Genomic DNA, 55462 nt, shown 5'->3' on the forward strand with positions numbered 1-55462 from the left:
CATTACAGTCTGCCGCGAAACCGGCATGCCGATCGCCGTTATCCAGGAACTGATGGACGAACTCCGCAACGCTGATTCGCAGGAAACGGCTGAGGCGATGTTCCGCGAGGCCCTGCAGGTGCGCAAGCGCGAACTGACGGCCGAGATGTCGACGCTGCACCGCCAGCTCCAGCAGGTTGGCGACCTCCTGGATTTCGACGGCGGCGTCGAGTCGCCGCCATTGAACGACAATCAGGACAGTGCAAGCCTGACCGCACAGGAGCGGCGTTGCCTGGAACTGATGGCGGAAGGCTATTCCACCCAGCGAATCGCCCGGGCGCTCGACCTGAAACATGACGAGACCCGTGACCTGGAGGCCGGAATTATCCTGAAATTTCGCGCCAACAACCGCTTCCAGGCCATCGCCAAGGCAGTTCTGCTCGGTATCGTGCAGGCTTAACGCCACTCACGAGCCACCCACCTGAGACACGGCCGCCACCGTTTCTTGTTCGCCAGTCAAGATCGGGAATGCGACCTGGTCGTAGGTGCGACTGGAATTAGCGGACGATTGTCAGCGTCTCCGCCGCGCGCGTGATCGCGGTATAGAGCCAGCGTTCCCGGGTATCGCGAAACGCCCAGCTCTCGTCGAAGAGCACGACATCGTTCCATTGCGAACCCTGCGCCTTATGCACCGTCAGCGCATAGCCAAAGTCGAACTCGTCGTATCGTTTGCGGGTGTTCCAGGGAATCTCGCCCTCGACATCCTCGAAGGCCTGCTTCAGCAGTTTGATCTTGGCAGCCCCGCGGTCCATGTCGTCGTCTTCGGGGCGAACGAGCAGATTGATGCCCGGCTTCGTCGTTTCCTTGGATGAGGTCATTACCTGCCAGAGCGAACCGTTGAGCAGGCCCTTGGCCGGATCGTTCCTGAGGCAGACGAGCTTGTCGCCGGTCTGTGGATAATCGGCGTTGAAGCCTTTTAGCTCGCGCAGGCGCTGATTGTAGCGCCGCCGCGTGCGATTGGTGCCGACGAGCACCTGGTCGGCATCGAGCACCAGCTGCTGCGTCACCTCGTTCTTCGAGATCACCTTGGCCGTGCCGTAATCGCCGTACATCACCTCATTGCCTTCGCGCACCTGCATGGCGAGCTTGATGATCGGATTGTCGCGCGCCTGCCGGTGGATATCGGTGAGCAGGTAGTCCGGATCCTGATTGGTGAAGTAGCCGCCGCCGGTCACCGGCGGCAGCTGGCCGGGATCGCCGAGCACCAGGATCGGCGTGCCGAAGCTCATCAGATCCTTGCCAAGCGCCTCGTCCACCATCGAGCATTCGTCGACGATGATCAGCGCCGCCTTGGCGACCGGGCTTTGCCGGTTGATCGAAAACATCGGCGCGATCGAGGTCTTGCCCGTTTCCTCGTCTTCCACGGCCTCCTCGCCGCGCGGCCGGTAGATCAGCGAATGGATCGTCCGGGCGTTGGAGGCGCCGCGCGAGCGCAGCACCTGCGCCGCCTTGCCGGTAAAGGCGGCAAACAGCACGTCGCCATCGACATTCTCGGCGAAATGCTTGGCAAGCGTCGTCTTCCCCGTTCCGGCATAGCCGAACAGGCGAAAGAGCGGCGAGCGCCCTTCCTTCAGCCATTTCGAAACAGCCTTCAGGGCTTCGTCTTGTTGCGGCGCAAATTGCATGATCGCAGGACTTGGCAGGATTCGCGGGCTTTAGGCAAGGCGGAAAACGGCAAATCGCCCGGCCGGACAATCATCAGTTCCACTGCCGGTCCGCGCCACTGGCACACATCGACGGGTCCTGCCCCATAGCGTCGGTGAGAAAATCCAGAACCGTCTTGACGCGCAACGGCATGTTGCGCCGCGAGGGATAGACGACGGTAACCGGCAGCCGGCTCGGCTGGAAATCCCTCATCACGGGGACCAGCCGGCCGGCGGCGATATCGGGCATCGCGATGATATGCGAAAGCACCGCAAGACCCGCTCCAGCAAGGGCTGCCCGGTGGATGGCGACCGCATTGCAGGCGGTCAGTCGCGGCGAGATCCGGACCGATATGTCTTCCGAACCGTTCGAGAAGGACCAAGTATTGGCCTCGCCCGCCCTGTTGTAACACAGGCATTCATGGTCCTTGATCTCCTTCGGTGCGCGGGGGGCAGCCCTGCGCGCGAGATAGGCGGGCGAGGCGACGAGGAAGGCCGTCGTCCAGCCGATCCGCCGGCAGACGAGGCTGCTGTCGGCGACCTGGCCCAAGCGCACTTCGAGATCCAGGCGCTCCTCGATCATATCAGAGCCCTGCTCCCTGAAGATGAGTTCGACCGAGAGCTTCGGATGGGCGGCAAGAAGATCGCCGAGCCGCTCGCTGAGATAGAGGCCGAGTGGTGCTGGAACGCTGAGCCTGACCTTTCCCGAGGCCATGGTTCCGTCCGATCCGGCCGCATCGCCAAGCTCCTCAACCGCTTCGAGAATCCGCAGCGCCATCGGCAGCATCCGCTCCCCCTCTGCCGTCAGCGACAGGCCACTCGTCGTGCGATGCAGGAGGCGGGTGTTGAAATGGCCCTCGAGGGCTGCGACCTGTCGCGAGACGGCGGGCTGCGTCACGTCGAGATCGTGCGCCGCCGCCGAAAACGAACCCGTCTCCACGACGCGCTGAAAGGTCCGCAATGCCGAAACGATATCCATCCCCCTGCCCCTCATACTTTTGCGCATAGGCTTTATGCAGCCAGACTAAACGAGAATGGCTTTACAGTCCAGCAATTAAGGATATCTTCTATCCATAAGGATATTCAATATCCTTAATTAAAGGAGAGACACATGACTCAGCGACTGAACTACGCCCAACAGTCCCCCGAGCTTTTCAAGAAATTCATGGAATTCAGCATGGCGCTGAAGAGCAGCGTGATCGACGAGAAGCTGCAGGCCCTCGTCGAGATCCGCGCCTCACAGATCAATGGATGCGGCTTTTGCCTCGACATGCATGTGAAGCAGGCCAAGATCTACGGCGAGACGGAACTGCGGCTCTACCACGTCGCCATCTGGCGGGAATCGAACCTGTTCATCCCCCGCGAGCGCGCAGCCCTTGCCTGGACCGAAGCACTGACCAAGCTTTCCGAAGGCGGCGTTCCCGACGAGATTTACGAACGGGTGCGCGGCCAGCTTTCCGAGAAGGAAATCTCGGATCTGACTTTCGTCGTCATGGCGATCAACGCCTGGAACCGCGTCAATGTCGGCTTCAAGACCGTGCCCGGCACGGCCGACAAGGCCTACGGCCTCGATAAGGCTGGCCTGAACTAAACCGCGCAATTCATTGAGAAGATTCACCTTTGACGCTGCCGCACCACGACAGCGAACGGAGATCCATTATGAAAATCGTTGTCATCGGCGGAACCGGCCTCATCGGTTCAAAGACTGTCGAACGCCTGCGCAAACGCGGCCATGACGTGATCGCCGCCTCGCCGAACTCCGGCGTCAACACGATCACGGGAGAAGGACTGGCAGAGGCGCTCTCGGGCGCCGAAGTCGTGCTCGACCTCGCTAACTCGCCGTCCTTCGAGGATAAGGCCGTGCTCGAATTTTTCGAGACCTCGGGCCGCAATCTTCTCGCCGCCGAAAAAGCTGCCGGCGTCAAGCACCATATCGCCCTCTCCGTCGTCGGCACTGAACGTCTGCAGGAAAGCGGCTATTTCCGCGGCAAGCTTGCCCAGGAAAAACTGATCAAGGAATCGGGAATCCCCTACACCATCGTCCATTCGACGCAGTTCATGGAATTCCTCGGCGGCATCGCCCAATCGGGAACGGTCGGCCAGACGGTCCACCTGTCTCCGGCCTATGTGCAGCCGATTGCTTCCGACGACGTGGCGGACGCCATGGCGGACGTGGCCCTCTCTGCTCCCGCCAACGCGACGCTCGAGATCGCTGGTCCGGAACGGGTGCGCCTCAGCGAGCTCGTCGCCCGCTATCTGAAGGCCATGAAAGACCCGCGCACCACCGAGGCTGACGTAGAGGCGAGATATTTCGGCGCAAGACTGAAAGACCAGTCGCTCGTTTCCGACGACAATCCGCGGCTTGGTTCGATCACCTTCGAGCAGTGGTTCGCAAAGTCCACCCAGCCGACATGATTGACGTGCCCTTAAGACGCAACCGCTCGGACGCGTCTTCCCCGACCCAGCAACCATGGAGATTCCGATGATCAGAACACTTTTCCTCGCCGCCGCCCTCGCCTTTCCGGCTGCCACCGGCGTCAGCGCCCATGACAGCAGCGAGTCTGCGGAGGTGACACTCGTCTATGAGCACGAGCTTCCGAACGTGCCGGGCAAGAGCATCAAGGGAGTGCTGGTCGAATACGGCCCGCCCGGCTTCTCCGAAGGCCACACTCATCCCGACACCGCCTTCATCTACGCCACCGTGCTCGAAGGGTCGATCCGCAGCCAGGTCAATGACGGCCCGGTCAAGGTCTATCAGGCCGGAGAGAGCTTCTCCGAAATGCCGGGCGACCGTCATGGCGTCAGCGCCAACGGCAGCGAGACTAAGCCCGCCCGCCTGCTCGCCGTCTTCGTCGTCGACACCAACCAGAAAGAGCTGACCTATCCGCTCAAGAAGTGACGATCGCATTACAGCGCCGCGCGTCTTTCAGACGCGCAAAGGACGCTGCAACACTTTGCATCTACGCATCGTGCTTTCCGAAAGTCGGTTCCGATCTTCGGGCCGATACAATACCGCCTGCGCAGGCCTGATGCTTGCGCAGGCGGCCGAGATGCTGAATCATGTGCGGCCTGCACCCCGGAGACAGAGAGATGATTGACGACGCCCTCTTCGGCAAACCTCTGATATCCCTGATAACAGTAGGATTTGCCGGTATCGTCGTCTGGCATCTGCTCTCCCGTCATCGGCCGACGACGCGGCTGGTGGTGCAGATCCTCTTCTTTGCAGTGATGACGCTGATCCTCGTCGGCAGCGGCATCGAACCCCACCGGTTTCAAGGATATGAGTCCGAGGATCCGCGGGCCCTGCTCGTCATCGTCGCAAAAACGCTCTGGTGGATCCATCTGGCATGGGCCGTCATCGGTTTCATCAGGCTCTATCTGGTGCTGGAGGGCAGTCCGCGAGAGGCTCGCCTGCTACAGGATCTGGTCATCGGCGTCGTCTATATCGGCATGGCCCTGTCGGTTCTGGCCTTCGTCTTCGGCGTACCGATCGGAACCCTCGTCGCGACCTCGGGCGTGGTCGCCATCATTCTCGGCCTGGCGCTGCAGAACACACTCGCGGACCTCTTCTCCGGCATCGCCCTGACACTCGGCCGGCCATACATCATCGGCGACTGGATCCTTCTCAGCGACGGCACCGAGGGACGCGTCGTCGAAAGCAATTGGCGCGCGACACACATCCTGACCAGCGCCAACAATGTCGTCGTACTGCCGAACAGTTTTCTGGCAAAGCTCGGCCTGACGAATGTCAGCCGGCCTGACGAGAGCCATCTCCTGATCCTCACCATCCGCATCGCCCCGACGCGGATGCCGGCATCGGTCCGGCACGTCATGGCAACGGCACTTGCGAGTTGCAATTCGATCGTGCGCGAACCGCCGCCGGTCGTCGCGCTGAAGGGACTGGATGCCACCGCACTTGAGGTCGAGCTGCAGTTTCGGGTGACGAGCCCGAGCCAGCGGGTGCCGGCGCGGAACGAGGTGCTCGATCTCGTCTATCGCCATTGCAAATCCGCCGGCCTGCTGCTGGCCATCCCGCCCTCGGCGACGGTGCTGACCGCCGATCTGCCGACGGAAGAAAGCGCAAAGCCGCCGAGCGTAACGCCGCTTGCCCTGATCGAGGCCATTCCGGTCTTTACGACACTGACGTCCGATGAAAAGCGCAGGCTCGCCGAAACCGCGACTGTCCGGGAGTTCCGCAAGGGCGATGTGATCGTGCGGGAGGACGAAATGCTCCCCTCACTGATGATGGTGCGCGCCGGCATCATCGCGGCGAGGAACGCAGGCGAGGAACGCGGACGGCTCGCGCCGGGCGACTTTTTTGGCGAGACCGGACTGCTCGCCGGCATGCAGGAAGTGTGCACCCTGGAGGCTCTGACCCCCGTGACCGCCTATGAAATCGACCAGGAGGCCTTCGCGCCGCTGCTAAGCGAACGCCCGGCGCTGGCGGAAGAAATCGCCGACCACCTCGCCAGCCGCGCCGAGCGTTTCCGCAATGGCGCCTCCTTGCCCCCGGAACATGCCCGCAGCGCCCATGCCATCCTGAAGACCATCAGGACCATCTTCAAGGCATAGAGACCGGCACGCCGCTCAGCCGGCGCGCTTGAGCACCCATTCGAACGTGCTTCGCCAAATGTCGGCCGGCACTTCCTCGGACAAGGTGCCGACCAGATCGGAAAGCCGGACGCGCCTCAGCGTATCGCGCCAGGCCTCGTCGGCTTCCCACATGATGCGGGCAACCGCGCAGGGCTTGCTGTCGCAATAACCGGCCGGCCGGCAGGGATTGTTCTCCCGGATGTTCGTACAGGTGAAGCTGCGCGCCTTCCCCTCGACCGCCTCGACGATCTCGAGAAAGTTGATATCCGAGGGGGTCTTGGCAAGCCTGTAGCCGCCACTCGGACCGAGCGTGGTCTCGACCAGCGATGCCTGCGAAAGGCTCTGCAGTGCTTTGGAGAGATATTCCTTCGGCAGACCATGAAGCTCGGCGAGCGCCTTGGTGGAAAGATACCTGCCCTCTGGCAGGCCCGCGAGAATGGCGCAGCAGTGCAGCGCCCACTCGACCTGGCTTTTCAGGATCATTCAGCAACTCGTGTGATAGCTGGTTCCGCCAATGGAATTAAGGATATATCATATCCGAAAGCAGCAGTGATGTAAATGACCTGCAAAAGCAGCGTGTTGCTGCCTGAACGGTGACGGCGTCGATCACCATTCAGCCGGCGTTCTCGCCCTCTGCCCCACTTCGCGCCTGCTCACTTTCAATTCCTGCGATCAGCTTGCGCAGCAGCGCCGCAAGCGCCTCACGCTCCTTTCCATCAAGAGCCTGCAGAAATGAGGATTCGCTCGCCATGTCGGTACGGAAGGCCTGTTCGGCGAGTGCCGCACCCGCCTCGGTCAAAGCCACCAGCACGCTGCGCCCGTCACGCGGCGATTTCTCGCGGCGGATCAGTCCCGCCTTCTCCAGCCGGTCAAGCCTGTGGGTCAGGCCTCCGGACGAGATCATCAGCGCCGAATACATCTCCGTCGGCGTCATCAGGTAAGGCGGTCCGGAACGGCGAAGCGTTGCGATCACATCGAATTCGCCGCGGTCGAGGCCAAAATCGGCAAATGTCGCTTCGATGCTGGGGCGCACCAGGTTGGATAGACGAAAGGCCCGCCCCAGGATCGCCATCGGCTCGGTGTCGAGGTCGGGCAGTTCCAGCGCCCATTGCCGGCGCAGCCGGTCGACATGGTCCTCCCTGGGGCAGTCCTCGTCCCCGGGGCGGTCACCGTCCCCGGGGCGGTCACCGTCCCCGGGGCGGCCACCGTCCCCTTTCGTTCCATTCATCATTCTCTGCCTCACATCACCACAAGAGAGACATACACCTTCCAACCGAGTCTCGGAAGATATCTTGACAGCAAGATAGTTTGCAAATATATCTTCTCGCGAAGATAGTTTTGCGTTCTAGACGGCACCAAGGGGAGGCACGTGATGTACAGGATTCTTCGCCACCAGGAAGTGCGACCCGATCAGAGCCGCACTGTCCGCTTCGAGGGCCGCGACCATGGCGGCGAGATATCGCTTTTCCTGGTCGACAACGAGCCCGGCCAAGGGCCCGCTCTGCATGTCCACCCCTATTCCGAGACATGGGCAGTCAGGAAAGGCGAAGCCGAATTCACCGTAGGCGACGCCAAGACCCGCGGCTTTCCCGGCGATATCGTCGTCGTGGCCGCCAACATTCCACACCGCTTTGAGAATGTCGGCACCGGAAGGCTCGAAATCGTCTGCATTCATGCCAGCGACACCATCGTGCAGGAATTTGTGTGAGGCAAAGCCCTCGCCTGGAAGACAAAGCCTGGAGACAAAGGAAGAGGAGAGAACTGCAATGTCGAAGATGATTTTCGTGAACCTGCCGGTGAAAGACCTTGCTGCTGCGACCCGCTTCTATGAAGCCATCGGCTGCAGCAAGAACGAACAGTTCAGCGATCACCAGGCGTCGAACATGGTTTGGACCGACGCCATTTTCTTCCATCTGCTGACGCGCGATTTTTTCGCGACCTTCACGCCAAAGCCCGTCGCCGAAGCGCAAAAGGCGAGCGAAGTGCTGATCGCGCTGACGATGGACAGCCGCGAAGAGGTGGACGCTATCGTCGAGGCAGCCGCAGCCGCCGGGGGCAAAGCCGATCCACGCGCGCCGACGGACATGGGTTGGCTCTACAACCGTGCCTTCGAAGATCCCGATGGCCATGTATTCGAAGCGGTGTGGGTCGACATGGCGGCAGCCTCCGCGTCAGGAGAATAGTGGCAAGCCGCTCGACGCGACATGTGCGGGCGAAAACGGGCTTCGGCCCACCTCGCCCGCCGCGAAAACTTTTGCTGCGCCTGGAATAAAACCACCGCGCCTCGTGTCTCATCTCAGGTAGCGCAAGATTGCGTGCCCAATCTGAGGAGAGACACCATGAAATCCGTGAAATTCCTATCCGTCGTGGCCGCCGCCGCCCTTGCCGCGACCGCTGCTTTCGCCGCTGCTCCCGTCAAGGAAGTCGACTCCGCCAAGGGCAAGGTGCTTGCCGGCGAAAACGGCATGACACTCTACACCTTCAAGAAGGACGTCAAGGGCGTGTCCAACTGCTACGACGATTGCGCCAAGAACTGGCCGCCGCTGATGGCGGCTTCCGATGCCAAGGCCGATGGTGCATATTCGATCATCGATCGCAAAGATGGCACGAAACAATGGGCCAAGGACGGCATGCCGCTCTATTATTGGGTCAAGGACACGAAGATGGGCGACATCACCGGCGACGGCGTCGGCGGCAACTGGGATCTCGCCAAACCTTGATTGCAGGGGCCCTGATGCCAAGAGAGCCGGCATGAAGATACCCGCACCCGAAACCTTCGAGGGCCAGATCCTGGCCCTCCTGCCCTCGCTCAGGCGCTATTCGCGCAGCCTGACTCGTTCGGATGCCGATGGCGAGGATCTGCTCCAGGATTGCGTCGAAAAGGTTCTCACGCGCCGCGGCCAATGGCGCGGCCTCAACCTGCGCGGCTGGGTCCTGACCATCATGACCAATCTCTACCGCAACGGCCGGCGCGGCAAGACTCGCGATGGCCTTGTCGAGCTCGATGCCGCAGAAAATCTGGCCGTGCCCGAACCGCCGGCCGATCCGCTGGAACGTGCTCGGCTGGACGATGCGCTGAACAGCCTTTCGGAGGAACACCGCGCTGTGCTGATGCTCGTGGTCATCGAGGGATACACCTATGGCGAGGTCGCAGCCGCGCTCGATATCCCGATCGGCACCGTCATGTCCCGCCTGTCGCGCGCCCGCCGGCGCGTCGCCGAGCGATTGAAGGCCGACAACATCATTACGCTTCGGAGACCGAAATGAACGAGACCAATCCGAGCGTCACCGAAGCCGACCTTCACGCTTATGCCGACGGCCAGCTGCCGGAAACGGTGCGCGCCCGCATCGAGGCCTTCCTGACCGACAATCCCGACGAGGCGGCGATGGTCGCCGAATGGCAGGCGCAGAATTCAGGCATCCGATCGCTGTTTGCCGGTTATGAGAAGGCGAAGGACACCGATCCTCTGCTCGTCGTCCCCCCGCGCGCCGTTTCATCGGGAGCGAAACGCTGGGCGATCACCGCATCAGCCCTCCTCGTCTTCACGCTCGGCGCCGTCAGCGGCCATTATGGCCCCGCACTTCTGGAAAAGCCGGAACTGCAGCTTGCCGGCTCCGAAACCCTGCCAAAACAGGCCCAGACCGCGTTTACGGTCTATGCCGCCGAGGTTCGCCACCCTGTCGAGGTCTTCGCAAACGAGGAGGTCCACCTCGCCAGCTGGCTCGGCAAGCGCCTGGCAATCCAGAACCTCAAGATTCCGAACCTACAGCCGCTCGGCTTCAAGCTAGTCGGCGGCCGCCTGCTGCCGGTCGACGGCAGGCCGGGCGCGATGTTCATGTATGAAAACCAGGCCGGCGAGCGCCTGACCGTCATGGTCGGCCGCAACACGGAGAACCGCACGACGAGCTTCCGCTTCGCCTCATCGGGCAATCTTGAAACCTTCTATTGGATCGACGGCGAACTCGGTTATGCCGTGACCGGCGAAATCTTCCGCGAGACGCTGCGTCAGGTAGCCGAGGAGTGCTACCGGCAATTCCCGTCGTAGAGTAATTCCAGGAAAAGTGCGAAGCGGTTTTCCGTCCGGAATTACGTAGAAAACAAAGACTTAGAGCGGTTCTGCGCTTCCGTGAACAGCTGAACCGCTCTAAGGATCAGCGTGAGGGATCGTTGCCGAGCTCGATCGGCCGTCCATGCGGCGTCGCCTCCGCCGCCCGCTGCCAGCTCTGTTGCAGTGCCAGGATCGTTTCCGCATCGGCAATGCCGTTGTCGACGATAAGGTCGCAGAGTGCCCCCACCCAGCAGTCGAAATAGTCGCTGCCATCTTCGGCCCGGCCAGGCTTGTGCAATTGCGCGGAAAGCGTTTCAGCCCATTCGCTCCAGCTGAACAGGCCTTTTGCGTGCAGGTGCACGGTCATGGCGAAAGCTTCGGCCGCCCATGGCTCGGGAAAAACCGGCTCGCCCTCCGGCGACGTCGGCAGCCCGGACGATTGCGTCAGCGGCGACATTTCATGCCGGCTCAAGATAGCTCTCCCAAGCATCGATCGACACGGTCAGCGTGGGATCGGCATCTCCACCCCAAAGCTCCGCGCCGTCGAAAACGACCGTATAGAGCCATTGCGGGTTTTCGCCCTCGCCATGCGCATTGTCGTCAGGGAAGACGAAAGCACCCTGCACTGCCTCGACCACGCCTGTTTTGGCTCGGGCATAACGCGGCAGGCGCGTATGTGTTACTGGATTGAAATTCTTTGTCTTCACCCCTTCGCCGGCCACGAAGCGCGGCGCGGTCTTAACAGGACGATCGCAAGGCCCGCCCTTCGCAAGAACGCCGGGCACCATGTCCGCCTTCAGCACCCGCTTCGGAACGGCTCCTGGCTGCTGCGCATGGCCGGACAGCAATTCCGCGCGAGTCGCAAAGCCATGCCGTTCGAGCAGCTTGTCGATGCCGCGGATCCAGATCTCGTAATAGCTGGCGGCGAGATAAGCGGCCGGCGGAATATTCTCGCGCGCGTGCCGGCTTTCGTCGATGGTCCAGGCGCCGAAAGCGCCGCAGGAAAGCGTGATGCCGAGCGCCCGCTTTTCCCATTCGGCATGGAAATAAGGCTCGTCCTTTTCGGGCGCGACAGGTCCGAACCCCATCTGCCCGCCGAGATCGTGCGGTCCGTTCATGTCAAGCTCTCCGGCTTGCCGGCAACGGCCGTACCGATCATCGCATCGCGGCTGACGAGGCCAGCGAGCGCCTGCTCGTCCATTCCGTCGGTCCCTTCGGGCCGCTCGGGAATGACGAGGTAACGCAGCTCCGCCGTCGAATCCCAGACGCGGACCTTCTTATCCTCAGGCAGCGTCAGCCCGAATTCGGCCAGCACGCCGCGCGGATCGATGACGGCGCGCGAACGATAGGCCGGCGCCTTGTACCAGACCGGCGGCAGGCCGAGCACCGACCAGGGATAACAGGAGCAGAGCGTGCAGACGACGAGATTATGGGTCTCGGCCGTATTGAAGACGGCGCGCATATGCTCGCCCTGTCGGCCGGTATAGCCGAGGCTGGCAATGGCCGCCGTCGCATCACGCTTCAGCCAGTCGGCGAAATCAGGATCGCTCCAGGCCTTGGCGACGACATGCGCGCCGTTCCTCGGCCCCACCTTCGTCTCGTAGGTCTCGACGATCGCGTCGATCGCTGCCGGATCGATGAGCCCCTTCTCCGTCAGCAGCGTTTCCAGCGCCTTCACGCGCGCCTGCATGTCGGAATAATGGTTGTCGTGATCATGCCCGTGGGCGTGCTCATGGTCGTCGTCATGGTCGTGCAAGGCGAAGCCCTCCCGAAACTGCCCGCTATTTCTAACAGATGCCGCAGGCCCGCCAAGCCCTTCTATGTCTCATGCGCTTTTCCGCTAATCTCCTGCCATGAACATTCTGATTCTCGGCGCAACCGGTTTTATAGGATCCGTCGTCGCGGCCCGGCTCGTCGCCGACGGCCACGTCGTGACCGGCCTCGGCCGCAATCCCGCGCGTGCGCGCCTGAAACAGCCGGCGATCGACTGGCGGCGCGCAGATCTTTCATGCATGACGAAACCGGCGGATTGGGACGAGATCCTCAAGGACCAGCATGTTGTCGTCAATTGCGCCGGCGCTCTGCAGGACGGCCTCTCGGATGATCTGTCGGCCACCCAGGCAGAGGCGATGCTGGCGCTCTATTCCGCCGCAAAACGCTCGTCGCGCCCGCTGATCGTGCAGATATCGGCAAGGACGACGGGAGCCGCTGGTGATCTGCCCTTCCTCGCTACCAAGCGGCGGGCCGACGAGGCGCTGGCGACAAGCGGTCTGCCTCACCTCATCCTGCGCCCTGCCCTCGTTCTCGGCCGCAATGCCCATGGCGGCTCGGCGCTGCTGCGGGCGCTTGGCGCCTTTCCCCTGGTGCTGCCGCTGGTCCATGCCGAAAGTCTGGTCGAAACGCTTTCGGTGGACGATGTGGCGAAAGCCGTGTCGCAGGCGGTCTCCGGCGGCATCTCCGGCGATATCGATCTCGCCGCCGACGAAGTTCTGACGCTCACCGATCTCGTCCGCCTTCACCGCCAGTGGCTCGGCCTGCAGCCAGCCCGTGTGTTTTCCCTTGCCCCCTGGCTTGCCAGGCCGGTGACGTGGCTGGCCGATATCGCAGGCCTCCTCGGCTGGCGTTCGCCGCTGCGCTCGACGGCGATGACTGTCATGTCCGAAGGCGTGCGGAGCTCGAAAACAGGGAGCAGCCTTGCCACAACACCCGCGGCAGCGACGCTCTCGGCCAATCCGTCCGGCGTACAGGATCTCTGGTTTGCCAGGCTCTATCTTCTGAAGCCGCTCGTCATATCGGGCCTATCCGCTTTCTGGCTGCTCTCAGGTTTGATCCCGCTGCTGACGCTGGAGAAGACATCCGCTCACTTCCTGCCGTTCATGCCTCAGGCCGCAGCCACGGCGCTGACGCTTGCAACCTGCCTGATCGACATCGCTCTCGGCGCCGCCGTCCTCCTTCGCCCGCTGGCGAAACGTGCCCTTCTCGGCATGCTGGCCGTGTCGTTCGCCTATCTTGCCGGCGCCAGCCTGCTCGAACCCGCCCTCTGGCTCGATCCGCTCGGTCCCCTCGTCAAGGTGCTGCCATCGATCCTGCTGACGCTCACCGCACTTTCCACGCTGGATGAACGCTGATGCTTGAGGAATGGCTGCTGCTTGCCCATGTCATCGGCGCGACCGTGCTCTTAGGCACCGGCGCCGGCATCGCCTTCTTCATGGTGATGGCGCACCGGACACGCGATCCCCGTCTGATCGCCCATGTCGCCAGCACGGTTGTCATCGCCGACACCCTCTTCACGGCCACCGCAGCTATTTTCCAGCCGGTGACCGGCTATCTGCTGGCCCGGTCGATCGGCTGGGACCTGTCGGAGGGATGGATTGCGCTGTCGCTGCTGCTTTATGTCGTGACCGGCCTGTTTTGGCTGCCGGTCGTCTGGATCCAGATCCGGCTGCGCGATCTCGCCCGTGCCGCAGCCACAGCGCGAAAGGCCCTGCCGCCGGCCTATTTCAGCCTTTACCGCATCTGGTTTGCCTGCGGTTTTCCGGCCTTCTTCGCCGTCATCGGCATTCTCTGGCTGATGCTCATGAAGCCGGCACTCACTCTATTTTAGCATCGGCCAGAGGCTTAGCACCAACAGCACCGCCATGCTGATATTGAACCATTTCAGCCGCACCGGATCGGAAAGCCATTCCCTCAGCGCCGAGCCGAAGCCGGCCCATGTCGAGACGCTGGGCACATTGACCGCCGCAAAAGCGAGACCCACGATCAGCACGCTCACCAGGTAGAGTTGCGGATTGGTGTAGGTCGCCATCGCGGTGACCGCCATCACCCAGGCTTTCGGGTTGACCCACTGGAAGGCGGCCGCCGCGAAGAAGGACATCGGCTCGACGCCGCTCCCGCCTTCGCTGAGCGAGCGCGACGAGGCGATCTTCCAGGCGATCCAGAGGAGATAGGCTCCGCCCGCAAATTTCAGCGCCGTATAGACCATAGGCACCGTGTGCAGCAGCGCGCCGAGCCCAAGGCCGACGCCGATCAGCAGCGAGAAGAAACCGACACCGATGCCGAACATATGCGGGATCGTCCTGCGGAAGCCGAAATTCACGCCCGATGCGAAGAGCATCATATTGTTCGGCCCCGGCGTGATCGAGGTCGTGAAGGCGAAGAGAACGAGGGCGAGAAATGTATCCAGCGGCATGCGACCTCCCGAAGCCAGCTTTCTGCGGCCTGTTTATTTAGGTCAGCATAACTGTCCTAAGTGGCCGATACCATTACATCATTGTCATGGTGACAGGATTACTTGAAAGATAAGAAATCGCCGCAATCTCCTGCAAAATGGAAAAGATCATGCAAGACAGCCGGATTCCGACAATCACCTTCCCGAACGGCGTAGAAGTGCCGGCGCTCGGCCAGGGAACCTGGGCGATGGGCGAGGATGCCGGCCATGCCAAAGCGGAGATCGAAAGCCTGAGGGCCGGCATCGATCTCGGCATGACGCTGATCGACACCGCCGAAATGTACGGCGACGGTGGCGCAGAAGAGATCGTCGGCCAGGCGATCAGGGGCCGGCGCGACGAGGTCTTCATCGTCAGCAAGGTCTATCCCTGGAATGCCAGCCTGACAGGCACAATCGAGGCGTGCGAGCGCAGTCTCGAACGGCTGGGCACCGATCGCATCGATCTCTATCTGCTGCACTGGCGCGGAGACCATCCGCTCGCAGAGACCGTCGCCGCCTTTGAAACACTCAAGGCATCCGGCAAGATCGGCGCCTGGGGGGTCTCCAACTTCGACACCGACGACATGGAGGAACTGCTCGGAGTGCCCGACGGCACCAAGGTCGCCGCCAACCAGGTGCTCTATAACCTTTCCCGCCGCGGCATTGAGTTCGATCTGCTGCCCTGGTGCCAGAGCCGCGGCATTCCTATCATGGCCTATTCGCCGATCGAGCAGGGAAATATCCTGCACCATCCCGAGTTGATCCGCATCGCCAAGGCCTATCAGGCAACGCCCGCCCAGCTGGCGCTCGCTTTCCTGCTGGAACGCGGCGGCGTCATCGTCATTCCGAAGACCTCGAATGCCGAGCGCGCAGCCGAAAACCGCGACTGCGTCTCGCTCGACATCACCGACGACGACCGGGATGCCCTCGACGCCGCCTTTCCACCGCCCACAAAGAAAAAGCCGCTGGAGATGCTTTGATCTCAGCGGTTTTCTCAATTATTGCAGCATCGGGCTTTGATTCCCGGGCTGTAATCCTTACATGCCCGGGCTGTAATTTTTACATGCCCTGCACGCCGCGGTTCATCGCCGCAATGCCGGTACGGCACACCTCGATGAGGCCGAGCGGCTTCATAATCGCCACGAACTGATCGATCTTCGATGATTTGCCGGTGATCTCCAGAATGAAGTGGCCGACCGTCGCATCCACCACCTTGGCATGGAAGGCATCGGCAAGGCGCAGGGTCTCGGCGCGCATCTCGCCCTCGCCGATCACCTTGACCAGCGCCACTTCGCGCTCGATCGGCCGATCCTGGCCAAGCTCGCGGGCGCGCACCGTCAGATCGACGACGCGGTGCACCGGCACGATGCGCTCGAGCTGCGCCTTGATCTGCTCCAGCACTTGCGGCGTCCCGCGTGTGACGACGGTGATGCGGGAAAGATGCGCCTGATGCTCGGTCTCGGAGACCGTCAGGCTCTCAATATTGTAGCCGCGGCCGGAAAACAGGCCGATGACCCGGGCAAGAACGCCCGGTTCGTTGTCGACGAGAACCGAAAGCGTGTGGCTTTCGACCGCCGCCGTTTCCGGCGAGATGAAATAGGCGGAGCCCGTGGGCTGTAGGTGTGCGTTCATGTTCTTAGTTCCTTCCCTGATCAGACGAGCGCGCGGCCCTTGGCGTCGATCGCATTGGCGACCGCTTCGTCGGTGGCTTCGTCCGGCAACAGCATTTCGTTATGGGCCTTGCCCGAGGGGATCATCGGGAAGCAATTGGCGAGATTGGCGACGCGGCAATCGAAGATGACAGGCTTTCTGACCTCGATCATCTCCAGAATGGTGTCATCAAGCGCATCCGGCTTTTCGCAGCGCAGGCCAACGGCGCCATAGGCTTCCGCCAGCTTGACGAAATCGGGCATCGCCTCCGTATAGGAATTCGAAAGGCGGTTGCCGTGCAGCAGCTGCTGCCACTGGCGCACCATGCCCATATACTGGTTGTTCATGATGAAGATCTTGATTGGCGCATCGTGCTGGATCGCCGCCGACATTTCCTGGATACACATCTGGATCGAGGCGTCGCCGGCAATGTCGATGACGAGGCTGTCGGGATGGGCGATCTGCACGCCGAGCGCGGCAGGCAGGCCGTAGCCCATCGTGCCGAGACCGCCCGAGGTCATCCAGCGGTTCGGCTGCTCGAAACCGAAGAACTGTGCCGCCCACATCTGGTGCTGGCCGACCTCGGTGGTGATGTAGGTATCGCGGTCCTTGGTGTGGGCGAAGAGCCGCTCCAGCGCATATTGCGGCATGATGACGTCATTGCTCTTCGTGTAGGCGAAGGAGTTGCGTGCCCGCCAGCGGGCGATATCGGTCCACCAGTCGTCCAGCCGACCCTTTTCCGGCTTCTTCGGCAGCGCCCTCCACAGGCGGACCATGTCTTCGAGGACATGGCCGACATCGCCGCGGATGCCGATATCGACCCGGACGTTCTTGTTGATCGAGGATGGATCGATATCGATATGGATCTTCTTCGAGTTCGGCGAAAAGGCATTGAGACGGCCAGTAATGCGATCGTCGAAGCGGGCGCCGATGCAGACCATGACATCGCAATCGTGCATCGCCATGTTGGCTTCGTACGAGCCGTGCATGCCGAGCATCTTCAGCCAGTTCTTGCCTGAAGCAGGATAGGCGCCGAGGCCCATCAGCGTTGAGGTGATCGGGAAATCGGTGAGCTCGACCAGCTCGCGCAGCAGCTTGGAAGCCTCGGGGCCGGAATTGATGACGCCGCCGCCGGAATAGATGATCGGACGGCGCGCATTCGCCATCAGCTCGATCGCGGCATGGATCTGGTTGAGGTCGCCCTGGATCTTCGGCTGGTAGCTCTTCTGGATCGCATAATCCGCCGGCGGCGTGTAGGTGCCGGTCGCAAACTGCACGTCCTTCGGAATATCGACGACGACAGGGCCTGGACGACCGGACTGGGCGATGCGGAAGGCCTCGTGAATGACGGCGGCAAGCTGGTTGACATCCTTGACCAGCCAGTTGTGCTTGGTGCAGGGCCGGGTGATGCCGACCGTATCGCATTCCTGGAAGGCGTCGGAGCCGATCAGTGGGGTCGGAACCTGTCCGGTCAGGCAGACGAGCGGGATCGAATCCATCAGCGCATCCTGCAGCGGCGTGACGGCATTGGTGGCGCCCGGGCCAGAGGTCACCAGCATGACGCCGACCTTGCCGGTGGAGCGGGCGTAACCTTCGGCCGCATGGCCTGCCCCCTGCTCGTGGCGGACGAGGATGTGCTTGACATCCTCCTGCTGGAAGATCTCGTCGTAGATCGGCAGGACGGCGCCGCCGGGATAGCCGAAAATATGTTCGACGCCGTTGTCCTTCAGCGCCTTGAGAACGATCTCCGCTCCCGTCATCCGATTGCCTGCCGCCTGATTGTCCGTGCTCATCTGTCTGTTCCGTTTGATGCTGGGATTGCGTTTGTGGCCGGAAGCCCGAATTTCGGGCATAAAAAAAGGCCCCTGAGGAGCCTGTCATCTAGCGCATGGGTGGCTATCGCCGGATGGTTACACCATCCTGCCCATGCGCTTTCCCACCACGATAAGAGCCGTTGCGATTTTCATGGTCGGAAGTGATAGACAGAAAATTTCGCAGCGTCAACGCATGCCGCAATAAAAACTGCCCCACGCCTGCATCCCCGAAAATCGATAGGATGAAGGATTTGTTAAAGGATCGACTTTATTCTTCTACGCTACCGCATGGAGTAGCCCTTTGCTCAACAACGACTTGCGCACCTCTGGCAAGGCAGGCGAGCATGATCGCCGCGATGGCCATGCGCCGGGAAATCGCTTTCTCGGCCGCGTCGTTGCATGCAGCGGGTCGCGGGCGACGATTGCCGCCGTCGCCGAACAGGGCGGCACCGATCTGACCGAACTCTGGTCCGTGGGGCGGCTGATTTCGATCAGCGTCGGCCGCAACCGCGTCGTCGCGCTCGTCTATCAGATGAACACCGGCAGCCATGCCTGGGGCGAAGGCGAAGACAATATTTTCAAGATCGAGACCGAGCTGCTCGGCGAAGTCCGTGTCGACGAGGACGGACGCGAGGAATTCTCGACCGGCATCTCGCGTTATCCCTATCTCGGCGCCATCGCCCACCGCATCCGATCCGCCGACCTGATGCGCATCTACGATGCCGGCGAAGGTACGACCGCCGTCATCGGCAAGCTGACGCAGGACGAAAGCATCGATGCGGCGATCCACATCCCCTCGATGCTCTCCAAGCATTTCGCCGTCGTCGGCTCCACCGGTGTCGGCAAGTCGACGGCCGTGTCGCTGCTCCTGCACAAGGCGATTGCCGCGGACCCGAAGCTGCGTGTACTGATCCTCGATCCGCATAACGAATTCGCCGCCGCATTTCCTCAGCACGCCGTCACCATCGATACCGATACGCTTGATCTGCCCTTCTGGCTGATGCGGCTGGAGGAATTCGCCGAAGTCGTCTTTCGCGGCCGCCCGCCGGTGCCCGAAGAGCTCGACATGCTGCGCGATATCCTGCCGGAAGCCAAGCGCGCCTTCCGCGGCAGCGACAATTCGCTGGTCCGCCGCACGACGGAAAAGAGTTCGATCACCGCCGATACGCCGGTTCCCTACCGCATGGCCGATCTGCTGGCGCTGATCGACGAGCGCATCGGCCGCCTGGAAGGCCGCTCGGAAAAGCCCTTCCTGCGGTCGTTGAAGATGCGCCTCATCGCTGCGATCAACGATCCGCGCTATCACTTCATGTTCTCCAACAACACGATCAGCGACACGATCACCGAAACCATCGCGCAGATCTTCCGCATCCCCGGCGAGAACCGGCCGATCTGCACCTTCCAGCTTGCCGGCATCCCCTCGGAGGTCGTCAATTCGGTCGCCTCCGTACTCTGCCGCATGGCCTTCGAGGTGGCGCTGTGGAGCGACGGCGCCATCCACATGCTCGTCGTCTGCGAGGAAGCTCACCGTTATATCCCCTCCGATCCGAGCCTCGGCTTCGTGCCGACGCGCCAGGCGATCGCCCGCATCGCCAAGGAAGGCCGCAAATACGGCGTCTCGCTCGGCATCATCACCCAGCGGCCGGGCGAGCTCGACCAGACGATCCTGTCGCAGTGTTCGACACTCTTTGCCATGCGCCTCGCCAACGACCGCGACCAGGAAATCATCCGCTCGGCCATCCCGAACTCGTCGATCTCGACGACGAGCTTCATCTCCTCGATCGGCAATGGCGAAGCGATCGCCTTTGGCGAGGCGATCAGTGTGCCGATGCGCATGCGCTTTTCCCGCGTCGACGAAAAGCTCCTGCCAAAGGCGAGCAGCGCCAACAGCAAGCAAAGCGAGGAAGATCCGGATACGGTCGATCTGCGCAAGATCGTCACCCGCATGCGGGCGGTGACCGTCGGACCCGACATTTCGAATTTCCAGCAGAACTATGCCGCGTCGGTGGCAGGTTTCGACGAGGCTGATGCAGCCGACGAGGATATCGACGCGAAGCCCTACCCGCCGCCCACCTCTTCCGTCGCGCCACTCGAATCCTACCGCCGCGAACTGCTGCCGCATACACCGCGGCTGGACCCGGCCACGTCACCCGCGATCGATCCCCGGTTGGATGCGCTCCGCCGCGAGATGCGCCGCGACGAGCCGGTCTTTCCCCGGCCGATACCGCCGGCGGATCAGCCCGCCGTCTCCCGCCGGGAGCCAGGCACGTCGCTGCGCGAAAGCATCCTGAAAAAACCGCTGAGCGGCCTCTACAACAAGGATTGAGGCTTCAGCTCGCTCTCCAATGCGATCAGAGGCTCGACGGCCCCGAGCACCCGTTGCCGGTCCATCGACCCGAGCGGCAACAGAGGGCGTGGGAGCTCTGCCCTGGCGAGTGAGAGAAGGTCGAGCAGCGTATAGACCACGCGAAGGCTTCCGAACTCTTTGAACGTTTTCCAGAGCGGCTGGAGGAGACCATCGAGCCGATGCGCCTCGCCGCCCTCGCCTGCAATCGCGGCCTTGCTCAGGGCAAGGGCGACGCGCGGAAGCACGCCGCCGATGACGCTGTACCAGGCGTCGGCACCTGAAAGCAGCGCTTCGGCCGCGCCCCAGTCGCCGCTGTAGCCGATCGCAAGCCTGGTCTTCTCTCGCAATGCCGCCAACTCGCCTGCGAAATCGCCGTCAGCAGGCAGAGGCATCTTCACGGCGCTGACCGTCTCGATATCGGATAGGCGCTGCAGAAGATCCCGGGTGAAGGTGAAGTGGGTCGTGCCGGGATTGTTGTAGATACAAAGCGGCAGCTTCGCGGCCTCGGTAACCGCCAGGAAATGCCCGTACGCTTCGTCCTGGGTCAGCGGCGTGTAGGACACCGGCGCAAGCAGAAGAGCGTCTGCACCGGCGACCTCGGCATCCCTTGCCAGGCTCCGAGCATGGTCTGTCCTCAGAGCACCGACGCCGACGACGAGGGGAATACGACCGCGAACGCACTCGACCGCAGCCTCGACGGCTCGCCGTCGTTCCTCGCGTGTGAGAAAGGCATAGATCCCGGTGCTGCCGAGAAGGCCTATCGACGCGACGCCTGCATCACACAGGCGTTCCAGCAGGCGGCCGAGGGCTTCGGTGTCGACCCGGCCATCTCTATCGGCGGGCGTGGGCGGAAAGGCCGAAAGACCATGAAACGGAGAAGCGATAGACATGATGAAAATCCGGTCAATGTGAGAACAGAAGGCGCGATCCGGCGCCCGCGAAGAAGACGGCAAGACTGCCCTCGATCCACCGCCGCGCACGGGCGTAGCCGCGCACCATCGGTGCCGTGGAGAAGAGCACGGCATAGCCGGCAAAAATCGAGATCCCCAAGAGCACGCAGCCGCCGAAGGCGGTGACGGCCATCTCCGGCGAAGCGCCCGGCTTGAGGCCGAGCGACATGATCGCCACCCAGGCCAGAACCGCCTTCGGATTGCCGAGATGCATCAGAACGCCGCGACGATAGAGCGCGCCGCGTTGCGCGGCAGGCCGCACGGCCTCGCTTGCCGGCCTATCCGGGGCGGCGGCCGAGCGGGCCGCTCTCCAGGCGAGCCAGAGAAGGTACAATCCGCCTGCGATCTTAAGGAACAGCAGGGCATGGGCATAGCGGACGAGGAGTGTCGAGATGCCGGTGACCGCGATCAGCCCCCAGCATGTCGACATCGTTATAACACCAGCGGCAAGGGCGAGCGCCGGTCGACGCCCTTGCCGCATCGCCACATTCATGATGGCCATATTGCTTGGTCCGGGACTGCCTGCAGCGATTGCGTAGGCAATGTAGACGACGAGAAGATCCTGCATTTACGTTTTTTTCCGAAGTTTGCGCCCGCACGCCCCACGAAGACGAAGAATGCTCCGTCGGGAACCGCCAATAAGCTTCCTTTTCTTCCAAAATTGGTTCATAATAAAGTGCCATTTTGAAGAATTTGTATAGACCATTTTGCGATGTCCAAACGGCGCAGCACCATCGAAATACCATCGCTCGAGGCGATCGATCGAACGGCCAATGTCGGTCGCCAGCTTGCGCAGGCCCTGCGGAACGCAATCGCCCGCAGTGAGCTGAGGTCGGGAGAACGCCTTCCTTCGACGCGTAGCCTTGCGGCTTCGCTGAAAATCGCGCGCGGCACTGTCGTAGAGGTGTTCGATCAGTTGACCGCAGAAGGCTATCTCGAAGCGCGGGTCGGAGCCGGAACCCGCGTTGCCGCTGATCTGATGGACGCGACGCCGGCCCGCCCGCCCACTCCGGCAGTGCCGTCTACTGCGGATGCTGTCGATCTGCCGTCCCAGGCGGCCCGGCTGATTTCCATCGCCCGTGCGCTCACCCCTCACCCGCCCGTTCCCTTCGCCATCGCCGTCCCGGCCTGCGGTATTGCGCCGGACGACAACTGGCGCCGTCTCGGCAACCGTGTGCGCGCGTCGCGACAGGCCGCCCCCTCGGGTTACCACGATCCTATGGGTTTGCTCGAACTCAGGTTTGCCATTGCCGATCACGTCCGCCGCGCGCGGGCCGTTCATTGTGAGCCGGAACAGGTCATCATCACGTCGGGCACCCAGCAAGGCCTCTATATGGCAGGCCGGGTGCTTCTCTCGCGTGACGATGCGGTATGGGCCGAGGATCCAGCCTATCCCGGGCTGACGGCGGTGCTCGATGATCTCGGCGTCCAGACGCACCGCCTGCCGGTCGATGCACAGGGAATGAACGTGGAACGCGGCCTTGAGCTATGCCCGCAGGCGCGCGCCGCATTCGTGACCCCGTCGCACCAATATCCGATTGGAATGCCGCTCAGCATGGCTCGGCGCAATTCCTTGATCACCTGGGCCGACCAAAATCGCGCCTGGATCGTTGAAGACGACTACGACAGCGAGCTGCGTTATGCCGGACACCCCTTTCCCTCGATGCAAGGGTTGCGTCCCTCACGCGTCATCTATCTCGGCACCTTCAGCAAGGTGCTCTTTCCCTCCCTGCGCCTCGGCTACGTCATCGCCCCTTCGCCACTCGCGGAAGCCTTTGCCGGCGCCCGTGCCATTCTCGACCGGCATTCGCCGACTGCCGAACAGCACGTTCTGGCGGCCTATATGCGGGAAGGCTATTTCGAAGCGCACATCCGACGCATCCGCGGCCTCTATGCCGAGCGCCGCGCTGTTCTGCTTTCGGCGCTCGATCGGGCCTTGCCTGAGGGCTGCCGCGTCCAGCAGAGCGACCAGGGCATGCATATTCTTCTATGGCTGCCCGAGGAGGTCGACGACGTGCAACTCGCAGCCCGCGCCCTCTCGGCCGGCCTCGCCGTGCGGGCGATCTCCCCGATGTATGCCACGCGGCCGGCGCGCCCCGGCCTGATGCTGGGCTTCGGCGGATTTCTGCCGGACCAGCTGCAGGCGGCGGTCGGCGAACTCGTCAAACTGCTGAGCCAGCAGATGTCTCAAGCGGGAGGCCCGCAACAAGCTGAAGGCTAAACCGTCAGCCGTTCCCAGCTGTCGTCCATCTGGTTGCGGAACCATGTCATTTGCCGCTTGGCATATTGCCGCGTCGCCGCAGCACCCTTCTCCAGCACCTCGTCGCGCGTCATCTCGCCCCTGACCATCGCCGCAATCTGCGACACGCCGATTGCCTTCATCACAGGCGCCTCGGCCGGCAGGTCGAGCGCAAGCAGCGCCCTCACCTCGTCTTCCGCACCTTGCTGCAGCATTTTTTCGAAACGCCCGTTGATGCGCTGATGCAGCACCGCCCTATCCGGCAGCACGACGATCTTACGGGCCTCATCGGCGTCGATCACCACCGGCCCCGACCGGCCCTGGAAATCGACGATCGACCGTCCCGTCGCCTTGATCACTTCCAGCGCCCGGACGATCCGCTGCCCGTCCTGGCGGTTGAGGCTTGCCGCCATGGCGGGATCGGCCTCGGCGAGTTCGGCATATAGCCCGTCCGGCCCCTCCTCCACCAGCCGCGCCCTGAGTTTCTCCCGCAGCGCCTCCGGTACCTCCGGCATATCGGAGAGCCCGCCGGTCAGCGCCTTGAAATAAAGTCCCGTGCCGCCGACGAAGACCGGCAACCGCCCTGCGGCCCTGAGCGTCGGCAGCAGTGCTGTGACATCGCGCAGCCAGGCGCCGGTGGAATAGGCCGCATCCGCCGGCACGTGGCCGTAGAGATGATGCGGCACGCCCTGCATTTCCTCTTCCGACGGGCGCGCGGTCAGCACCCGCAGCGTGTCGTAGACCTGCATGCTGTCGGCGTTGACGACCGCGCCGTCATGGCGTCTGGCCAATTCGACGGCGAGCGCGGACTTGCCGCTGGCGGTCGGCCCGGTTATCAGGATCGCGTTCACTGTGCTCAGAAGGTTTTCCATCATGGCCCTCGTTGCCACGCTTGTTACCAATCCGTCAAATCCCGTGCTGACCCCCGAGATCGCCGAGCAGGCGGCCGAGGCCGTGAACGCTTCCGGTCTCTACTGGCTAGCCGATGGCATTGCCTGCGACATCGCGCTGCGCGACGGCACCGATGCGCAAGCGGCAGAGGCCAATATCCTTGCCGTCATATCAAGCGCGCCCATCGACCTCGTTATCCAGAAGCAGGAGACCCGCCGCAAGAAGCTGCTGATCGCCGACATGGATTCGACGATGATCGGCCAGGAATGCATCGATGAACTCGCCGCCGAAGTCGGCCTGAAGGAGAAGGTCGCGACCATTACCGCCCGCGCCATGAATGGCGAGATCGCTTTCGAGCCTGCCCTGCGTGAGCGTGTCGCCCTGCTGAAGGGGCTGCCGATATCGGTCGTCGACGAGGTCATCGCCAAGCGCATCACGCTCACCCCGGGCGGCCTGGAACTGATCGCCACCATGAAGTCGAAAGGCCATTACACCGCGCTTGTCTCCGGCGGCTTCACCGTCTTCACCAGCCGCATCGCCGCCACCCTCGGCTTCGACGAGAACCGTGCCAACACGCTGCTCGAAGACGGCGGCATTCTCTCCGGCTTCGTCGCCGAACCGATCCTCGGAAAACAGGCGAAGGTCGATGCGCTGAACGAAATTGCGGCAAGCCTCGGCATTTCGCCGGAAGAAGCGATCGCCGTCGGCGACGGCGCCAACGATCTCGGCATGCTGCAGCTAGCCGGCTCCGGCGTTGCCCTCCACGCCAAGCCCACCGTCGCTGCTCAAGCGCAGATTCAAATCAACCACGGCGACCTGACCGCCCTGCTTTATATCCAAGGTTACCGCAAGACGGATTTCGCTTCACGATAGCCTCTTGAAATTTTACAAATTTGTACGTACAATTTTGTCGGATAAGACTGCCGCGGTTTCAATGGAACGACGAGAAGAACCGGACCAACAAGGCCAAGCATGGCGTATCCTTCGAGACAGCGTGTCTGATCTGGAATGATCCGCAGTGTCTTCTCATTCCGGACGCGGTCTATGACGGCGAACAAAGATGGCTGGCGATCGGCGTCGTGGGTTTGGTGACTGTACTGGTCGCCGTCCATATCATCCTCGGTGCCGAGGATGAAGAGACCGTCCGAGTGATCAGCGCTCGAAAGGCGACATCTCACGAGAGAAGACGATATGAGCAATCGACCCTTAACTGACGCGCAGCTCGCCGAACTTCGGGCACTGGAGAAGCTTCCCGAAGAGGATATCGACACTGGCGACATTCCTGAGATCACCGATGAACAGTGGCGCCTAGCTCGCAAGGGCAATTTGTACCGGCCGCTGAAGCAATCAGTGACTATCCGCCTGGATGCCGATATCCTAGACTGGTTCAAGAGCCATGCGGGCGGCCGCGGCTACCAGACGGACATCAATGCCGCGTTGCGCACCCACGTCGCTAGGTATCAAAAGAGGAGCGGCTGACCGCTCCTTCGTTTACTCCATCGGCACCGCCACGAACCGCAGATCGCCATTCGCCCCTGCGATCATCAGCTGGGCATTGCGGCGGCCTTCCTGTTTCAGCGCCTGCACCTTGGCGGCGACCGCATCCGGCGACTTCATGAACTCCTGCGCCACCTCGACGATGACGTCGCCGGGCTTCAGCCCCTTTTCAGCCGAGGCGGAGCCGGGCGTCACTTCCGTCACGACGACACCATCGACGCTCTCGGCGATGCCGAAAGCCTTGCGCGTCTCAGCGCTCAACAGCGACAGCGACAGCCCGAGCACGTTCTTCGGCGTGGCCGCATCCGGCGACACCTGGCCCTTATGCTGGTCGGGTGTATTAGGTACAGGCTTGGCCTGATCGTCGGAATCCGGTTGGTCCATGTCATTGTTCTCGCCGGGATCCGGAATGATCACGCCGCCGTCCTGCGAGCCATCGGGTGCTGCATCGTCGGATGCAGCCGCCTGGTCGCTGTCTTCGAGCCGGCCGAGCTTCACCTTGACGGTCTGCTCCTTGCCGTCGCGCAGCACCACCACGTCGACTTCCTTGCCGACAGTGCTTTCCGCCACGACGCGCGGCAGGTCGCGCATTTCGCTGACGGTCTTGCCGTCAAATTTCAAAATGACGTCGCCCGCCTTGATCGAGCCGTCGTCGACGGGGCCGCCCTTGATGACGCCGGCGACCAGCGCGCCCTTTGCAGTGTCGAGCCCGAGGCTGTCGGCGATATCGTCGGTCACCGGCTGGATGCGCACGCCGAGCCAGCCGCGCCGCGTCTCGCCATATTCGCGCAACTGGTCGACGACGCCGGAAGCAAGCTCCGACGGCACCGAGAAGCCGATACCGATCGAGCCGCCGCTCGGCGAAATGATCGCCGTGTTGATGCCGATCACTTCGCCCTTCATATTGAAGAGCGGGCCGCCGGAATTGCCCTTGTTGATTGCCGCATCCGTCTGGATGAAGTTGTCGTAAGGACCGGCATTGATGTTGCGGCCACGCCCGGAAATGATGCCCACCGTCACCGAACCGCCGAAGCCGAACGGATTGCCGATCGCCATTACCCAATCACCGATGCGCATCGTGCTGGAATCGCCGAATTTCACGGATTTCAGCTGCGTCTTCGGCTCGACCTTCAGCACCGAAAGATCGGTCTTCGTATCGGTGCCGATCAGCTTCGCCTTGAGCTTCGAACCATTGGCGAAATTGATCTCGATATCGTCGGCGCCCTCGATCACGTGGTTGTTGGTGACGATATAACCGGTCGGATCGATGACGAAGCCGGAGCCAAGCGAGCTGACATTATGGTTGCCGCCCTTGTTGCCCTGCTGCTTGTTGAAGAAGTCGTTGAAGAACTCCTGGAAAGGCGAGCCGTCGGGGGCGCGCGGCGCCGGACCCGCGCCCTCATCGTCCTTCACCTTCTGCGAGGTCGAGATGTTGACCACGGCGTCGAGCAGGCCTTCGGCAAGATCGGCGACGGAAGCCGGACCGGTGTTGGGCACGGCGGCCTGGATCGGAGCGGTCTGCTGCGGTGCGACGGCTGCGGGAGGCGTAGGAGCGGGAGCAGCCGTTTCCGGATTAGCTGGAGCGGGTGCAACAACCCCGGGTGCGGTCGTCTCAGGCGCGGTTTGCGCATAGGCCATCCCGCTCACGCCGGCTTGCGCCAGGATTGCGGCGCTGGCCATAAGCGCTAGCGTTCGTCTGAAGGGCGAGCGAATCGTGGGGGCCATCAAGCTTCCTCATAAGGGTGCATGCGCACATTGAGCATCAGCATAAGGCGGAATGATGGAGGGTGAAATCACCTTTTCGCGAAATCCCCGTGCAATGTGAGGTGGCCTCGCAAAAGCCGGATCGTCTCAATCATTCCACGAAAAAAGGGCCGGCGCTCGGGCCGGCCCTTCCGAAATTGTCGGTGGTCGTTTCGCTGGCTGTCAGTTCGCCGGGACCGGTGCTGCGGGAGCAGTTGCGCCCGGAACTGCCGGAACCGGCGCGGCCGGATTTGTCGGCTGCAGGGTGCCGGCGGCATTGTCGAAATAGCGGAAGAATTCCGAATTCGGCGACAGCACCAGCGTCGTGTCTTGCGAGGAGAGAGAGGAGGAATAGGCCGCCATCGAGCGATAGAACTCGAAGAAGGCTGGATCCTTGCTGAAGACTTCGGCAAAGACGCGGTTTCGTTCCGCATCGCCCTGGCCTCGAAGGATTTCCGCATCGCGCTGGGCGCCCGCGGTGAACTCGACAACCTGACGGTCGGCGATGGCGCGCCGCCGCTGGCCTTCCTCATTACCCTCGGCACGGATGCGCTCGGCCTCGGCAAGGCGTTCCGAACGCATGGCGTTATAGGTGTTGGGCGCAACCTCCGGCGAAAGGTCGGTGCGGCGGATGCGAACGTCGTCTATATGCAGGCCGAGATTTTCGGCATCCGTGCGCAGGTCGTCGCGAATCTCCAGCATCATCGCGACACGCTCTTCCGAGAGAGCGGCATTGTAGTCACGCAGACCGTAGACACGACGAAGCGATGAATCGAGCTGCGCTCTCAACCGCGCTTCCGCGGCTTCGCGATCGCCCGAGACCGTTTCGCGGAAGCGGCGAACATCCGAGATGTTATAGATCACGAAGGCATCGACGTCGAAGGTCTGACCATCCTGGACCTGAACGCGAATATTGTCGAGATCGAGCCTCAGCGCCTGCTTTTCGACCAGCTGAACGCGGTCGGCATCCATGAAGCCGAAGGGCAGCTTGAAATAAATGCCAGGCTCGGTCTTGACCGACTGGATCTGGCCGAAACGGACGACGATGGCCTGCTCGCGTGCATTCACCACGAAGATGGACGAATAAAGCCCGACCAGCACGATGGCGAGGATGATGAGAATGATGGGAAGTCTGTTCGATGTCATGACTCAACCTCCCTGCTGCGCGGGCTTGCCGAGCTCATTGAGCGGCAGATAGGGCAGGACGCCCTGCTTCTCGTCGATAATGACCTTCCGGGAATTCTTCAGCACCTGCTCCATCGTTTCGAGATACAACCGCTTGCGGGTCACGTCGGGCGCCTTCGAATATTCGTCGTTGATCGCCGTGAATCGCTGCGCTTCACCTTCCGCCTCCTTCACGACGCGGTCTTTGTAAGCGGCTGCATCTTCACGGATTCTGGCCGCATCGCCTCGCGCCTGGCCGAGCTTCTGGTTCGTGTAGCGATTGGCCTCTTCGATCGTGCTGTCGCGGTCACGGCCGGCACGCTGCACTTCTTCGAAAGCATCGGCGACTTCCCGCGGCGGCGCCACGTTTTGGATCGTCACGCCGGTCACGGTCACGCCCGCGCCATAGCGGTTCATCGTGTCCTGCAGGATATTGAGCACGTCCACTTCGATCGGCTGACGATTGCTGCGGAAAGCGTCCTGCGCCGGACGTCGGCCGACGATCTCACGCATGGCACTGTCGGATACCTGCTGCAGCGTCTCCGCCGGATTTTCGACGTTGAAGAGATAGGCCTTGGGATCGCTGACGGTATAGAAGACCGCGAACTGCACGTTGATGACGCTTTTGTCGCTAGACAGCATCAGGCCGTTCGAAGACGATGCCGAAGTCGCCCCGATGTTCAGCTGCTGTACGGTCACCTTGACCGTCTCCACTGTTTCCATCGGCCAAAAGTGGAAATGCAGGCCCGGCATGGAAATCTCGTCCTTCGGCGTGCCGAACCGCAGCTCGACGCCGCGTTCGTCCGGCTGCACGACATAAATGCACTGGATCAGCCAGAAGACCGCGACGATCGCCGCGACGATCACTGCCACGCCGCCGTTGAAGCCGCCGGGTATGATGTTGCGCAGCTGGTCCTGGCCGCGCCGGATAATATCTTCTAGATCAGGCGGTCCGCCCTTGCCGCCGCCACCGCGCGGCCGGTTCGGCCCCTGTCCCCATGGTCCCTGATTATTACCGCCGCCGCCGCCCCAAGGGCCGCCGCCGCCATTCTGATTGCTCCAGGGCATCAAAACCTCGTTGTTCGTTAAGTCTCCACGCATCCGAAACCGTGGGGGCTGGCCGGCGGACGCGTTGGTGACCGTTATAGGTATCAGCGCATCGGCTTTCAACGCAGCGTGAGAAACTTGGTCAATTTAATTGGAAAATAGTTCATTTTCAGGCGTAACGGCGTTCGTAGACGATGAAACGTGTGGGATAACTGTCCTTTTCGCCAGCCGGCACCGCGATCACCTCCCCCGCCTGCCAGATGTCGGGATCGATCGCGGGAAACGACGCGTCTCCGTCGAGATCGGCCTCGACATGCGTGATGCACATCCGGTCGGCAAGACCGATCGCCTGCGCGTAGACCTGCCCGCCGCCGATAATGCAGATCTCGTCGACGCCAGTTTCGAGCGCCAGCCTGTCGGCCACCGTCATCGCCTCGGACAGCGAATGGGCCATGGAGACATCGGGATGGTCTATCGCCGCTTGCCGCGAAATGACGACGTTCGGCCGTCCCGGCAGTGGCTTGCCGATCGAATCGTAAGTCTTGCGGCCCATCACGACAGGCTTTCCCAATGTCAGCGCCTTGAAGCGCTTCAGATCGCTCGAAAGCCGCCACGGCATATCGCCGTCGCGGCCGATAATGCCGTTGCGGGCAACCGCGGCGATAATGGTCCTGCGAATGTCGGCCATGAAATATCCCGGATCAGACGGCGATCGGCGCCTTGATGCTGGCATCGGCCTCGTAGCCGATCAGCTCGAAATCGTCGAAGGTGAAGCCGAAAATGTCCTTCACATCAGGCTTGATGCGCATGAAAGGCAGCGGCTTCGGCCGACGCGCCAGCTGCAGCTTCGCCTGGTCGAAATGGTTGTGATAGAGATGGGCGTCGCCGAGCGTGTGGACGAAATCGCCGGGCTTCAGCCCGGTCACCTGAGCCACCATCATCGTCAGCAGCGCATAGGAGGCGATGTTGAACGGCACGCCGAGGAAGATATCGGCCGAGCGCTGGTAGAGCTGGCAGGAAAGCTTGCCGTCAGCCACATAGAACTGGAACAGGCAATGGCACGGCGGCAGCGCCATTTCGTCCACCTCGGCCGGATTCCAGGCCGAGACGATGTGGCGGCGCGAAATCGGATTGTTGACGATGCCTTTGACGAGATTGGCGATCTGGTCGATATGGCCGCCGTCGGGCGCTGGCCAAGAGCGCCATTGGGCGCCGTAGACCGGCCCGAGATCGCCGTTTTCATCGGCCCATTCGTCCCAGATCGAAACGCCGTTCTCCTTGAGATAGCGGATGTTCGTCTCGCCCTTCAGGAACCAGAGAAGCTCGTGGATGATCGAGCGCAGATGCAGCTTCTTCGTGGTAAGGACGGGGAAGCCTTCTTCGAGGTCGAAACGCATCTGGTAACCAAAGACCGAGCGCGTGCCGGTGCCGGTGCGGTCGCCCCGGTCGGAGCCCTTTTCCATCACATGATTCAAGAGATCGAGATATTGCTTCATGTCGCGCTGATTCCGTTTCGGCCAATTTAAGCCTTCGGAACCGGGAAACCAATCACCGGCGGGCATTTTCCCAATGTTTCTGATGGGTCGCATAACGCTTTTATGACGTTTGCCCTTTCCTTGGGCTGAGGAAACCACTATATCAGCCTTGCCGGCTTTCGGGTCGGCTATGGCGATAAATGAGCGGTGTAATAAACCTATTGGACCCGGGGGCGGTACCCGGCGCCTCCACCAAAAACCGGCGGCCTTAAAGGCCGGCTTTTGATGGGGGCGAAACAGGATCGACAAGGGTGTAAAGATCGTCTTTTTGCTCGGCATTGTACCGCCGTTATCGGGCTAAAATTGTAGTTGCAAACGACAACTATGCGGAAGCTCGTCTCGCTGCTTAATCGCGGTGTGACACTTCAATCAAAGTCCTAGTGGTTCGCACCTCTAGGCGGGGTCCGAAGGCACCTGGCAACAGAAGCCTTCACCTTCTCCCTGCCGCCGAAATCATGTATGCTGCTTAAAAACGTGACTCGGCTCCGGTCTTTCCCAAGGCGCCCGGACGTGGCATATAACCTTGTGAAAAGACTTCCGAACCGACGAAAGACAGGAAAAGCATGGGGCAGGATCATATCCGCTACGACATTCTGGCACAGGATGCACTTCGCGGCGTCATCCGCAAGGTTTTGGCGGAAGTCGCAGCGACGGGCCGTCTGCCCGGTGATCATCACTTCTTCATCACCTTCCTCACGGGCGCCACCGGCGTGCGTATCTCCCAGCACCTGAAGTCGAAATACCCCGAGCAGATGACCATCGTCATCCAGCACCAGTTCTGGGACATGAAGATCACCGAGACGCATTTCGAGATCGGTCTTTCCTTCTCGGACGTTCCGGAAAAGCTGGTCATTCCATTCAATGCGATCCGCGGCTTCTACGATCCCTCCGTCAACTTCGAGCTTGAATTCGACGTACCGCTCGCCGATGGCGAGGAATTGCCGTCCGGCGAAATCACCGCCTATCCGGTGGATGCGGCCGGAAAGCCCGATGACGCCGCAGGCGCAAAACCCGCCGACGGCGAGGAGAAGAAACCGGGCTCCGTCGTCTCGCTCGACTCCTTCCGCAAGAAGCAGTGATTTGAAGGGAGGCCAAGCCTCCCTTTTTCGTGAGGGTCCAGGCAACCGCATGAGCGCCGAAATCGTCAATCTGCGCCAGTTCCGCAAGAAGCAGGCTCGCTCCGAAAAGGAGAAGCAGGCCGAACAGAACCGCGTCACCTTCGGCCGCACCAAGGCCGAGAAACAGCTGACCCGCAGCCTGAACGACAAGGCCGACAAAGCCCATCGCGACGGCCGGATCGAGAAAGATGACGACGGCGCGTGACGGTTTCACGCAACGCGTGAAAGCCGGAATGGATGCGATCAGCCACTTGCGCACTTTCCTTGAAGCGATCTGCCAACCCACCCTTAATTTGATGGAGAGTCTTGAGCGCGTCGTCTCGGACGCGCTGTGCTCTATCCGGGATGTGAAGGCTCCATGATTCGCAAGCATTCGGCGACATTGCACGGCCATCGCACCAGTTTCTCGCTGGAGGACGAGTTCTGGGCCGAGCTGAAGACGATTGCCGGAGCCCGTTCGATACCGCTCGCCGCCCTGATCTCCGAAATCGACGACCACCGCCCGCCGGACAGCAACCTGTCCTCGGCGCTGCGCTTGCATGTGCTTTCCTGGCTGAAGGCCGCCGCCAGCCACAAGGCTTGATGTACGCCGCTCAAAATCGCGTAGCGATTTGGGATGACATCAATGAAAACAAAAGCCTGAAGCGTCTTGCATGAATCAAATTCTATGCGCTTTCACTGCGCCTGAACGCCCGGCAACTGGTCGAAATTGAGCGGACCGGGCTGCACTTGCCCGCTGCGCCGTGCTGCTTCCGCCTCGGCCGCCGCCCTCGCCTGCGCATCCGCATCCGCATCCGCCTTCGCTTTGGCTTCCGCCGCGCGTGCGGCCTCCGCCTCGGCAGCAGCCTTCTCAGCGGCGGCTTTCTGCGCCAGCGCGCGCAGCCGCTCTTCCTCTGCCTGCCGTTGCCGCTCGATCTCGGCCGCCTTGATGCGCTCGGCGTCGTTGAACCGGTAAAGCGCCACCTCGCGGCGCAGCCGCTGTTTTTCGAGCACGACTGCCTGCAGCCGCTCGACACGCCGGCGCTCGCGTTCGAAGGCGCGCAGCGACAGATAGCTGGTGATATCGGTCACATCCATCGTCTTGCCGGGCGACGGCAGCATGCCGGAAAAATTCAGCCGAAGCGCCGGCTCGGCGCCGGAAAGCGCTTCCGTGCCAGGATTGAACCCGACACCTAGTGTCGCGCTGATCCGCTCTTCCGGCAGCGCGATCTGCGCATCGGCAGTGATGCGGGCGAGATCGTTGGCGACGGTGACATTCTGCACCCTCAGCGTCCCGTCGGCGATATTGAAGGGGATGCCGAGTGGTGGCAGCTTCGCCTCACCGTTGCTGAGCAGCGTCTCGATGATCGGATGCACCTTGCCGGCATTGATCTGCTCCTGCATCGTATCGGTCGCGGCAAGCAGCGGCGGCAAGATGGCAAGGTTCAACCCGCGTATGCTGGTATCGCCGAGCCTCAGTTCGCCCGAACCATTGAGCGAGCTGGCGATCTCGCCGATCGTCTTGCCCGAGGCCTCCATCGACAGCGACAATCCGAACTTCCCGTTGGCGATCGGCGCGCCGTCGCGCAGCCAGACGACGCCGGAAAGATCGGAATCGGCAAGCGCAAGCTTCGTCTGCAGGAAACCTGTGCCGCTGGCATTGGTGAACAGCAGATTGCCGGAGAGCTTTCCGCCATCCCAGTTCCCGGCCATGTCGTTGAGCTGCAGCTCGTCGCCCTTGTAGGTGACATTGCTGGTGAAGTCCGACACCGCCGTTTCCGGCAGGCCGGGCCAGAACTGCTTGGCCGCCAGCTTCACGTTGACGTCGAGATCCTTGAAGATGGGCAGCCCCAGCGGCGCCGTGGTCAGCTGACCGTTGGCGGGATCGACGATCTGGCCGAACACCGCCTCGCCGAGCCAGCCGGCATCGGCCTTGGAGAGTGTCAGCCCGCCGCTCGCGGTCGTCTTCGCAGCCTTCCGGTCGAAGGTCAGTGCACCCGAAAATTCGTTGTCGGCCGCATGCCCCTTGATATCCGAAAAGACGATCTTGTCGCCGTCGACGGCGGCATTGACCTGCAGGCCGAACGGCAGCCCGGTTCCGGTCTGCGGCAGGGCGATGCCGTTCATGATGAGATAGGGGTCGATATCGGCGCTGTCGAGCGAAAGCGCGATCTGGCCGTTCATGAAGGTCTCCGGCCGGACGTCGACCTTGCCGTTGGCCATGAACGAGGTCCGGTCGGTCGCAAAGGTCAGCGCCGCGTCGGCGGGATCGCTGCCCGATGCCTTCACCTTCAGCGTCAGGCGGCCGTTGGGCCCGACATCGACCGGCAGCGGGTCGAGCCCGGCCTGGCCGAACAGGACTGATGGCACGGCATTTTCGAGCGTCGCCTCAAGGCTCGTCGTGCCGTTGCCGGTCAGCGCCAAGAGGTCGGACATGCGGTAATCGAGATTGACGCGGCTGCCGTTCGCCACACCGGCAAGCGTCACCGTTAACGCGTCGCCCTCGTCGCCGCCGAGCGTCAGCGCGCCGCGCAATGCCGTATTGCCGTACCAGCCGGCGTTGCGCACCAGACGGTCGAGCACCGGGTGATGCGGCAGGTGCTCGCGCAACATGGTGAAGAAGCCGCCGGGATCGGCCGATTTGAAGGTGATTTCGCCCGCACCCTTGTAATCGAGCAGCGAGCCTTCCGCCCCGCCCGTTGCCGTCAGTTCGGCGCCGGCGATATTCTTGATCGACAGCCGGTCGACGGCAAGCGCGCCATCGGCGATCGTAAAGGTGGTCTCGACATTCTCGGCACTGACGCCAAAGGCGGTAAACTTGTCGGCCTTGAGCTGGGCGGCGATCTTGTGGTCGAGCACGTTGTCGCCGGAATCCTGGCCGGTCATCAGCCCGCTCAGCGCCTGCAGCGCGTCGAGATCGAGCGTATCGCCGTTCAGCGCCACCGACAGCGTCGGCGTCTGGCCGGAGATCGCCTGGCGCTCCAGCCGACCCTTCAGCGTCGCCGGTCCCATGGCAATCTCGAGATTTTCAAAACGCTGCAGTTCATGCGTCAGGCTGACATTGGCGGAAAAGCCCGCCTGCCGCAATTGCCGGAGGGCCGGATCGACCGAGCCGGCAAGCCAGGAGGCAAGCCCCGTCGGCTGGCTGGAGGCCACCACGATCTGGCCGTTGAACGAAGGTTCGCCCTGAAGCAGGAGCTTACCCTTGCCCTCCACCTGCGTGCGCCCCGGCAGCGTGCCGGTGGCGCTGTCGATCATCCAGCCGGTGCCGGCCGGTTCGAGCTCCAGCTGCACGTCGCGCAGCGTCGTATCGCCGGCGACGATCGCCGGCAGCTTGACGCTCGCCTTGCCCGGCACCTGCGGGATCGGCACCTGCGCGACGATATCGATCAGCGAATTCAGCCGCTGGCGCGCCGAAACAGCTGGATCCCGCGTCGTCTTGCCGGCTGACCCCTGATTGCCGATGCGGTTGACGTCGATCTGCTGCCCGACGGCGGTCAGCAGGAATTCCGGCGCATTGCCAGTATCGAGCGTCGCCTCGCCGGTTATGACATAGGGATCGTCCGTAGGGCCGATCTCCATCCGGTATTCGGGAATGCGGATGCGTTCATTGGTGAGCTCGAAGCGGCCCTTGACGCGCGGCGGCTGCTCTTTCTTGTTGGCGGGCTTGGCGCTGTTGCGGATTTCGATCGCAGCCGAAAGCTGGCCCTGATAGTTCGGCTTGCTGTCGACGAGCTTCAGTTCGCCATCGAGATCGACGCTGACAGGGTGTTTGTCCGGCGAAAGCCTCGTGCGCATGCGCAGCACGCCCTTCTCGTCCGGCTGACTGCTCGAGATCGAGAAGCCGCCGTGCTCGCCGTCCAGCGCTGCGTCGCCCTCGATGCGCCACGGACCAGCCAGCGACTTTGCCGACATTTCCGCGTTGAGGCCGGTGATGCGACGCGAGCGACCCGACTGATCGTCGATGAACTCGACCTCGCCGCCGCTGACATGCACGTTTTCGAGAACGACCGTCCTTGCCGGTATTTCCGCGCGGCTGCCGCGCATCCAGTCGAGCGTGCCGTCCTTGAGCAATCTCAAGCGCACCTTCGGATTGACGACGCGCATGTCGAAGATCAGCGCTTCACCCGACAGGAAAGGTGCAAGCTCCGCATCCATGGAGAACTGCTCGACCTTGACGATCGGCGTGCCGTCCGCTTCCTGGCCGACGCGCACGTCATGCAGCGTCACCGACGGGAACGGCAGCAGGCGTGCATCCACCGTGCCGTAGACGGTGACCTTCTTGCCGATGATGCGGCTTGCCTGATCCTCGAAATTCTTGCGGAAATCCGTCCAGTCGATGAACAGCGGCGCAAGCAGCGCCACAAACAGCACTACGACGATCACTCCCCCCAGAAAGACGAGGAACCGGCCTACCAATGCAAAGCGTCTCCATTCGGGATTCTGTTGCCGACACCAGAGCATGATGCCGCAAAGTGTGAGCGGTTTTCGGACGACATCATGCTCTAACTCTTTATTTGAGAACAGGATTCAGATTTCAGGGCGAGCCGGCCCCAACATCATCTTGTTCTAGCGCTATTCATGCAGGGGGCAAGGCCCAACTTCATGAGAATGTTCCGTTTTCAGCCATGGTGGAAAATCTTGCCGGGATTGAAGATATCGTCCGGATCGAGCGCCTGTTTCACCTGTCGCATCAGATCCACCGCGCCGCCGAGCTCCTGTTCCAGAAACGCCATCTTGCCTTGCCCGATCCCGTGTTCACCGGTGCAAGTCCCGTCCATTTCGAGCGCCCGCTGGTTGAGTCGCTGCACGAAGCTCTCGGCCACGGCGACGCCTTCGGTGCTCTTGTCATCAAACAACAGCAGCACATGGAAGTTCCCGTCGCCGGCATGGCCGACGATCGGCCCCAGCAGCCCATGCTCCTCGATATCCGCCTGCGTTTCGGAAACACAATCGGCAAGCTTCGATATCGGAACACAAACATCGGTCGAAAGTGCGGCAAGCCCGGGCGCCAGCGCCCTTGCAGCCCAATAGGCGTCGTGGCGCGCTTTCCAGAGCTTCGTCCGCTCCTCGGCATTGGCGGTCCATAGGAATTCGCCGCCGCCGCATTCCGCCGCGATCTCGGCAAAGGCTGCCGATTGCAGCGGCACCGTCTCGTCGGTGCCGTGGAATTCGAGGAACAGCGTCGGGCTTTCGGCATAGGAAAGCTTGGAATAGGCGTTGCAGGCCCGCATCTGTACCGTGTCGAGCAACTCGATACGCGCCACCGGAATGCCCATCTGGATCGTCATGATGACGGCATCGCAGGCGGCCTTGATGCTCGGAAAGGCACAGGCCCCTCCGGCAATCTTCTGGGGGATCGCCTGCAGGCGCAGCGTCACCGAGGTCAGAATGCCAAGCGTGCCCTCGGCGCCGACGAAGAGCCGCGTCAGATCGTAGCCCGCCGAGGACTTGCGGGCGCGCCGGGCCGTGCGGATCTCCTCGCCATTGGCAGTGACGGCGGTGACGGCAAGCACATTGTCCTTCATCGTTCCATAGCGCACGGCATTGGTGCCGGAGGCCCGCGTCGAGGCCATGCCGCCGATCGAGGCGTTGGCGCCGGGATCGATCGGGAAGAACAGGCCGGTATCGCGCAGGTGGATGTTCAGCGCCTCGCGTGTCACACCCGGTTCTACGGTGCAGTCGAGATCTTCGGGATTGACCTCGATCACCCGGTTCATGCGGCTGAAATCGATCGAAATACCGCCATTGGCGGCATTGACCTGCCCCTCCAGCGAGGTGCCGACGCCGAAACCGATTACCGGCACCTTGTGGGTCGCACAGGCATTGACCGCCGCCTTCACATCCTCAGCGCTCTCGGCGAAAAGCACCCCGTCGGGCAGTTGCGGCGGAATATAGGTGGTCGTATGGGCATGCTGTTCGCGGAAGGACTGGCCGGTCTGGAAACGCTCGCCAAAGCTCTGCTTGAGAATGCCGAGCACCGCGGCAATCCCCGCCTCGTTGCGTGTGCCCGCCTTCGCGTCCTTCAGCGCCATGCCTTTGATCTCCCTGCCATTCCGCAGAAACCATATCGTGTCCTGCAGGTCAGGCTGGGTATGCGGCAAGTCAAAGCGGCTGTCCAGTTAAGATTGGCAGAAGATTTCATTCCCCTTTTGTTATAGGGCGGTTGCTATAGCCAAGTCCGCCGCCCTCGCACCTCAGACAATCGGCGGATTGAGCCGTGCAAAACCCTCCTGCCGCCGATAGGGAAAATAGGGATAGGGCGCCGTCACGGTGCTGACCGCGTCGAGTCTTTCAATCTGCTCCCTCGACAGGCTCCAGCCGACCGCGCCGAGGTTCTGCCTGAGCTGCTCCTCGTTGCGGGCTCCGATGATGACGCTCGATACCGTCGGCCGGTTAAGCAGCCAGTTGATGGCGATCTGCGGCACCGTCCGACCGGTCTCACCTGCGATGGCGTCCAGGACCTCGACGATGTCGAACAGCTTCTCGTCGTCGACGGGCGGGCCGTATTGCGCCGTCTCGTGCAGCCGGCTTGCCTTGGGCAGCGGCTGACCGCGGCGGATCTTGCCGGTCAGCCGTCCCCAGGCAAGCGGGCTCCAGACGAGAGCTCCCACACCCTGTTCGGCGCCGAGCGGCATCAGCTCCCATTCGTAATCGCGCCCTGCCAGCGAATAATAGACCTGATGGGCGACATAACGCGGATAACCGTGGCGCTCGGCGGCGGCGAGCGACTTCATCAGTTCCCAGCCGGCAAAATTGGAAACGCCGACATAGCGGATCTTGCCTGCTGCAACGAGCCCATCGAGCGTCGACAGCACCTCCTCGACCGGCGTCGAGGCATCGAAAGCATGAAGCTGCAGGAGGTCGATATAGTCGGTCCCGAGCCGGCGCAGCGCATCCTCGGTCGCGCGGATCAGCCGCGCCCGCGACGTTCCCCAGTCCTGCGGCCCCTCGCCCATCGGCAGCGCCGTCTTCGTCGAGATCAGCACAGCGTCGCGCCGGCCACGGATCGCCTGGCCGAGCACCTCCTCGGACGCGCCGGCCGAATAGACGTCGGCCGTGTCGAAGAGATTGACGCCGGCTTCGAGGCAGATGTCGACGAGCCGCCGCGCTTCCTCGGCATCGGTATTGCCCCAGGCGCCGAACAGTGGGCCGCTGCCGCCGAATGTGCCGGCGCCGAAGCTCAAAACCGGTACTCTGAGTCCGGAAGCGCCGAGATTTCTGTAGTCCATGGATCTGTCTCCTGTATTTCCTATGAGATAGACCTTGGTCGCCCGATGATATAGATTGCCTACAAGCAAATCATCTGTGACTTGAATTCATCATGAGCCGTCAAGACATCAATCGCTCCGGCGAAATGGAAGTCTTCGTCAGCGTCGTCGAGCGCGGTGGCTTTTCCGCGGCCGCCGCGGCCCGGCGCATGACGCCGTCGGCTGTCAGCAAACTCGTCGCTCGGCTGGAGACGCGCCTCGGCGCCCGCCTCGTCAACCGCTCCACCCGCAGGCTGCAATTGACGCCGGAAGGCTGTGCCTTCTATGAGCGCTGCGTCGCCATCCTTGCCGATATCGCCGAGGCTGAACGTCAGGCCTCGACAGGTGAACAGGCCTCAGGCCGCATCCGCATCAACACCAGCGGCTCTTTCGGCAACCATGTGCTGGCGCCGCTCGTACCGGCCTTCATGGCGCTTCATCCGGCCGTGACGCTGGATATTTCTCATACCGACAGGATAGTCGACCTGATGGAGGAGCGCGCCGATGTCGCAATCCGCGCCGGCCCCTTGAAGAATTCCAGCCTGATCGCCCGCAAGGTCGGCGCCACCGGCAAGATCATCGTCGCATCGCCGGATTATCTCTCGCGTCATGGCAAACCACGCACGATCGCCGATCTCCGCCGCCATTGCCGCATCGGCTTTTCTTACGCCCGCGCCATCGAGGGCTGGCCTCTGCGCGAGGACGGCGAAACGGTGATGATCCCGATCACCCCGGGCCTGCAGGTGGAAGACGGCGAAGCCATGCGCCACCTCGCTTTGTCAGGCGCCGGCCTTGCCCGGCTCGCCGCCTTCACCTTGCGCGCCGATATCGATGCCGGCCGCCTGGTGCCGGTACTCGAAGAGGCCAATCCCGGCGATCTCGAGGAGTTCTACGCCGTCTACATGGGCCAGGGCGGCCCGCTGCCGGCGCGCGTACGCGCACTGCTCGACTTTCTCGTCGGCCATGTACGTTTCTGAGACACCCAGCCCGAAACCGTTCAGCGCTTTTGGAATGATGACATGCATAAAAACAACGACTTGAAGTCGTCGCATGATTCAGTTTCGCATTCCAGGGCCCCCAGAAGCCAGATTTCGCAATTGACCCCCCGCCTCGCGCCCGCCTATACCGGACCCGCGCCAGCCGGCCCTTGTAGCCGGCCTCTCTTCGTCATGCCGGAGCCTCTTCCCATCTTCAGCCCTTAAGGGTTCGCGCCGGTCATGCTCTAACTATTTAATTAGAGCAGGATTCAGATTTTGGCCGCCCCGGCCTAAAATCATCCTGTTCTAGGAAAGATACGGAGATCATGTCATTCAGCGACGCGAGCCGCCTGCTGCGGGATGCCGGCCTGCCGAAATGGGCGCTGCTGCTGGCACTTTCGACCACTCTCGTCGTCTTCCTCGAACTCTTCGCGCTGCCGGCCTCGCTGCTGATCGGACCGATGGTCGCGGCAATCGCACTGGCGTTGACCGTCGGCAAGGGAAAGCTTCGCGTGCCCTTCTGGCCGCTGCAGTTCGGCCAGGTCCTGGTCGGCCTGATGATGGCGCGCACCATCACCCCTGACATTCTCGGCACCATGGCGAAGGACGCACCGCTCTTTCTGCTGTTCATCTTCTCGGTCATCGCCATCGCCACCGGCCTCGGCTGGCTTTTGACGCGCTGGCAGGTGCTGCCGGGGACGACTGCGGTCTGGGGTTCCTCGCCGGGCGGCGCCTCCGCCATGGTCATCATGTCGGAAGCCTATGGCGCCGATGCCCGTCTCGTCGCCTTCATGCAGTATCTGCGCGTCGTCTTCGTCGCCGTCGGCGCCTCTGTGGTCTCGCGCCTGTGGGTGGCAGCCGACGGCGCCGAGCCGCCGCCGCCCGTCCTCTTTCCCGAGATCGACTGGCCGGCCTTTGCAGCGACGATGGCTTTTGCTGCCTTTTGTGCCTATGGCGTCCGGCGCCTGCGCCTCCAGGGGGGCACGATCATCGTGCCGCTCTTTCTCGGCGCCTTGCTGCAGGGCATGGGCCTCCTGAAAATTGAGTTACCGATGTGGCTGCTCGCCATCGCCTATGCACTGGTCGGCTGGAGCATCGGCCTGCGTTTCACCCGCTCGATCCTCAAGCACGTGGCGCGCGCCCTGCCGAGGGTATCGGCCTGCATCGTGCTGCTGATGGCGCTCTGCGGCTGCATGGCGGTGGCGCTTCACGTCTTGGCCGGCATCGATCCGCTGACCGCCTATCTGGCTACCAGCCCCGGCGGCGCCGATTCCGTCGCCATCATCGCCGCCTCCAGCGATGTCGACGTGCCCTTCGTGATGGCGATGCAGACTGGCCGTTTCCTGGTGATCCTGATGATCGGCCCGATGCTCGCCCGCTTCATCGCACGCCGTTCCGGCCTTGCGGAAAACCCCGTCTAGTGCCCTGCTTGGGGTTGTGCGCGAGTGCTGCCCATTGGCCGGGCGTCATGCCATAGGCCTTCTTGAAATGGCGGTTGAGATGGCTCTGGTCGGCAAAGCCGGTCGCCGCCGCCACCTCGGAAATCCCCTCGCCCGCACCGATCATCGCCCGCGCCCGCTGCAGCCGACGCATCAGGAGGTAGCGATGCGGGCTGGTGGCGAAGGCTGCCCGGAAATGCCGCGACAGCGCAAAACGGTCGAGACCCGTCACCGCCTCAAGCTCGCCGGAATTCACTGCACGGGTCGCATGCGCCTCGAGATAATCCCGTGCCGCCCTCGCTTGCCGCCAGGCGACGAGGCCCAGCGGCCGCGGCGGCAGGCGCGCATGCCGTGTCAGCCCGCCCGCCACCTGCGATACGAAATCGTCGACGAAAAGCGCGTCCAGTTCGCGGTCGAGTTCGCCGAGAGCCGCCAGCAGCACGCCCGCCAGCGCCGGATCGGCGATCACGGGTTCCTCGACAAAAGGCAGGCCGACGCCATCCGCCTTCAGGTATTCAAGAAGCAGCGACGGCTCCAGGTAGAGCATACGGTACTGCAACCCATCCTCCGTCCCCGCCCCGCCGTCATGCTCCTCATCGGGGTGCAGCACGATCACCTGTCCCGGCAGGCTGAAGCGCCGCTCGCCGCGATAGCGGAAGGTCTGAACTCCCTTCAGAGTCACGCCGAGTGCATAGGTGTCGTGCCGGTGCGGCTCGAAAGCATTGCCTGAGAACTGCGCCTCGATGCGCTCGATGCCGGGAAAGGCTGGCGCAGCCAGGATGGCGTTGCCGGATGGTCCCGCGCACAAACGTTCAAGACCTTCGAAGACCTTCGGATGTAAGTCCTGGTTCAACGCGCCCGATACTCCATAACCCGTAGATAGGTGAAAGACCGTCCGATGTTTGATACCAAAATTGCCGTCGTCCTGCGAAACAATCTTGCCGGCTGGCAGAAGCTGAACGTCACCGCCTTCCTGATGACGGGCATCGCCGGCCGGCATCCCGAGATCATCGGTGAAGCCTACAGGGACCGCGCCGGCAATCTCTACAATCCCTTATCGATCCAGCCGATCATCGTGCTCTCCGCCGACGAGGCTACCATATCAGCCGTTCACCGCCGCGCGCTGGAGCGCGATATCACCAGCTCGCTGTTTATCGAGGAGATGTTTGCGACCGGCCACGACGCGGCCAACCGCGCCGTCTTCGCAGAATTTGCGCCCGAAGACGCCAAGGTGGTCGGCATCGCCCTGCGCGCCGAAAAGAAGATCGTCGACAAGATCACCAAGGGCGCGACGATGCAGCACTGACGAAAAAGGCCGGGCGTCACCTGGCCTTTCCGCAAACGGTATGAGCCAGAATCAGCCCTGCGTGATCGGCGCGATCTGGATCTCGACGCGGCGGTTCTGCGCGCGGCCGGCCTCGCTCGCATTGGAAGCAACGGGTTGCGACGGACCGAAGCCGACGGCGGAGACGCGGCGCTGGTCGATGCCCTGGCCGCCGAGATAATCGGCGACCGAAAGTGCGCGGCGCTGCGACAGGTCCTGATTGTGCTGCAGGCTGCCGGTTGAATCCGTATGGCCGTTGACGTCGATCAGCGTGCGGTTGAACTTGCGCAACACGATCGCCACCGAATTCAGCGTCGGATAGAAGCCCGGCTTCACCGCGTCCTGATCGACGTCGAAGGTGATGTTCGACGGCATGTTGAGGATGATGTTGTCGCCGTTGCGGGTCACCGAAATGCCGGTGCCTTCGAGCTGGGCGCGAAGCTCGGATTCCTGCTGATCCATGTAATTGCCGATCGCGCCGCCGGCGAGAGCGCCGACGCCCGCGCCGATCAACGCCGCATTGCGCTTGCCGTGGCCGCCGCCGCCGACAGCCACGCCGACGAGAGCACCGCCCAGCGCGCCAAGCGCCGCGCCGCCGGCCGTATTGGAAACCTTCTGTTCACCGGTATAGGGATCGGTCGTCGTGCAGGCGCTGAGATAGCTAGCGGCAATAGCGAGAAGTATGAATTTTTTGATCATGGACAGGACGGTCTCCGTTCGACTAATGCGAGCAAATGGCAAGGATTGCGGCAAGAAAATGAAGATGTTCTCCTGATAGGGCAAATTCGGACGTCGAAACACAGCCATGTTGCGGGAATGCGCTGATATCACCAGTTTTAGCGGATGACCGCTCCTGCGCCTCCATAGGCATAAGGCGTGCCTGCCATTGCGGCCTTCAGCCCGATGGTGGCGTTCATTACGATTGCCGTCATCGACTGACGTCTCCATAGCGCGTGTTGGAGCGCCCACTTCTCCTCCCTTATTCCTGTGCTCGTCCAGGAATGAGAAGAGTGGAGTCGCCCTCTTAGAAATTCTGGAACAACTGCCGCATCGTGTCATAAGTCGCGTTGGCGATGTTCAGCGACTGCAGGCCGAGCTGCTGCTGCGTTTGTAAAGCCCGCAGCCTGCTCGACTCCTCCTCCATGTCGGCATCGACAAGCCGGCCGATGCCGGCGGTGATGTTGTCGTGCAGTTTCGTGGCGAAGTCGTTCTGCAGGTTGATGCGCTTTTCCAGCGCGCCGAAGGCCGAACCGACCGTCGTCAGCTGCGTCAGCGCGGCATCGACGACGCTGATCATCTGGCCGATCTGGCCCTGCGTCGTGCTTGATGTTACCGAGATCGCCACCTGCCCGGTGGTGGTGCCGTTCTTGCTCGTCATCAGCACGTAATTTTGCGCAGCACCGAGTTCGGTGGCGAAATAGGCCGATGTCAGCACCCCGTATTCGCCGGAACCGGTGGCGCGGTCGTCGATCAGGTAGCGCGCGTCCTTGGAGGTCGTCGCCCCGACGGGCGTGTTGTCGATATGGTAGCTCAGCATGCCGATCGAGATCGTGCCGTCGGCGTTGCGGATGAACGAGGCCGGGATCTGGCGCGGCTGCGTCGGCGTCGCATCGTTGGTGAGGACCACCCAGTTGTCGCTGTTGAAGGTCGCCGATTCCGAAACGCTGCGCAATTGCTCCTGCAGCTGCTTGATCTCTTCGTTGATCTTGTTCTTGTCGATGCCGTCTTCGGTCGCGGCAACCAGCTTCGCCTTGATTTCGGAGACGACGTCGATGACGCTCTGAACGCCGGTATAGGCCGTTCCCATCGTCGCTGCGGCCATGCCGAGCGCATCCTGGATGGCCGAAACGGCTTTATTGTCGGTCCGCGCGGTGGTGGCGATCGACCAGTAGACGGCGTTGTCGCTGGCTTTTGCGACACGCATACCCGTCGTGATGTGGTTTTGCGTGACCGTCATATTCCGATTGATATCGCGCAGCACATAAAGCGCCGCATCCACGGAGACGCGCTGATAAATACTCACGGGACTAAACTCCAAAACACAACAGACGCAAACTGAACTAAAAATGAACCGTGCCGCACGGACATTCATGTCCGGGGTCGCTGGAACTCCAGCGCATCGCAGCCTTCAAGAAAAGAAGAAGACCAGTCGGTTACTGGTCACAATCATTGCCGTTTATGCTTAACAAACGGCTAAACTTCAGAAGTAATTTAGCTAATTTTGCAAGGTTTCATACACCATAAGAAACGCCGCCGGACGAGGTTGGCCGGCGGCGTTTCGTAATCGGATAAAACCTTATTCGGCGGCCTGCAGCTGCTCGTCGTCGGGTGCGGCGCGCGGCCGTGTGGCGATCGACATCTCCTCGTGCAGGCGCGCTTCCTCGTGGGCGTGCGGCTTGGCGAAGCGGGCAAGCAGCAGATAGGCAACCGGCGTGATGAACAGCGTCACAAGCGTCGCGAAGCCGAGGCCGCCGACGATCACCCAGCCGAGCGCAACGCGTGCTTCGGCACCGGCGCCATGGGCAAAGACCAGCGGCACGCCGCCGAGGATGGTGGCGATCATCGTCATCATCACGGGCCGAAGACGCAGCGCGCAGGCCTTCTCGATCGAGGACCGCACATCCTCGCCCCGGTCGCGCAGCTGATTGGCGAATTCGACGATCAGGATACCGTTCTTCGCCATGACGCCGACGAGCAGCACCAGGCCGATCTGGCTGTAGATGTTGAGGCTGGAGCCGGTGATAACAAGTGCGAAGACGGCGCAGGCAAGACCAAGCGGCACCGTCGACATGATGATCAGCGAGGACAGCACGCTTTCGAACTGCGCGGCCAGCACCAGGAAAATGATGACGATGGCGAAGCCGAAGGTCAGTGCCATGCCGCTCGAATTTTCTTCGAGCGTCGCTGCCTCGGCCAGTGGCAGCAGGCGGGAGCCTGGCGGCAGCAGCGGCTCGGCGAGCGCAGTCACTTGGCTGACGGCATCGCCGAGCGACATGCCGTTCCTGAGGCCGGCGGTGATCGCGACGGAGGCGAGCTGCTGCTCGCGGTTGAGCTGCGGCGCGACCGAACCTTCCTTCATCGTGGCGATGACCGACATCGGCACGATCTTGCCGTCGCCGGTCTTCAGGAACACGTTCTCGAGGTCGGTCGGATCGTCGATCGGCCGCGTCGTCGAGGTCAACAGCACGGGATAGGATTCGCCGTCGACGAAGACGTCGACCACCGAACGTCCTTCGAGCAGCGATTGGATTGCCGTCGAAAGCCCGGTTATGTCGATGCCGAGATCCGAGGCGCGCTCGCGATCGATTGCCACCGATACCTGCGCCTGGCTGGGCTCGTTGGTCAGGCGCGGCGTATCATACCGGCCGGTGGCCTCGAGCAACTGAACCAGCTTGGCGGCCGCCGCCGTCAGCGCCTCGTGATCATTGCCGATCAGCGCCATCTGCAGACCACTGCCGGCGCCGCGGATGCGAAGGCTGTTCGAGGAAATTGCATTGCCGCGCAGGGCCGGCACCCTGGAGGCTGCCTGGTTGATATCGCCGACGATCTCCGTCTGCGTCCTGTCACGCTCTCCCCAGGGGGCGAGCGTCAGCACCATGAAGCCGCTGTTCAGCGAACCGCCCTGCCCGGAGATCGAGAAGATATTGCGGATGTCGCCGCTGTCGACCAGCGGCTGCAGATATTCCTCGACGAGCTGCATCTTGTCGCGGGTATATTCGAGGCTCGATCCCTGCGGCGTCGTCAGCCGCATCATCACCATCGACCGGTCCTCTTCGGGCGTCAGCTCGCTCTTCACCGTCGAGAAAGCGACGAGTGCCGCACCGGCAAAGATCACCGAGAACAGGATGACGACGAAGGGCGCGTTGAGACAGCCGTGCAGCGCCCATTTGTAGAGATCGGCAAGCGCTGAGCCGAAGCGGCCGAGCGCGCCGTGGTCCTCGATCATCGGTTTGGTCAGCATGCGCGAGGCGAGCATCGGACACAGCGTCAGCGCCACGATCGACGACAGACCGACCGAGAAGGCGAGCACGAAGCCGAATTCGCGGAAGAGGCCACCGACCTGTCCCGGCAGGAAGGAGAGCGGAATGAACACCGCGGCCAGCGTCGCCGTCGTGGCGATGACGGCGAAGAACACCTCGCGCGTTCCGAGCACGGCGGCAGCGCGCGGCCCCATGCCTTCGGAGCGCCGGCGTACGATATTTTCGAGCACCACGATCGCATCGTCGACGACGAGGCCGGTCGCCAGCACGATCGCGAGCAGCGTCAGGATGTTGATCGAGAAGCCGACCATGTAAATCGCCGCCAGCGTGCCGATCAGCGCCACCGGCATGCTGACCGCCGGGATCAGCGTCGCCCGCCAGTCGCGCAGGAAGAGGTAGATGACGGCGGTGACGATGACGGCGGCAAGCACCAGCGCCAGCACCACTTCGTGGATCGCACCCTGGATGAAGACGGCGTCGTCGCTGGTGATGGCGATCGTCGTGCCCTCGGGCAGGGTCTTCGACAGCTGGTCGACGGCCGCCTTGATGCCCGTCGATATGTTCAGCGTATTCGACTGCGCCTGGCGGATGATGCCGAGGCCGATGCCCGGCTTGCCGTTGGAGCGCAGCGCCGTTTCGCCGTCGCGTGGTCCAAGCATCACCGTCGCGACATCGCCGAGCCTGACGCGGTCCTGCAGGATGACGTTGGAAAAATCCGCCGGGGTCTGCAGGTTGGCGGTGGCGCGCACCACGATATCCTGCGTATTGCTCTTCAGCGAGCCGGCCGGCACGTCGAGTGCCGCATTATCGAGTGCCTTCGTCAGGTCGCCGATGGTCAGCCCGCGGCTGGCAAGCGCCCCCTGGTCGACATCGATGCGGAAGACCTTCTCCTGGTCGCCATATTCCTCGACGTCGGCAACGCCGTCGACAGAGGCGAGGCGATCGATCACCTCGTTTTCGACAAGCTGGGTCAGATCGTCCATGTTGAGATTGGTGGAGGTGACGGCAAGGCGCATGATCGCCGAGGAATCCGAGTCCGCCTTGACGATCTGCGGCGCATCCGCTTCATCCGGCAGGTTCTGGGTGATGCGGCCGATCGCGTCACGCACGTCGTTGGCGGCGACCGAGAGATCGATCGCATCCGAGAATTCCAGCGTCACCCGGCTCTGGCCGAAGGAAGAGGTCGACGAAATCGATTTCAGGCCGCTGACGCGCGCGACCGCCCCCTCGATCACCTTGGTCAGTTCCTGGTCGATCGTCTGCGGCGATGCGCCGTCGAAGGTGGTACGCACGGTGACGACGGGACGGTCGACATCGGGCAGTTCGCGCACCTCGACGCCGACATAGGCGGCAAGGCCCGCAACGACCATCAGCGTGTTGAACACCAGCGCCAGGATCGGCCGGCGAACGAAAAGTGCAGTGAAGCTCTGCTTGCCCGACGCCCTGTCTTGATGAATCTCGGTCACGTTCATTGCGTGGCGACCTCCGCAGTCGCGGCGACATCGGCGCTCACGCGCACCGCCCCACCCTCACGCACGCGCTGCAGTCCCTGTGTGACGATCACGTCGCCATCCTTGAGATCGGCTTTGACCAGCACGAAATCCGGGTTGCGCTGCACGATGCTGACCCGCACCTTATGCGACTTGTCGTCATTGACCTGCCAGACGAAGGAGCCCTGCGAATCCCACTGCACGGAGACGGGGTCGACAGCCGGATATTTGTCGCCGGGAAATTTCATGCTGACACTGAAGGACATGCCGGCACGCAGCTCATCGGAACTGTTGTCGATCCGGGCGCGCAGGCGAAGCGTGCGGCTTGCCGCATCGATGCGGTTGTCGACGGCTTCGACCACGCCTGAAAACACCTGCCCCGGCCTTGCCACAGACATCGCCTCGACCGGCTGGCCGACCGACACCGTATTGGCGAAGCGCTCCGGCACCCAGTAGTCGACGAGGATTTCCGAACGGTCATCGAGCGTGACGATCGGGATGCTCGTCGTGACGTTGTCGCCGATGTTGACCGGCACGATGCCGACGATGCCGTCGATCGGCGCGGTGATGTTGCGCCGGGCGAGATTGAGCTCGGCGGCCTGCAGCTGCAGCCGCGCGCCCTGCTCGGCGATCTCCGAATCGAATACGTCCATGCGCGACACGCTGGACTTGATGTTGTGATAGAGATTGGACTTCTCGACGGCGGCCTTGACCGCCACATCAGCCTGGCCGCGGGCGATCACCTGCTCCTCGCTGTCGAGCTTGGCGAGCACCTGGCCGGCCTTCACCCTGTCGCCCGACTTGATGAGGATTTCGCGGATCGTGCCCGATGCCTGCGGCGTGACCGCGACCGAACGGATCGCATCACCCGTGCCGATGGCATTCAGCCGGTCGTTGACGATACCCTGGACGACCGCCTGCGTCGCGACGAGAATGGTGTTGTTGCGCCCGCCGCCATTGCGGCGGTTCCCCTGTCCCTGCCCCTCACCACGCTGCTGCCCTTGCGCCCGGGCCGGAGCGTCGGCATCGGCCGTCTCCTCGGCCTTCGGCGCGATCTTGGAAACGATGCTGTCTGGAATACCTGCATCGCGCATCGTATCGCCAGCGCCGGGCACGAAGAAAACCCACGCGGCAAAGCCGGCAATAATGACGATGAGCGAAAGTACAAACTGCTTCCAGAAGGCCATTCACGTCTCCGGAGGGACTCGAGGTTGGACCAGGGTCGGTCGAAAGAGGCGCTGCGGGATCGAGATTCCCGTCTGATGCGACAATATCGCGCGTTTACAGCTTACCGGCAAGCATAAGCAGCCGGCATTACCGATTTGTAATATCAACAAAGAATGGAAATAACCCGGCCGCTCACTTTTGTTTGAATGAACACTCGCCCGTGTCTTTGATCCCGCCGATTGTCGGGCAAGATACCGTACAAAATCCCTGAGGATGCGGGTTGGATGCCTATCGGCGCATCGACCACCGCAGGCCCATCACGGCCGCAATGCCCAGTATCGGCCAAATCGCCCAGAACTGCCCCGTCCAGGTGAAGAGGTTGATGCCGGCAAGGCCGAGCGCCAGGATCGCCAGCAAGGTGATCTTGCGATTGAACCGGGTCTGGTCGCGGTTCCAGGCGAGCGCCGCGACGACGGCAAGCGCCAGCACCGGAAAACGCGCCCAGAAGACGCCCTGCCACGACAGCAGATTGATACCGATCAGGGCGCCGGCGATGACGCCGAGCACGCCATACAGCCTGCGTCCGCCCGGTGCTGGGGTTGTCTCGGCCTTAGCGGCCGCCATAACCGGCGCCGGCTGCGGCCGCGCGGAGCCGGATCGTTCTGCAGGGGGCGTCTCGTCCCTGGTATCGCCGATCTTTACCGCGTAGCTCGGCACGCCTTCATCGACGTTCTTCACCATAAGCGGTCCGAGAAACTCGAAACCGACAGCCACCTTGTTGCGGACCTGGTCGTAGACGGTGCTCGATATCACGATGCCGCCGGCCGCAGCCGACGTCTGCAGCCGCGCCGCAATATTGACGCCGTCGCCATAGATGTCGTCGCCCTCGACGATCACGTCGCCGAGATTGATGCCGATGCGGAAGAGCATGCGACCGTCGGCCGGGCGGCGGGCGTTGAAACCCGCGAGTTCGTTCTGGGTGTCGACGGCCGCACGCACCGCCTCGACCACGCTCGGGAAATCGGCGATCAGCCCGTCGCCCCAGGTATTGACGACGCGGCCGCCATGGCTTTCGATCAGGCGCCCCATCGCTTCCCGGCAGCGCTTCAGGCTCGCAAGCGTCCCCTCCTCGTCGGCCCCCATCAGCCGCGTATAGTCCTGCACGTCAGCACAGAAGATCGTCGTCAGCTTGCGCCGCGTTTCACTCATGGTCTCTCGTCTCCGCGCTATCCGCCGCCGGGAAAGATCGCTGCAAAGGCTGAAACTGGTCGATTGGAGATCATGGGCTATTGCAGCGGCGGTAAGTTACTAAGCCTTTGTGTTCGTTACCACCGATAATTGCTGATCGTCGACCCGCGTTTCCCAGGCATGAGAGGCGGCGTGGACGATTCAGCTTCCTTCACTCGCCCAGTCATCGACCTTCAAAGGCTCCAAGACGCGGGCAAAAGCCTTGTCGCGCGTGACGAGGGTTGCGGCAGTTGCAACGGCATGAGCGGCAATCATCATATCGAGGGGCGCCAGGATCACGCCTTTGGCTTCGCAGGCAGCGCGCAGGTCGCCATAAGTTCGCGTGACATCGTGATCCCAAGGCAGAACGTCGACCCGGAGCAGGAATTGGCGGATCCGCTCCGACAGCGCTTTCGGGTAGCCTCGCTTGGCAAGACCGTAGAACAGCTCCCCTTCGGTGATCGATGAGATGACGATGTCCTCCATCGGAAGCGCGGCCAACCTTTCGATGATCTCCGGCCGATCGCCCTTGATCACATGGCTCACCATATTGGTATCGAGCATCCAGGCTGTCATTCCTTCCAGCCTTCGAATGGATCACGATCATGAGAAGGCTGCTGGCGGTCGTCAGGCCCCAGGAAATCGTCCGGAACCTGATCCTTGCCATAGAGTTCAAAGAGACCATCCCATGACTCCGGCTTGCGTGACAAAATGACATCGCCGGTCTTCGGATCACGACGGACGAACACCTCGCTCTCCTCGAAGCGGAACTCCGCAGGGAGCCTGACCGCCTGGCTGCGGCCGGTCGTAAAAATCTTGGCCGTTCTCGTTGCCATGATAGCCTCCACATCGCGATAGCTACCATGATATATACCGATAGCCGGCGGCGAGCAAGAAGTCCGGCGCCTCAAGAAGAACGCTCGATCACTGAACGATCTTGCGCGGGCTCGCCGTGTGTTCCCTCGCCACCGTGCTGGAACTGTCGATTTCCTGAAGCAGGACGTCGTAGCCCCAGAGATCGGCAAGATGCTGCAGGACGAGTTTCATGTCGGCTTCCTGGAGATAGCAGCCATTCATGACGATGTGCTGCAGAAGCAGGCGGCGGTCGCCGGCGAGGTCGACGTCGACGATATCGATTGCCGGATCGGTCCAGCCGATATCGTATTCGCGCGAGAGCTGGCGGCGGATGCGCAAATATCCGCGCTCGTTGTGGATCGCCGAAACCAGTACCCCCTCGGTCTGCTCCGGATCGTCGTAGAGATGGAACAGCCGCAATTGCCGGATCAGGTTCGGGCTCAGGAACTGGCTGATGAAGCTCTCGTCCCGGTAATTGGCCCAGATGTCGCGCAGGACCGCCATCGCATCGCCTCGTCCGGCGATATCGGGAAACCATGCGCGGTCCTCTTCCGTCGGCGTCGTAACGATCCTCTCGATGTCCTGCATCATCGCAAAGCCAAGCGCATAGGGATTGAAGCCCGAGAACCGCCGGTCGTCATAGCTCGGCTGGAACACGACGTTGGCGTGCGACTTCAGGAATTCGAGGAAGTTTCCGTCGCTGATCTGCCCCCGCTCGTGAAGCCGGTTCATGATCTGGTAGTGGACGAAGGTGGCGGTTCCCTCGTTCATCACCTTGGTCTGCCGTTGGGGATGAAAATATTGCGCGACATGGCGGACGATGCGAAGGATCTCGCGCTGCCACGGCTGCAGCCGCGGCGCCGACTTTTCCAGAAAGTATAGGATGTTGTCCTGAGGGAGCCCGAGGGCGGCGCGGCGCTTTTCCAGGCCGCTGTCGCCCGCCTTCCTCGTCTTGCCGACGGGAACAGTGCGCCACAGGTCGTTGAACATCTGCTCCTCGTGGGCGCGGCGCTCCTGTTGCCGCTTCTCCTCCTGGCGAAGGTCAATGGTGGTCTTGCCCGCGTATCGATGCACACCGTGCGACATCAGCGCATGGGCTGCGTCGAGCGTACGCTCGACGGCCGCCTCGCCGTAACGTTCCTCGCAGCGGGTGATATAACCCTTGGCGAAATCGAGGTAATCGAGGATGCCCTCCGCATCGGTCCAGAGCTTGAAGAGATAGTTGTTCTTGAAGAAGTGGTTGTGGCCGAAGGCCGCATGCGCGGTGACGAGCGTCTGCATCGTCGCCGTGTTTTCCTCCATCAGGTAAGAAATGCAGGGAGAGCTGTTGATGACGATCTCATAGGCGAGGTCGCGCATCCCGCGGCGGTAGAAGGTTTCGTGATGCGCGAAGTGTTTGCCGAAGGACCAATGGCGGTAGAAGAGCGGCATGCCGGTCGAGGAATAGGCATCGAGCATTTGCTCCGAGGTGATGACTTCGATCTGGTTCGGATAGACGTCGAGGCCGAGTTCGTTAAGCGCGATGTCCTCGCAGGCGTCATGAATGCGCTGGAGTGTCGAAAAGTCCCAGTCGGCCCCCTCGAATAATAGCCGCTCTCGTGGCCTCATCGTCATGGTCATGGCGTCACCTTCGACTGTGCGTCACGTTTCTGGAAGAGATCGTGGAAAACAGGGAATATTTCGTTTCGCCGGCAGACCTTGCGCATTGAAAGCGGCTGCAGTTCGGAACGGATCCCGTCATAGAGCATCCAAAGCGGCGAGCGGGATACTGAGGAGTCACCGCCTTCTTCGCCGACCTCGATATAGGCGAAATACTGGCACAGCGGCAAAATCTCGCGCAGCAGCTGTCCGCTCAGGTTCCCGTCCGAATGGGCGTTGTCGCCGTCCGAGGCCTGGGCGCCATAGATATTCCATTCCGCCGGATCGAAACGCGCCGCGATGATCGCCCGCATTGCCGCTAGCGCACTGGAAACCAGCGTGCCGCCCGTTGCCGGGCCATAGAAGAAGGTTTCCTCGTCGACTTCCTCGGCCTTGTCGGTATGGCGGATGAAGACGATCTCCACTTTCTTGTAGCGCTTCGACAGGAAAAGGTAGAGCAGCAGATAGAACCGCTTCGCCAGGTCCTTCATGTGTTCCGACATGGAACCGGAAACGTCCATCAAGCAGAACATCACGGCCTTCGCCACAGGCTTCGGCTCGTTTTCGAAGCGGCGATACCGCACGTCGAGCGGATCGATGTAGGGAATGCGCCGGCTTTTTTCCGTCAGGGATTTGAGTTTTGCCTCAAGCGTCAGCCGGCTCTCGTCGTCTTCGCATTCCTCCACCTGCCGCTGCAGGGCTTCGATTTCTTCGCGGCGCGGACGGTGAAGCGCGACACGGCGCATCATCGCGAGCCTGGTCGTGCGACCGACGGCGATGTTGGACGGCGATCCCGACACGGAATAACCGGCACGGAACGGAGTTTCCTCCTCGGTTTCGGCCAAGCGCCGCTTGGCAAGGTCGGGCAGTTCCAGATCGTCCAGGAACACATCCAGGAATTCCTCGCGCGTCAGCACGAAGCGGAAGCCGTCCTCGCCGTCGCCCTCACCCGCATCCTTGGGTTTTCCGCCCCTGCTCCCCGGCGGGCGCGGAAGAATGTCGCCTTCGACGAAGGCCCTGTTTCCAGGCAGGATATGATCGCGGATGCCGCCGTCGCCCCTTCTCAAGTTCGGCTCGGCCATTCCATCGATCGGCAGGCTGATTTCCCCGCCGTCGAGTACATCGCGAATGTTCCGGTTTTGCAGAGAACGTTTTACCGCCTGCTGCACGGCGCCTTTCATGCGCCGAAGAAACCGTTGCCGATTTTCCAGACTTTTACCGCGCGGATTTAGCCGACGGTCGACAATGTGCATATTGGCTCCACATTAACTTGCCTGTTTGACGCGCATGTACCATTCGACGAGGCGCCGAACCTGCCTCTCCGTGTAACCCCGCGCGGCCATGCGCGAGACGAATTCGCTGTGTTTCTTTTCTGTTTCCGAATCCTTCTTCGATCCGAAGGAAATGACCGGCAAAAGATCTTCGACCTGCGAGAACATTCGCTTTTCGATGACTTCCCGGATTTTCTCATAGCTCGTCCATGACGGATTCTTTCCGCCGTTGGCTGCCCGCGATCTCAAGCAGAACTTGACGATTTCGTTGCGGAAATCCTTCGGATTGGCGATTCCCGCCGGCTTTTCGATTTTCGTCAGTTCCTGGTTGAGGAGCTC

General features: G+C 62.2%; 57 protein-coding genes and 1 other RNA gene (2 of these 58 only partly in view). 26 read left to right on the top strand and 32 right to left on the bottom strand.

What is annotated here, in order from left to right; genetic code table 11:
• A protein-coding gene (locus tag BS630_RS19700) for a MerR family transcriptional regulator (RefSeq protein WP_077978732.1) crosses the window boundary here: on the top strand, positions 1–439 show its 3' portion. 254 nt of this gene lie to the left of the window's left edge; the window shows 439 of its 693 coding nt (coding positions 255–693); its start codon lies beyond the left edge, outside the window; it ends in the stop codon at positions 437–439.
• Positions 440–536: 97 nt separating this feature from the next.
• On the opposite strand, the gene BS630_RS19705 is transcribed toward BS630_RS19700, so the two are convergent.
• Positions 537–1664, bottom strand: a complete 1128-nt coding sequence (locus tag BS630_RS19705; RefSeq protein ID WP_003560862.1) for an ATP-dependent DNA helicase — start codon at positions 1662–1664, stop codon at positions 537–539.
• A gap of 73 nt (positions 1665–1737) precedes the next feature.
• Entirely contained in the window at positions 1738–2661 is a 924-nt protein-coding gene (locus BS630_RS19710) for a LysR family transcriptional regulator (protein WP_077978733.1), read from the bottom strand.
• A 132-nt stretch (positions 2662–2793) separates the two neighbouring features.
• Between BS630_RS19710 and BS630_RS19715 the strand changes: the two genes are divergently transcribed.
• The 4 genes from BS630_RS19715 to BS630_RS19730 all read left to right on the top strand — a co-directional run bounded on the left by BS630_RS19715 (position 2794) and on the right by BS630_RS19730 (position 6254).
• Positions 2794–3273, top strand: coding sequence for a carboxymuconolactone decarboxylase family protein (locus BS630_RS19715; RefSeq protein WP_077978734.1), 480 nt, complete (start codon positions 2794–2796; stop codon positions 3271–3273).
• A gap of 68 nt (positions 3274–3341) precedes the next feature.
• A complete protein-coding gene (locus tag BS630_RS19720) occupies positions 3342–4097 on the top strand; it encodes an SDR family oxidoreductase (RefSeq protein WP_025395240.1) in 756 nt (251 codons plus the stop codon).
• A 67-nt stretch (positions 4098–4164) separates the two neighbouring features.
• Entirely contained in the window at positions 4165–4581 is a 417-nt protein-coding gene (locus BS630_RS19725) for a cupin domain-containing protein (protein WP_077978735.1), read from the top strand.
• Between the two features lie 191 nt (positions 4582–4772).
• Positions 4773–6254: a cyclic nucleotide-binding domain-containing protein gene (locus BS630_RS19730; RefSeq protein WP_077978736.1), complete on the top strand. Its 1482-nt coding sequence runs from the start codon at positions 4773–4775 to the stop codon at positions 6252–6254.
• A 15-nt stretch (positions 6255–6269) separates the two neighbouring features.
• Here the strand turns inward: BS630_RS19730 and BS630_RS19735 are convergent, their stop codons facing one another.
• Both BS630_RS19735 and BS630_RS19740 read right to left on the bottom strand, forming a co-directional pair.
• The gene (locus tag BS630_RS19735; RefSeq protein ID WP_077978737.1) at positions 6270–6758 is read right to left on the bottom strand and encodes an RrF2 family transcriptional regulator; all 489 of its coding nucleotides are present in this window, start codon (positions 6756–6758) and stop codon (positions 6270–6272) included.
• Between the two features lie 130 nt (positions 6759–6888).
• Positions 6889–7506, bottom strand: a complete 618-nt coding sequence (locus tag BS630_RS19740; RefSeq protein ID WP_077978738.1) for a MarR family winged helix-turn-helix transcriptional regulator — start codon at positions 7504–7506, stop codon at positions 6889–6891.
• A gap of 141 nt (positions 7507–7647) precedes the next feature.
• Between BS630_RS19740 and BS630_RS19745 the strand changes: the two genes are divergently transcribed.
• From BS630_RS19745 to BS630_RS19765, 5 genes are all read left to right on the top strand, one after another.
• A complete protein-coding gene (locus tag BS630_RS19745) occupies positions 7648–7983 on the top strand; it encodes a cupin domain-containing protein (protein ID WP_077978739.1) in 336 nt (111 codons plus the stop codon).
• Between the two features lie 58 nt (positions 7984–8041).
• A complete protein-coding gene (locus BS630_RS19750; RefSeq protein ID WP_077978740.1) occupies positions 8042–8458 on the top strand; it encodes a VOC family protein in 417 nt (138 codons plus the stop codon).
• Between the two features lie 156 nt (positions 8459–8614).
• Positions 8615–8995 (top strand): COG4315 family predicted lipoprotein, encoded by a 381-nt coding sequence (locus BS630_RS19755; RefSeq protein ID WP_077978741.1) that lies wholly within the window; start codon positions 8615–8617, stop codon positions 8993–8995.
• 31 nt (positions 8996–9026) lie between these two features.
• Positions 9027–9542, top strand: coding sequence for an RNA polymerase sigma factor (locus BS630_RS19760; protein WP_026158763.1), 516 nt, complete (start codon positions 9027–9029; stop codon positions 9540–9542).
• Positions 9539–10321: an anti-sigma factor family protein gene (locus tag BS630_RS19765; protein WP_077978742.1), complete on the top strand. Its 783-nt coding sequence runs from the start codon at positions 9539–9541 to the stop codon at positions 10319–10321. Before BS630_RS19760 ends, BS630_RS19765 begins: the two co-directional genes overlap by 4 nt.
• A 106-nt stretch (positions 10322–10427) precedes the next feature.
• Here the strand turns inward: BS630_RS19765 and BS630_RS19770 are convergent, their stop codons facing one another.
• The 3 genes from BS630_RS19770 to nthA are packed head-to-tail and all read right to left on the bottom strand — an operon-like array spanning position 10428 to position 12080.
• Entirely contained in the window at positions 10428–10796 is a 369-nt protein-coding gene (locus BS630_RS19770) for a nitrile hydratase accessory protein (protein ID WP_077978743.1), read from the bottom strand.
• Positions 10783–11442 carry a nitrile hydratase subunit beta gene (gene nthB, locus BS630_RS19775; protein WP_077978744.1) on the bottom strand — a complete coding sequence of 220 codons (660 nt, stop codon included), beginning with the start codon at positions 11440–11442 and terminating at the stop codon, positions 10783–10785. Before nthB ends, BS630_RS19770 begins: the two co-directional genes overlap by 14 nt.
• A complete protein-coding gene (gene nthA / locus BS630_RS19780; RefSeq protein ID WP_077978745.1) occupies positions 11439–12080 on the bottom strand; it encodes a nitrile hydratase subunit alpha in 642 nt (213 codons plus the stop codon). Before nthA ends, nthB begins: the two co-directional genes overlap by 4 nt.
• Positions 12081–12177: 97 nt before the next feature.
• On the opposite strand from nthA, the gene BS630_RS19785 reads away from it, so the two are divergent.
• Positions 12178–13452, top strand: coding sequence for an SDR family oxidoreductase (locus BS630_RS19785; RefSeq protein WP_025395252.1), 1275 nt, complete (start codon positions 12178–12180; stop codon positions 13450–13452).
• The gene (locus BS630_RS19790) at positions 13452–13928 is read left to right on the top strand and encodes a DUF2269 family protein (RefSeq protein ID WP_077978746.1); all 477 of its coding nucleotides are present in this window, start codon (positions 13452–13454) and stop codon (positions 13926–13928) included. The genes BS630_RS19785 and BS630_RS19790 overlap by 1 nt, the downstream gene beginning before the upstream one ends.
• Here the strand turns inward: BS630_RS19790 and BS630_RS19795 are convergent.
• Positions 13920–14513 carry a LysE family translocator gene (locus BS630_RS19795; protein WP_077978747.1) on the bottom strand — a complete coding sequence of 198 codons (594 nt, stop codon included), beginning with the start codon at positions 14511–14513 and terminating at the stop codon, positions 13920–13922. The genes BS630_RS19790 and BS630_RS19795 overlap by 9 nt on opposite strands.
• 149 nt (positions 14514–14662) lie before the next feature.
• Between BS630_RS19795 and BS630_RS19800 the strand changes: the two genes are divergently transcribed.
• The gene (locus BS630_RS19800) at positions 14663–15511 is read left to right on the top strand and encodes an aldo/keto reductase (RefSeq protein ID WP_077979240.1); all 849 of its coding nucleotides are present in this window, start codon (positions 14663–14665) and stop codon (positions 15509–15511) included.
• A gap of 79 nt (positions 15512–15590) precedes the next feature.
• Here BS630_RS19800 and ilvN read toward each other — a convergent pair whose 3' ends face one another.
• Positions 15591–16163, bottom strand: a complete 573-nt coding sequence (ilvN, locus tag BS630_RS19805) for an acetolactate synthase small subunit (protein WP_003560902.1) — start codon at positions 16161–16163, stop codon at positions 15591–15593.
• 20 nt (positions 16164–16183) lie between these two features.
• Positions 16184–17974 (bottom strand): acetolactate synthase 3 large subunit, encoded by a 1791-nt coding sequence (locus BS630_RS19810; protein ID WP_012758226.1) that lies wholly within the window; start codon positions 17972–17974, stop codon positions 16184–16186.
• A 322-nt stretch (positions 17975–18296) separates the two neighbouring features.
• Between BS630_RS19810 and BS630_RS19815 the strand changes: the two genes are divergently transcribed.
• Entirely contained in the window at positions 18297–20321 is a 2025-nt protein-coding gene (locus BS630_RS19815) for an ATP-binding protein (protein WP_077978748.1), read from the top strand.
• Here the strand turns inward: BS630_RS19815 and BS630_RS19820 are convergent.
• A complete protein-coding gene (locus BS630_RS19820; RefSeq protein ID WP_077978749.1) occupies positions 20306–21232 on the bottom strand; it encodes a dihydrodipicolinate synthase family protein in 927 nt (308 codons plus the stop codon). The two genes, BS630_RS19815 and BS630_RS19820, sit on opposite strands and share 16 nt — an antisense overlap.
• Positions 21233–21245: 13 nt before the next feature.
• On the bottom strand, positions 21246–21860 hold the full coding sequence (locus tag BS630_RS19825) for a LysE family translocator (protein ID WP_077978750.1): 615 nt from the start codon (positions 21858–21860) through the stop codon (positions 21246–21248).
• A gap of 144 nt (positions 21861–22004) precedes the next feature.
• On the opposite strand from BS630_RS19825, the gene pdxR reads away from it, so the two are divergent.
• A complete protein-coding gene (gene pdxR, locus BS630_RS19830; protein WP_077978751.1) occupies positions 22005–23513 on the top strand; it encodes a MocR-like pyridoxine biosynthesis transcription factor PdxR in 1509 nt (502 codons plus the stop codon).
• Here the strand turns inward: pdxR and miaA are convergent.
• The gene (gene miaA / locus BS630_RS19835; RefSeq protein WP_077978752.1) at positions 23510–24406 is read right to left on the bottom strand and encodes a tRNA (adenosine(37)-N6)-dimethylallyltransferase MiaA; all 897 of its coding nucleotides are present in this window, start codon (positions 24404–24406) and stop codon (positions 23510–23512) included. The genes pdxR and miaA overlap by 4 nt on opposite strands.
• Here miaA and serB point away from each other — a divergent pair.
• The 3 genes from serB to BS630_RS19850 are packed head-to-tail and all read left to right on the top strand — an operon-like array spanning position 24405 to position 25901.
• Complete coding sequence (serB, locus tag BS630_RS19840) at positions 24405–25295, top strand: phosphoserine phosphatase SerB (RefSeq protein ID WP_077978753.1); 891 nt, start codon at positions 24405–24407, stop codon at positions 25293–25295. The genes miaA and serB overlap by 2 nt on opposite strands.
• A gap of 20 nt (positions 25296–25315) precedes the next feature.
• Positions 25316–25636 carry a BrnT family toxin gene (locus BS630_RS19845; RefSeq protein WP_245310420.1) on the top strand — a complete coding sequence of 107 codons (321 nt, stop codon included), beginning with the start codon at positions 25316–25318 and terminating at the stop codon, positions 25634–25636.
• Entirely contained in the window at positions 25614–25901 is a 288-nt protein-coding gene (locus tag BS630_RS19850) for a BrnA antitoxin family protein (RefSeq protein ID WP_077978754.1), read from the top strand. The genes BS630_RS19845 and BS630_RS19850 overlap by 23 nt, the downstream gene beginning before the upstream one ends.
• Positions 25902–25913: 12 nt before the next feature.
• Here the strand turns inward: BS630_RS19850 and BS630_RS19855 are convergent, their stop codons facing one another.
• From BS630_RS19855 to BS630_RS19875, 5 genes are all read right to left on the bottom strand, one after another.
• Complete coding sequence (locus tag BS630_RS19855; RefSeq protein ID WP_077978755.1) at positions 25914–27644, bottom strand: Do family serine endopeptidase; 1731 nt, start codon at positions 27642–27644, stop codon at positions 25914–25916.
• Positions 27645–27845: 201 nt separating this feature from the next.
• Positions 27846–28808, bottom strand: a complete 963-nt coding sequence (gene hflC / locus BS630_RS19860; protein ID WP_077978756.1) for a protease modulator HflC — start codon at positions 28806–28808, stop codon at positions 27846–27848.
• A 3-nt stretch (positions 28809–28811) separates the two neighbouring features.
• On the bottom strand, positions 28812–29894 hold the full coding sequence (gene hflK / locus BS630_RS19865; RefSeq protein ID WP_027668568.1) for an FtsH protease activity modulator HflK: 1083 nt from the start codon (positions 29892–29894) through the stop codon (positions 28812–28814).
• A gap of 148 nt (positions 29895–30042) precedes the next feature.
• Positions 30043–30561 carry a dihydrofolate reductase gene (locus tag BS630_RS19870; protein ID WP_072637847.1) on the bottom strand — a complete coding sequence of 173 codons (519 nt, stop codon included), beginning with the start codon at positions 30559–30561 and terminating at the stop codon, positions 30043–30045.
• A 13-nt stretch (positions 30562–30574) separates the two neighbouring features.
• Positions 30575–31369 (bottom strand): thymidylate synthase, encoded by a 795-nt coding sequence (locus BS630_RS19875; protein WP_077979242.1) that lies wholly within the window; start codon positions 31367–31369, stop codon positions 30575–30577.
• 111 nt (positions 31370–31480) lie between these two features.
• On the opposite strand from BS630_RS19875, the gene ssrA reads away from it, so the two are divergent.
• From ssrA to BS630_RS19895, 5 genes are all read left to right on the top strand, one after another.
• Positions 31481–31843: a transfer-messenger RNA gene (gene ssrA / locus BS630_RS19880) on the top strand.
• A 128-nt stretch (positions 31844–31971) separates the two neighbouring features.
• Positions 31972–32487 carry an SspB family protein gene (locus BS630_RS19885; protein ID WP_003541317.1) on the top strand — a complete coding sequence of 172 codons (516 nt, stop codon included), beginning with the start codon at positions 31972–31974 and terminating at the stop codon, positions 32485–32487.
• A gap of 49 nt (positions 32488–32536) precedes the next feature.
• The gene (locus tag BS630_RS19890) at positions 32537–32731 is read left to right on the top strand and encodes a DUF4169 family protein (RefSeq protein WP_077978757.1); all 195 of its coding nucleotides are present in this window, start codon (positions 32537–32539) and stop codon (positions 32729–32731) included.
• Positions 32715–32888, top strand: coding sequence for a hypothetical protein (locus tag BS630_RS37070; RefSeq protein WP_158081421.1), 174 nt, complete (start codon positions 32715–32717; stop codon positions 32886–32888). Before BS630_RS19890 ends, BS630_RS37070 begins: the two co-directional genes overlap by 17 nt.
• The gene (locus tag BS630_RS19895; RefSeq protein WP_077978758.1) at positions 32885–33109 is read left to right on the top strand and encodes a ribbon-helix-helix domain-containing protein; all 225 of its coding nucleotides are present in this window, start codon (positions 32885–32887) and stop codon (positions 33107–33109) included. The genes BS630_RS37070 and BS630_RS19895 overlap by 4 nt, the downstream gene beginning before the upstream one ends.
• Before the next feature lie 92 nt (positions 33110–33201).
• Here the strand turns inward: BS630_RS19895 and BS630_RS19900 are convergent, their stop codons facing one another.
• The 3 genes from BS630_RS19900 to BS630_RS19910 form a co-directional block, all read right to left on the bottom strand.
• Positions 33202–36924, bottom strand: a complete 3723-nt coding sequence (locus BS630_RS19900) for an AsmA family protein (RefSeq protein WP_077978759.1) — start codon at positions 36922–36924, stop codon at positions 33202–33204.
• 203 nt (positions 36925–37127) lie between these two features.
• Positions 37128–38540, bottom strand: coding sequence for an FAD-binding oxidoreductase (locus BS630_RS19905; protein ID WP_077978760.1), 1413 nt, complete (start codon positions 38538–38540; stop codon positions 37128–37130).
• A gap of 162 nt (positions 38541–38702) precedes the next feature.
• Entirely contained in the window at positions 38703–39737 is a 1035-nt protein-coding gene (locus tag BS630_RS19910) for an aldo/keto reductase (protein WP_077978761.1), read from the bottom strand.
• Between the two features lie 92 nt (positions 39738–39829).
• On the opposite strand from BS630_RS19910, the gene BS630_RS19915 reads away from it, so the two are divergent.
• Both BS630_RS19915 and BS630_RS19920 read left to right on the top strand, forming a co-directional pair.
• Positions 39830–40732: a LysR family transcriptional regulator gene (locus BS630_RS19915; protein ID WP_077978762.1), complete on the top strand. Its 903-nt coding sequence runs from the start codon at positions 39830–39832 to the stop codon at positions 40730–40732.
• A gap of 326 nt (positions 40733–41058) precedes the next feature.
• On the top strand, positions 41059–42153 hold the full coding sequence (locus BS630_RS19920) for an AbrB family transcriptional regulator (RefSeq protein WP_077978763.1): 1095 nt from the start codon (positions 41059–41061) through the stop codon (positions 42151–42153).
• Here the strand turns inward: BS630_RS19920 and BS630_RS19925 are convergent.
• On the bottom strand, positions 42113–43024 hold the full coding sequence (locus BS630_RS19925) for an AraC family transcriptional regulator (protein ID WP_077978764.1): 912 nt from the start codon (positions 43022–43024) through the stop codon (positions 42113–42115). The genes BS630_RS19920 and BS630_RS19925 overlap by 41 nt on opposite strands.
• Before the next feature lie 45 nt (positions 43025–43069).
• On the opposite strand from BS630_RS19925, the gene BS630_RS19930 reads away from it, so the two are divergent.
• On the top strand, positions 43070–43477 hold the full coding sequence (locus tag BS630_RS19930; protein WP_003560946.1) for a DUF2000 family protein: 408 nt from the start codon (positions 43070–43072) through the stop codon (positions 43475–43477).
• A gap of 51 nt (positions 43478–43528) precedes the next feature.
• Here the strand turns inward: BS630_RS19930 and BS630_RS19935 are convergent, their stop codons facing one another.
• From BS630_RS19935 to BS630_RS19980, 10 genes are all read right to left on the bottom strand, one after another.
• On the bottom strand, positions 43529–44194 hold the full coding sequence (locus BS630_RS19935; protein ID WP_003541337.1) for a YiaD family glycine zipper/OmpA-like lipoprotein: 666 nt from the start codon (positions 44192–44194) through the stop codon (positions 43529–43531).
• Positions 44195–44519: 325 nt separating this feature from the next.
• A complete protein-coding gene (locus tag BS630_RS19940) occupies positions 44520–45518 on the bottom strand; it encodes a flagellin N-terminal helical domain-containing protein (RefSeq protein WP_077978765.1) in 999 nt (332 codons plus the stop codon).
• A 273-nt stretch (positions 45519–45791) separates the two neighbouring features.
• Positions 45792–48947 (bottom strand): efflux RND transporter permease subunit, encoded by a 3156-nt coding sequence (locus BS630_RS19945; RefSeq protein WP_077978766.1) that lies wholly within the window; start codon positions 48945–48947, stop codon positions 45792–45794.
• Positions 48944–50152: an efflux RND transporter periplasmic adaptor subunit gene (locus BS630_RS19950; RefSeq protein WP_077978767.1), complete on the bottom strand. Its 1209-nt coding sequence runs from the start codon at positions 50150–50152 to the stop codon at positions 48944–48946. The genes BS630_RS19945 and BS630_RS19950 overlap by 4 nt, the downstream gene beginning before the upstream one ends.
• Positions 50153–50420: 268 nt before the next feature.
• Positions 50421–51341 (bottom strand): adenylate/guanylate cyclase domain-containing protein, encoded by a 921-nt coding sequence (locus BS630_RS19955; RefSeq protein WP_077978768.1) that lies wholly within the window; start codon positions 51339–51341, stop codon positions 50421–50423.
• Positions 51342–51521: 180 nt separating this feature from the next.
• A complete protein-coding gene (locus BS630_RS19960; protein ID WP_077978769.1) occupies positions 51522–51935 on the bottom strand; it encodes a type II toxin-antitoxin system VapC family toxin in 414 nt (137 codons plus the stop codon).
• The gene (locus BS630_RS19965; RefSeq protein WP_077978770.1) at positions 51932–52195 is read right to left on the bottom strand and encodes an antitoxin; all 264 of its coding nucleotides are present in this window, start codon (positions 52193–52195) and stop codon (positions 51932–51934) included. Before BS630_RS19965 ends, BS630_RS19960 begins: the two co-directional genes overlap by 4 nt.
• A gap of 88 nt (positions 52196–52283) precedes the next feature.
• Positions 52284–53834, bottom strand: a complete 1551-nt coding sequence (locus BS630_RS19970; protein ID WP_077978771.1) for a SpoVR family protein — start codon at positions 53832–53834, stop codon at positions 52284–52286.
• On the bottom strand, positions 53831–55105 hold the full coding sequence (locus tag BS630_RS19975) for a YeaH/YhbH family protein (protein ID WP_077978772.1): 1275 nt from the start codon (positions 55103–55105) through the stop codon (positions 53831–53833). Before BS630_RS19975 ends, BS630_RS19970 begins: the two co-directional genes overlap by 4 nt.
• Before the next feature lie 12 nt (positions 55106–55117).
• Positions 55118–55462: the 3' end of a PrkA family serine protein kinase gene (locus tag BS630_RS19980; RefSeq protein ID WP_027664285.1), read on the bottom strand. It continues 1599 nt past the right edge of the window; 345 of the gene's 1944 nt are visible here — the last part of the coding sequence; its start codon lies beyond the right edge, outside the window — the gene reads right to left on this strand; the stop codon is at positions 55118–55120.

Origin of the sequence: Rhizobium laguerreae (assembly GCF_002008165.1) — a bacterium.
In the GTDB taxonomy this organism is placed as follows: Bacteria; Pseudomonadota; Alphaproteobacteria; order Rhizobiales; family Rhizobiaceae; genus Rhizobium; species Rhizobium laguerreae.

What these genes read in the sequence shown, in the direction of transcription:
- BS630_RS19870 (WP_072637847.1), bottom strand. Translation starts at nt 30,561, where the DNA reads ATGGCCGACATTCGCAGGACCATTATCGCCGCGGTTGCCCGCAACGGC.
- BS630_RS19890 (WP_077978757.1), top strand. Translation starts at nt 32,537, where the DNA reads ATGAGCGCCGAAATCGTCAATCTGCGCCAGTTCCGCAAGAAGCAGGCT.
- BS630_RS19730 (WP_077978736.1), top strand. Translation starts at nt 4,773, where the DNA reads ATGATTGACGACGCCCTCTTCGGCAAACCTCTGATATCCCTGATAACA.
- BS630_RS19920 (WP_077978763.1), top strand. Translation starts at nt 41,059, where the DNA reads ATGTCATTCAGCGACGCGAGCCGCCTGCTGCGGGATGCCGGCCTGCCG.
- BS630_RS19970 (WP_077978771.1), bottom strand. Translation starts at nt 53,834, where the DNA reads ATGACCATGACGATGAGGCCACGAGAGCGGCTATTATTCGAGGGGGCC.
- BS630_RS37070 (WP_158081421.1), top strand. Translation starts at nt 32,715, where the DNA reads ATGACGACGGCGCGTGACGGTTTCACGCAACGCGTGAAAGCCGGAATG.
- BS630_RS19765 (WP_077978742.1), top strand. Translation starts at nt 9,539, where the DNA reads ATGAACGAGACCAATCCGAGCGTCACCGAAGCCGACCTTCACGCTTAT.
- BS630_RS19740 (WP_077978738.1), bottom strand. Translation starts at nt 7,506, where the DNA reads ATGATGAATGGAACGAAAGGGGACGGTGGCCGCCCCGGGGACGGTGAC.
- BS630_RS19935 (WP_003541337.1), bottom strand. Translation starts at nt 44,194, where the DNA reads ATGATCAAAAAATTCATACTTCTCGCTATTGCCGCTAGCTATCTCAGC.
- BS630_RS19790 (WP_077978746.1), top strand. Translation starts at nt 13,452, where the DNA reads ATGCTTGAGGAATGGCTGCTGCTTGCCCATGTCATCGGCGCGACCGTG.
- BS630_RS19825 (WP_077978750.1), bottom strand. Translation starts at nt 21,860, where the DNA reads ATGCAGGATCTTCTCGTCGTCTACATTGCCTACGCAATCGCTGCAGGC.
- BS630_RS19735 (WP_077978737.1), bottom strand. Translation starts at nt 6,758, where the DNA reads ATGATCCTGAAAAGCCAGGTCGAGTGGGCGCTGCACTGCTGCGCCATT.
- BS630_RS19875 (WP_077979242.1), bottom strand. Translation starts at nt 31,369, where the DNA reads ATGAAGCAATATCTCGATCTCTTGAATCATGTGATGGAAAAGGGCTCC.
- miaA (WP_077978752.1), bottom strand. Translation starts at nt 24,406, where the DNA reads ATGATGGAAAACCTTCTGAGCACAGTGAACGCGATCCTGATAACCGGG.
- pdxR (WP_077978751.1), top strand. Translation starts at nt 22,005, where the DNA reads ATGTCCAAACGGCGCAGCACCATCGAAATACCATCGCTCGAGGCGATC.
- BS630_RS19745 (WP_077978739.1), top strand. Translation starts at nt 7,648, where the DNA reads ATGTACAGGATTCTTCGCCACCAGGAAGTGCGACCCGATCAGAGCCGC.
- BS630_RS19725 (WP_077978735.1), top strand. Translation starts at nt 4,165, where the DNA reads ATGATCAGAACACTTTTCCTCGCCGCCGCCCTCGCCTTTCCGGCTGCC.
- BS630_RS19715 (WP_077978734.1), top strand. Translation starts at nt 2,794, where the DNA reads ATGACTCAGCGACTGAACTACGCCCAACAGTCCCCCGAGCTTTTCAAG.
- hflC (WP_077978756.1), bottom strand. Translation starts at nt 28,808, where the DNA reads ATGACATCGAACAGACTTCCCATCATTCTCATCATCCTCGCCATCGTG.
- BS630_RS19795 (WP_077978747.1), bottom strand. Translation starts at nt 14,513, where the DNA reads ATGCCGCTGGATACATTTCTCGCCCTCGTTCTCTTCGCCTTCACGACC.
- BS630_RS19930 (WP_003560946.1), top strand. Translation starts at nt 43,070, where the DNA reads ATGTTTGATACCAAAATTGCCGTCGTCCTGCGAAACAATCTTGCCGGC.
- hflK (WP_027668568.1), bottom strand. Translation starts at nt 29,894, where the DNA reads ATGCCCTGGAGCAATCAGAATGGCGGCGGCGGCCCTTGGGGCGGCGGC.
- BS630_RS19960 (WP_077978769.1), bottom strand. Translation starts at nt 51,935, where the DNA reads ATGACAGCCTGGATGCTCGATACCAATATGGTGAGCCATGTGATCAAG.
- nthB (WP_077978744.1), bottom strand. Translation starts at nt 11,442, where the DNA reads ATGAACGGACCGCACGATCTCGGCGGGCAGATGGGGTTCGGACCTGTC.
- BS630_RS19855 (WP_077978755.1), bottom strand. Translation starts at nt 27,644, where the DNA reads ATGGCCCCCACGATTCGCTCGCCCTTCAGACGAACGCTAGCGCTTATG.
- ilvN (WP_003560902.1), bottom strand. Translation starts at nt 16,163, where the DNA reads ATGAACGCACACCTACAGCCCACGGGCTCCGCCTATTTCATCTCGCCG.
- BS630_RS19975 (WP_077978772.1), bottom strand. Translation starts at nt 55,105, where the DNA reads ATGCACATTGTCGACCGTCGGCTAAATCCGCGCGGTAAAAGTCTGGAA.
- BS630_RS19810 (WP_012758226.1), bottom strand. Translation starts at nt 17,974, where the DNA reads ATGAGCACGGACAATCAGGCGGCAGGCAATCGGATGACGGGAGCGGAG.
- serB (WP_077978753.1), top strand. Translation starts at nt 24,405, where the DNA reads ATGGCCCTCGTTGCCACGCTTGTTACCAATCCGTCAAATCCCGTGCTG.
- BS630_RS19785 (WP_025395252.1), top strand. Translation starts at nt 12,178, where the DNA reads ATGAACATTCTGATTCTCGGCGCAACCGGTTTTATAGGATCCGTCGTC.
- BS630_RS19895 (WP_077978758.1), top strand. Translation starts at nt 32,885, where the DNA reads ATGATTCGCAAGCATTCGGCGACATTGCACGGCCATCGCACCAGTTTC.
- BS630_RS19910 (WP_077978761.1), bottom strand. Translation starts at nt 39,737, where the DNA reads ATGGACTACAGAAATCTCGGCGCTTCCGGACTCAGAGTACCGGTTTTG.
- BS630_RS19755 (WP_077978741.1), top strand. Translation starts at nt 8,615, where the DNA reads ATGAAATCCGTGAAATTCCTATCCGTCGTGGCCGCCGCCGCCCTTGCC.
- BS630_RS19945 (WP_077978766.1), bottom strand. Translation starts at nt 48,947, where the DNA reads ATGAACGTGACCGAGATTCATCAAGACAGGGCGTCGGGCAAGCAGAGC.
- BS630_RS19965 (WP_077978770.1), bottom strand. Translation starts at nt 52,195, where the DNA reads ATGGCAACGAGAACGGCCAAGATTTTTACGACCGGCCGCAGCCAGGCG.
- BS630_RS19800 (WP_077979240.1), top strand. Translation starts at nt 14,663, where the DNA reads ATGCAAGACAGCCGGATTCCGACAATCACCTTCCCGAACGGCGTAGAA.
- BS630_RS19950 (WP_077978767.1), bottom strand. Translation starts at nt 50,152, where the DNA reads ATGGCCTTCTGGAAGCAGTTTGTACTTTCGCTCATCGTCATTATTGCC.
- BS630_RS19760 (WP_026158763.1), top strand. Translation starts at nt 9,027, where the DNA reads ATGAAGATACCCGCACCCGAAACCTTCGAGGGCCAGATCCTGGCCCTC.
- BS630_RS19750 (WP_077978740.1), top strand. Translation starts at nt 8,042, where the DNA reads ATGTCGAAGATGATTTTCGTGAACCTGCCGGTGAAAGACCTTGCTGCT.
- BS630_RS19905 (WP_077978760.1), bottom strand. Translation starts at nt 38,540, where the DNA reads ATGGCGCTGAAGGACGCGAAGGCGGGCACACGCAACGAGGCGGGGATT.
- BS630_RS19720 (WP_025395240.1), top strand. Translation starts at nt 3,342, where the DNA reads ATGAAAATCGTTGTCATCGGCGGAACCGGCCTCATCGGTTCAAAGACT.
- BS630_RS19885 (WP_003541317.1), top strand. Translation starts at nt 31,972, where the DNA reads ATGGGGCAGGATCATATCCGCTACGACATTCTGGCACAGGATGCACTT.
- BS630_RS19850 (WP_077978754.1), top strand. Translation starts at nt 25,614, where the DNA reads ATGAGCAATCGACCCTTAACTGACGCGCAGCTCGCCGAACTTCGGGCA.
- BS630_RS19705 (WP_003560862.1), bottom strand. Translation starts at nt 1,664, where the DNA reads ATGCAATTTGCGCCGCAACAAGACGAAGCCCTGAAGGCTGTTTCGAAA.
- BS630_RS19955 (WP_077978768.1), bottom strand. Translation starts at nt 51,341, where the DNA reads ATGAGTGAAACGCGGCGCAAGCTGACGACGATCTTCTGTGCTGACGTG.
- BS630_RS19915 (WP_077978762.1), top strand. Translation starts at nt 39,830, where the DNA reads ATGAGCCGTCAAGACATCAATCGCTCCGGCGAAATGGAAGTCTTCGTC.
- BS630_RS19820 (WP_077978749.1), bottom strand. Translation starts at nt 21,232, where the DNA reads ATGTCTATCGCTTCTCCGTTTCATGGTCTTTCGGCCTTTCCGCCCACG.
- BS630_RS19710 (WP_077978733.1), bottom strand. Translation starts at nt 2,661, where the DNA reads ATGGATATCGTTTCGGCATTGCGGACCTTTCAGCGCGTCGTGGAGACG.